The organism is Halostagnicola alkaliphila (genome assembly GCF_055379965.1).
In genome coordinates, this window is the sequence record NZ_AP043826.1 from 2,570,070 (window position 1) to 2,627,740 (window position 57,671).

38 protein-coding genes, 1 tRNA gene and 1 pseudogene (2 of these 40 cut by a window edge) are annotated in these 57,671 nt (G+C 58.5%); 21 read left to right on the forward strand and 19 right to left on the reverse strand.

All coding sequences use genetic code 11. The annotated features are described in order from the left end of the window. From glpR to ACZ5C7_RS18130, 4 genes are all read right to left on the reverse strand, one after another. On the reverse strand, window positions 1–550 hold the 5' portion of the coding sequence (gene glpR, locus ACZ5C7_RS18115) for an HTH-type transcriptional regulator GlpR (protein WP_464377673.1). The gene continues 218 nt to the left of window position 1, outside the view; the window shows 550 of its 768 coding nt (coding positions 1–550); it begins with the start codon at window positions 548–550; its stop codon lies off the left edge, out of view. 141 nt (window positions 551–691) lie between these two features. Beyond that, window positions 692–1,480, reverse strand: a complete 789-nt coding sequence (locus tag ACZ5C7_RS18120) for a class I fructose-bisphosphate aldolase (RefSeq protein WP_464377674.1) — start codon at window positions 1,478–1,480, stop codon at window positions 692–694. 427 nt (window positions 1,481–1,907) lie between these two features. Continuing rightward, window positions 1,908–3,812 carry a DHH family phosphoesterase gene (locus tag ACZ5C7_RS18125; protein WP_464377675.1) on the reverse strand — a complete coding sequence of 635 codons (1,905 nt, stop codon included), beginning with the start codon at window positions 3,810–3,812 and terminating at the stop codon, window positions 1,908–1,910. Between the two features lie 140 nt (window positions 3,813–3,952). Further along, complete coding sequence (locus tag ACZ5C7_RS18130; protein WP_464377676.1) at window positions 3,953–6,205, reverse strand: NADP-dependent malic enzyme; 2,253 nt, start codon at window positions 6,203–6,205, stop codon at window positions 3,953–3,955. Window positions 6,206–6,394: 189 nt separating this feature from the next. Here ACZ5C7_RS18130 and ACZ5C7_RS18135 point away from each other — a divergent pair, with 189 nt between their 5' ends. The 3 genes from ACZ5C7_RS18135 (at window position 6,395) to ACZ5C7_RS18145 (ending at window position 9,466) form a co-directional block, all read left to right on the forward strand. Further along, window positions 6,395–6,895: a Mov34/MPN/PAD-1 family protein gene (locus tag ACZ5C7_RS18135; protein WP_464377677.1), complete on the forward strand. Its 501-nt coding sequence runs from the start codon at window positions 6,395–6,397 to the stop codon at window positions 6,893–6,895. A 91-nt stretch (window positions 6,896–6,986) separates the two neighbouring features. Beyond that, on the forward strand, window positions 6,987–7,454 hold the full coding sequence (locus ACZ5C7_RS18140) for an FAD synthase family protein (RefSeq protein WP_464377678.1): 468 nt from the start codon (window positions 6,987–6,989) through the stop codon (window positions 7,452–7,454). A 668-nt stretch (window positions 7,455–8,122) separates the two neighbouring features. Further along, window positions 8,123–9,466, forward strand: a complete 1,344-nt coding sequence (locus tag ACZ5C7_RS18145) for a YncE family protein (RefSeq protein ID WP_464377679.1) — start codon at window positions 8,123–8,125, stop codon at window positions 9,464–9,466. A 297-nt stretch (window positions 9,467–9,763) separates the two neighbouring features. Here ACZ5C7_RS18145 and ilvD read toward each other — a convergent pair whose 3' ends face one another. The 3 genes from ilvD to ACZ5C7_RS18160 all read right to left on the reverse strand — a co-directional run bounded on the left by ilvD (window position 9,764) and on the right by ACZ5C7_RS18160 (window position 13,939). Continuing rightward, window positions 9,764–11,488, reverse strand: a complete 1,725-nt coding sequence (ilvD, locus tag ACZ5C7_RS18150) for a dihydroxy-acid dehydratase (protein ID WP_464377680.1) — start codon at window positions 11,486–11,488, stop codon at window positions 9,764–9,766. Between the two features lie 81 nt (window positions 11,489–11,569). Beyond that, a complete protein-coding gene (gene mobA, locus ACZ5C7_RS18155) occupies window positions 11,570–12,190 on the reverse strand; it encodes a molybdenum cofactor guanylyltransferase (protein ID WP_464377681.1) in 621 nt (206 codons plus the stop codon). A 165-nt stretch (window positions 12,191–12,355) separates the two neighbouring features. Continuing rightward, window positions 12,356–13,939, reverse strand: a complete 1,584-nt coding sequence (locus tag ACZ5C7_RS18160) for a lipopolysaccharide biosynthesis protein (RefSeq protein WP_464377682.1) — start codon at window positions 13,937–13,939, stop codon at window positions 12,356–12,358. A 527-nt stretch (window positions 13,940–14,466) separates the two neighbouring features. Here ACZ5C7_RS18160 and ACZ5C7_RS18165 point away from each other — a divergent pair. Beyond that, on the forward strand, window positions 14,467–15,432 hold the full coding sequence (locus ACZ5C7_RS18165) for a beta-ribofuranosylaminobenzene 5'-phosphate synthase family protein (RefSeq protein WP_464377683.1): 966 nt from the start codon (window positions 14,467–14,469) through the stop codon (window positions 15,430–15,432). 30 nt (window positions 15,433–15,462) lie between these two features. Here the strand turns inward: ACZ5C7_RS18165 and ACZ5C7_RS18170 are convergent, their stop codons facing one another. Together ACZ5C7_RS18170 and ACZ5C7_RS18175 are read right to left on the reverse strand one after the other, a co-directional pair. Further along, window positions 15,463–15,708, reverse strand: a complete 246-nt coding sequence (locus tag ACZ5C7_RS18170) for a hypothetical protein (RefSeq protein ID WP_464377684.1) — start codon at window positions 15,706–15,708, stop codon at window positions 15,463–15,465. 454 nt (window positions 15,709–16,162) lie between these two features. Then, window positions 16,163–16,247 (reverse strand) — tRNA-Ser (locus tag ACZ5C7_RS18175). Window positions 16,248–16,365: 118 nt separating this feature from the next. Here ACZ5C7_RS18175 and ACZ5C7_RS18180 point away from each other — a divergent pair. Together ACZ5C7_RS18180 and ACZ5C7_RS18185 are read left to right on the forward strand one after the other, a co-directional pair. Further along, window positions 16,366–17,316: an AAA family ATPase gene (locus ACZ5C7_RS18180; RefSeq protein ID WP_464377685.1), complete on the forward strand. Its 951-nt coding sequence runs from the start codon at window positions 16,366–16,368 to the stop codon at window positions 17,314–17,316. A 213-nt stretch (window positions 17,317–17,529) separates the two neighbouring features. Further along, entirely contained in the window at window positions 17,530–19,233 is a 1,704-nt protein-coding gene (locus tag ACZ5C7_RS18185) for an outer membrane protein assembly factor BamB family protein (RefSeq protein ID WP_464377686.1), read from the forward strand. Window positions 19,234–19,347: 114 nt separating this feature from the next. Here ACZ5C7_RS18185 and ppc read toward each other — a convergent pair whose 3' ends face one another. Next, window positions 19,348–22,044, reverse strand: coding sequence for a phosphoenolpyruvate carboxylase (gene ppc / locus ACZ5C7_RS18190; RefSeq protein ID WP_464377687.1), 2,697 nt, complete (start codon window positions 22,042–22,044; stop codon window positions 19,348–19,350). Window positions 22,045–22,462: 418 nt separating this feature from the next. Between ppc and glmU the strand changes: the two genes are divergently transcribed. The 5 genes from glmU (at window position 22,463) to ACZ5C7_RS18215 (ending at window position 29,831) form a co-directional block, all read left to right on the forward strand. Beyond that, window positions 22,463–23,644 carry a bifunctional sugar-1-phosphate nucleotidylyltransferase/acetyltransferase gene (glmU, locus tag ACZ5C7_RS18195; protein WP_464377688.1) on the forward strand — a complete coding sequence of 394 codons (1,182 nt, stop codon included), beginning with the start codon at window positions 22,463–22,465 and terminating at the stop codon, window positions 23,642–23,644. A 140-nt stretch (window positions 23,645–23,784) separates the two neighbouring features. Then, window positions 23,785–25,134, forward strand: a complete 1,350-nt coding sequence (gene glmM / locus ACZ5C7_RS18200; RefSeq protein WP_464377689.1) for a phosphoglucosamine mutase — start codon at window positions 23,785–23,787, stop codon at window positions 25,132–25,134. Between the two features lie 175 nt (window positions 25,135–25,309). Then, window positions 25,310–26,989: an alkaline phosphatase family protein gene (locus ACZ5C7_RS18205; protein WP_464377690.1), complete on the forward strand. Its 1,680-nt coding sequence runs from the start codon at window positions 25,310–25,312 to the stop codon at window positions 26,987–26,989. A 98-nt stretch (window positions 26,990–27,087) separates the two neighbouring features. After that, the gene (locus ACZ5C7_RS18210) at window positions 27,088–27,750 is read left to right on the forward strand and encodes a helix-turn-helix domain-containing protein (protein WP_464378472.1); all 663 of its coding nucleotides are present in this window, start codon (window positions 27,088–27,090) and stop codon (window positions 27,748–27,750) included. A 386-nt stretch (window positions 27,751–28,136) separates the two neighbouring features. Beyond that, window positions 28,137–29,831, forward strand: coding sequence for a right-handed parallel beta-helix repeat-containing protein (locus tag ACZ5C7_RS18215; protein ID WP_464377691.1), 1,695 nt, complete (start codon window positions 28,137–28,139; stop codon window positions 29,829–29,831). Between the two features lie 159 nt (window positions 29,832–29,990). Here ACZ5C7_RS18215 and ACZ5C7_RS18220 read toward each other — a convergent pair whose 3' ends face one another. Beyond that, on the reverse strand, window positions 29,991–31,070 hold the full coding sequence (locus tag ACZ5C7_RS18220) for a polysaccharide deacetylase family protein (protein ID WP_464377692.1): 1,080 nt from the start codon (window positions 31,068–31,070) through the stop codon (window positions 29,991–29,993). 327 nt (window positions 31,071–31,397) lie between these two features. Between ACZ5C7_RS18220 and ACZ5C7_RS18225 the strand changes: the two genes are divergently transcribed. After that, window positions 31,398–33,038, forward strand: coding sequence for an oligosaccharide flippase family protein (locus ACZ5C7_RS18225; protein ID WP_464377693.1), 1,641 nt, complete (start codon window positions 31,398–31,400; stop codon window positions 33,036–33,038). Between the two features lie 177 nt (window positions 33,039–33,215). Here ACZ5C7_RS18225 and ACZ5C7_RS18230 read toward each other — a convergent pair whose 3' ends face one another. Both ACZ5C7_RS18230 and ACZ5C7_RS18235 read right to left on the reverse strand, forming a co-directional pair. Continuing rightward, complete coding sequence (locus ACZ5C7_RS18230; protein WP_464377694.1) at window positions 33,216–34,292, reverse strand: glycosyltransferase family 2 protein; 1,077 nt, start codon at window positions 34,290–34,292, stop codon at window positions 33,216–33,218. A gap of 202 nt (window positions 34,293–34,494) precedes the next feature. Further along, a complete protein-coding gene (locus ACZ5C7_RS18235) occupies window positions 34,495–35,781 on the reverse strand; it encodes a polysaccharide deacetylase family protein (protein WP_464377695.1) in 1,287 nt (428 codons plus the stop codon). A gap of 260 nt (window positions 35,782–36,041) precedes the next feature. Between ACZ5C7_RS18235 and ACZ5C7_RS18240 the strand changes: the two genes are divergently transcribed. The 4 genes and pseudogenes from ACZ5C7_RS18240 (at window position 36,042) to ACZ5C7_RS18255 (ending at window position 41,732) form a co-directional block, all read left to right on the forward strand. Continuing rightward, complete coding sequence (locus ACZ5C7_RS18240; protein WP_464377696.1) at window positions 36,042–37,535, forward strand: hypothetical protein; 1,494 nt, start codon at window positions 36,042–36,044, stop codon at window positions 37,533–37,535. Window positions 37,536–37,616: 81 nt separating this feature from the next. After that, window positions 37,617–38,603: a glycosyltransferase family 2 protein gene (locus ACZ5C7_RS18245; RefSeq protein WP_464377697.1), complete on the forward strand. Its 987-nt coding sequence runs from the start codon at window positions 37,617–37,619 to the stop codon at window positions 38,601–38,603. Window positions 38,604–38,909: 306 nt separating this feature from the next. Beyond that, window positions 38,910–40,284, forward strand: a pseudogene (locus ACZ5C7_RS18250) (RNA-guided endonuclease InsQ/TnpB family protein). Between the two features lie 290 nt (window positions 40,285–40,574). Next, on the forward strand, window positions 40,575–41,732 hold the full coding sequence (locus tag ACZ5C7_RS18255; RefSeq protein ID WP_464377698.1) for a PKD domain-containing protein: 1,158 nt from the start codon (window positions 40,575–40,577) through the stop codon (window positions 41,730–41,732). Window positions 41,733–41,770: 38 nt separating this feature from the next. On the opposite strand, the gene ACZ5C7_RS18260 is transcribed toward ACZ5C7_RS18255, so the two are convergent. After that, window positions 41,771–43,108: a polysaccharide deacetylase family protein gene (locus tag ACZ5C7_RS18260; protein ID WP_464377699.1), complete on the reverse strand. Its 1,338-nt coding sequence runs from the start codon at window positions 43,106–43,108 to the stop codon at window positions 41,771–41,773. A gap of 296 nt (window positions 43,109–43,404) precedes the next feature. On the opposite strand from ACZ5C7_RS18260, the gene ACZ5C7_RS18265 reads away from it, so the two are divergent. Beyond that, entirely contained in the window at window positions 43,405–45,099 is a 1,695-nt protein-coding gene (locus ACZ5C7_RS18265) for a hypothetical protein (protein WP_464377700.1), read from the forward strand. A 214-nt stretch (window positions 45,100–45,313) separates the two neighbouring features. After that, window positions 45,314–45,700: a DUF7344 domain-containing protein gene (locus tag ACZ5C7_RS18270; protein ID WP_464377701.1), complete on the forward strand. Its 387-nt coding sequence runs from the start codon at window positions 45,314–45,316 to the stop codon at window positions 45,698–45,700. A gap of 29 nt (window positions 45,701–45,729) precedes the next feature. On the opposite strand, the gene ACZ5C7_RS18275 is transcribed toward ACZ5C7_RS18270, so the two are convergent. Then, window positions 45,730–46,320, reverse strand: a complete 591-nt coding sequence (locus tag ACZ5C7_RS18275; protein WP_464378473.1) for a DUF7344 domain-containing protein — start codon at window positions 46,318–46,320, stop codon at window positions 45,730–45,732. 388 nt (window positions 46,321–46,708) lie between these two features. Between ACZ5C7_RS18275 and ACZ5C7_RS18280 the strand changes: the two genes are divergently transcribed. Further along, window positions 46,709–47,701: a DUF1616 domain-containing protein gene (locus tag ACZ5C7_RS18280; protein ID WP_464377702.1), complete on the forward strand. Its 993-nt coding sequence runs from the start codon at window positions 46,709–46,711 to the stop codon at window positions 47,699–47,701. Between the two features lie 955 nt (window positions 47,702–48,656). On the opposite strand, the gene ACZ5C7_RS18285 is transcribed toward ACZ5C7_RS18280, so the two are convergent. The 4 genes from ACZ5C7_RS18285 to ACZ5C7_RS18300 all read right to left on the reverse strand — a co-directional run bounded on the left by ACZ5C7_RS18285 (window position 48,657) and on the right by ACZ5C7_RS18300 (window position 54,158). Next, window positions 48,657–50,636 (reverse strand): hypothetical protein, encoded by a 1,980-nt coding sequence (locus ACZ5C7_RS18285; RefSeq protein WP_464377703.1) that lies wholly within the window; start codon window positions 50,634–50,636, stop codon window positions 48,657–48,659. Next, on the reverse strand, window positions 50,626–51,588 hold the full coding sequence (locus tag ACZ5C7_RS18290) for a glycosyltransferase (protein ID WP_464377704.1): 963 nt from the start codon (window positions 51,586–51,588) through the stop codon (window positions 50,626–50,628). Before ACZ5C7_RS18290 ends, ACZ5C7_RS18285 begins: the two co-directional genes overlap by 11 nt. A 4-nt stretch (window positions 51,589–51,592) precedes the next feature. Continuing rightward, on the reverse strand, window positions 51,593–52,669 hold the full coding sequence (locus ACZ5C7_RS18295; RefSeq protein WP_464377705.1) for a DUF354 domain-containing protein: 1,077 nt from the start codon (window positions 52,667–52,669) through the stop codon (window positions 51,593–51,595). Between the two features lie 94 nt (window positions 52,670–52,763). Further along, window positions 52,764–54,158, reverse strand: a complete 1,395-nt coding sequence (locus ACZ5C7_RS18300) for a nucleotide sugar dehydrogenase (RefSeq protein WP_464377706.1) — start codon at window positions 54,156–54,158, stop codon at window positions 52,764–52,766. Between the two features lie 396 nt (window positions 54,159–54,554). Here ACZ5C7_RS18300 and ACZ5C7_RS18305 point away from each other — a divergent pair, with 396 nt between their 5' ends. After that, window positions 54,555–55,166 (forward strand): helix-turn-helix transcriptional regulator, encoded by a 612-nt coding sequence (locus ACZ5C7_RS18305; RefSeq protein ID WP_464377707.1) that lies wholly within the window; start codon window positions 54,555–54,557, stop codon window positions 55,164–55,166. A gap of 794 nt (window positions 55,167–55,960) precedes the next feature. After that, window positions 55,961–57,671, forward strand: partial view of a glutamine--fructose-6-phosphate transaminase (isomerizing) gene (glmS, locus tag ACZ5C7_RS18310; RefSeq protein WP_464377708.1) — the 5' portion only. 98 nt of this gene lie beyond the right edge of the window; only the first 1,711 of its 1,809 coding nucleotides appear in the window; its start codon is at window positions 55,961–55,963; its stop codon lies beyond the right edge, outside the window.

Here is a 57,671-nt window from a genome sequence, read left to right on the forward strand (position 1 = left end):
GAGTCATTAACCCGTCGGACGGTCCGATCGCGTTCGTCCCTAAGAACAACACGTCGAAGTTCGTTCGCTCCATGAATCGTTCCGCACTCGGCCCGGTGAGCGCACGAGTCTCGTGACGGAGTGATCCGCCGGTGAGCTTTACGTCGTTGGCCTGTTCTCCCAGTTCGATAGCTAAAACCGGCGAGTTAGTGACTGCAAGGAACGACCTGTTCTCGGGTGCGTTCTTGGCTACTTGCATCGTCGTCGAACCGGAGTCGAAGAACACGACCTGATTCTCGGTGATCTCCTCGGCCGCTCGTTCCCCGATTCGCATCTTTCCGTCGAGATTTTGCACTTCCTTCTGACCGTAGGTCTGTTCGTTCCCGACGGTTGTTACCGGCACTGCGCCACCGTGAGAGCGTTCGATTAGCTTTCTGTCCTCGAGATCGCTGAGATCGCGACGAATCGTCGCCTTCGAACAATCCATCTCTGCAGCGAGTTCGGCGACGGAGCATTCACCCTGTTCGGAAACTAACTCGACGATTTCTCGTTTTCTAACTGCTGGGAGCATAGCGGTTTGCTTACCCACCGATAGTGCAGCGGTGTTCATATTTCTATCTGATTGTGAGCGTTTCTGATCGGGTCCGCACAACGAGCAACGCAGTGCTCGTGGTAGTGATATTCGACTGGTCTCCGCGTTTCGAGTCGGAAATCACTCGGCGAGTGCCTCGTCGGTAGTCGCTCCTTCGAAGACGACCGCCTCGAGCGCGTCGAGGATCTGTTCGGGATTCTCCCGTTGCCAGACGTTACGACCGACCGCTAGACCGCTCGCACCCGCGTTCATCGCGGTTTCGACCAGCGAGAGGAACTCACGATCGTCGGTTTTGGATCCGCCGCTCAGAACGACGTTGACGTTACCCGCCGCGGCGACAGCGTCGGCCATCGCCTGCCCGCTGCGCGGATACTTCACCTTCGCGATGTCCGCGCCGAGCTCGAGGGCGATTCGAGTCGCGTACGAGATGACCTCCGGGTTACGATGTTCCTTTAGCGCTTGTCCACGCGGATACGACCACATGGCTACCGGAACGTCGTGCTCGCGAGCGCGCTCTTGGACGTCCCGGAATTCCTCGAACATCTCCGTTTCACGGTTGGTTCCTGGATAAACCGTGTATCCGATGGCATCTGCACCGAGCTCGAGCGCGTACTCTACCGAACACGTCTGTGGCGAGTACGGTTCGCCCATCCAGAGACCGCTGGTTCCGTTGAGCTTCGCCAGCAAATTCACGTCATCTTCGTAGGACGGGTAATACGTCTCCGCCAGTCCTTTTTGGACTGCAAACCCGGTCACGGCGTCGTGGGTTGCCATCTCGAAGACCGTCCTCGGATCCAATCTCTCGGGAACGTCGTCGAACGCGGCGGGCCCGTGCTCTAGCCCGTGATCGTGCGCGAGAATGATCGATTTTCCATCCCGTACGAGCGGTGTCTCAGTGAGTTGTCGCATACACTCAAAAACGAGTAGACAATATGGCTAAGTAGTATCGCTCGTGATTGTTTTAGATTGAATTTTATTATAAAAATAATATAACGAACACAGTCTATCGATGCTTCGATGATCCTCGAGAGATTCTTCTGTCGAACCAGCCTCCGTGAACAGTCTATTCGATTCTTCGCTCGTACTGATACAATGCAATCAGTGCGCGAGACGGATCCCGATCGAGACTATTTTCGACTGCTCGAGAGCGACTCGTGATGGTCATCCCATCTTCCCACAAGTGATGACAGCAGGTAGCCGCGAGCGCTAACAGTGACTCGAAAGCGGGTCTCGACAGGTCTAGCCCGTTCTTCAATTCTAACCAGTCCTTGTCACTAACGCGTGCGAAAACTGCCGTCGGAAAGCAGCACAAAAAGAACGATCGCGAGCGGCGTCGTTAGTCGTCGATCGGAGCCGCGGTCGAAAGTTCCTCGTCGATGTCGGCCTCAGCCATCTTCTCGACCAGCGCGTCGATCACTTCCTCTCGTTTGCCCTTGACGAACTTGATCGAGCCGACGACGAGGTGGCCGCCGCCGGAGACGCCGCCGCCCGGCACCTCCTCCTCGAGTTCCGAAACCATCACTGGAATATCGAGGCGGACGCCGTCGCTTCGGAGGACGGCGAAGTCCGGCCCGTAGCCGACCGTGATGACGGGGTCGCCAGTCTCCTCGATCTTGCGGTCGTGGATCTCGCCCGTCGTTTTACCCGGCGCGGGATAGGTGAATCGGTGCGCGTAGTTCTCGACGTCGATCCGGTAGAGGTGTGCGCCGTTATCGAGATCTTCGTGCTCCAAGTGAGCCATCGCGGCGTCGAGTTGGTCGTCGACCTCGTCGCGTGCTCGGTCGGCGAAGAATTCGACGAGCTCTCGGTGGCGCTCCTCGTCGTCGCTGCCGATCTGGAGCAGGTCCTGAATCAGCTGGTCGCCGGAGTTGTATCGGAGCCAGAACGCGGCGTAGTCGAGCGCCTCGCTCAGATCCTGCAGGCGATCCTCGTCGTATCCTTCCTCGTCCGCGAGCTCGAGGTAGTCGGTCATCGCGTCGGCTTTCGATCGATCCGAAAGACCGGCGACGGCGGGAATGTGCCGGAGCTCGTCGGTGAGTTCGGGATAGATCATCCGCGCCAGTTCCACGCAGAGCATCCCCGTCGTGATCCGGTAGTCCTCGTCGTGGAGATACGGATTGACGTGCGCGTCGAGCAATCCCTCGACTGATTCGGGGTCGGGGTGGTGGTGATCGATCGCGACGATCGGAATGTCGTAGTGAGCCAGCGTCTCGTAGGCGGGGACGTCCTCCGCCGTCGAGCCGTTGTCGAGCATCAACAGGAGCGGGAGCTGTTGGCCGTGTTTCTCGCGATCCTCGAGCGCGAAGTTGAGGTCCCGCGTGGCGTCTTCCATCTCGTAGAACGGCGCTTTCGCGGGCAGCCGTTTGATCAGGTGCTGTGGCGCGTTGTCGTCCTCGTGAACGTCGGCGATAAACCGTTCCAGCGCGAGCTGAACCGGAACCGCAGCACACATACCGTCGCCGTCCGCGTGGTGGCGGACGCGAATCGGTCGTCCCTCGAGAACCGTTCGGCGGAGCTTCGTCGCGACTTCCTCGAGATTCGGTCGGAGTTTCTCGAAGGCTGGCCAGTCGATGAGCGGCTCGACCTCGTGTGGTTGGGCGCGCTCTTCGAGGGCCTCCTCGAGCCGTTCTCGAGCGTCGGATTCGATTTCGCCGTCGAGTTTCGTGAGCCCGTCGACTTCGATCTGAACCGCGTCCTCGCGACGCTCGGGCGCCCCGGTGACGCGAACGATGTCACCCACCTCGACTTGCGGGTAGGCTCGAACGCCAGCTTCTTCGAACGCCGCGCAGGGAACGACGCCGAACTCGTCCGCGACGTGGAAAATCGTCGGGCCGCCAGTCTGTTTGACCTGGACGACCTCCCCTTCGAGGTGAATCTGGTCGCCGACGTTGGCCTCGAGTCGGTTGGTCCCAGTGAGCGTGTAGTCGTGGGAAACTTCCTCGAGCGTGTAGGAGTCGAAGTCGGCCGGTACGAAGGCGATATCGCCGTTCTCTCGAACGCTTTCGAGTTCGACGACGAGCTCGTCGCCGACGCGGTAGGTTCCCTCGAGGACGGATTCGTGGACGAGCCCGGAGACGGAATCGGAGACATCGACGAAGACGCCGTAGTCGACAATACCGTTGATTTCGGCCAGGTATGGGCTCCCCTCTTCGAGATCATCAGCGGTGCAATCAGCAGCAAGATCGTAAACGACGGAATCCCCGTCGTCGTCGCCGGGGACCCCGGCAGACTCGCGTGTCATCTTGACCCGGTATTTGAGATGGGAGCGTATAACCCTTGTCAAGACACGATGCCATCAGCGGCAATTTCGAGTTCGAACAGATCGTTTCGGGGACGATTCATCCGAGCAACCGGTTGATCCGTTTCCGAGCGGCCAGCTTGCTACTGCCGTTGTGCGTCGACGGTCGCGACTGCCGCGAGGTTGACGATATCTTTCACCTCGTCGTCCCGCTGCAGGACGTGGACCGGTTTGTCCATCCCGACGAGCATCGGCCCGATCGCTTCCGCGCCGCCCAGCCGCTGGAGCAGTTTGTAGCAGATGTTTCCGGCCTCGAGGTTCGGCAGGACGAGGACGTTCGCCGGCTTCTCGAGATCCGTGAACTCGTACGTATCCGTCAGCATGTCTTCGACGACCGCTGTGTCCGCCTGCATTTCACCGTCGACGGGGAACTCGACCGCCGGGTCGTCTCGCAACAGCTTGGCCGCCCGGCGCGGCTTCCGAGTGCCCTCGTTGTCCACGCTGCCGAAGTTCGAGTACGAGAGGAGCGCGGCGCGCGGCTCGACGTTGAACCGTTCGGCGAGCGACGCTGTATGCCGAGTCACTTCGGCTAGGACCTCCTCGTCGGGGTTCTGGTTGACGGTCGCGTCGGCCAGGAAGACGACCCGGTTTTTGAACGCGAGCAGGTAGACTCCCGCTGCGTAGTCCGCGTTCGACGCGGTGCCGATGACCTGCAGGGGCGGCCGAAGGGCCGAAGGATAGTGATGGGTCAGCCCCGTCAACATCGCGTCGGCGTCGCCGCTTTCGACCATCACGGAGGCGAAGTAGTTGCTCTCGCGGATCATCTCTTCGGCCTCGTTGCGGGTAACTCCCTTGCGCTTTCGTCGCTCGTAGAGCGTTTCGACGTAGTGGTCGTACGACCCGTCCGTCGGGTCTGCAACGTCCGGTTCGAAATCGAGGCCGAGGTTCGCCGCGGTCGACCGGATCTCGTCTTCGTCGCCGATCAAAACCGGCTCGGCGATTTCGCGCTCGGCGATCTGGAAGGCCGCCCGAATGATCTTTTCGTGGTCGCCTTCCGCGAGCGCGAGTCGTTTGGGTTCGCTCTGGGCCTTGTTGAGCACGATTCGCATCATCTCGCGGGACTTCCCGAGCCGCGCCTCGAGCCGTTCGACATACGCCTCGAGGTCAATCTCCGTTCGAGCGGCACCGGTTTCCATCGCCGCGCCCGCGACTGCGGGGGCGACCTCGAAGAGAACCCGGGGATCGAGCGGTTTCGGGATGATGTACTCGGGCCCGAACTGGAGCGGTTGGTCGCCGTACGCTTTGAGGACCGCGTCGGGAACGTCGCGTCTCGCCAGATCGGCGAGCGCCTCGGCGGCTGCGACTTTCATCGCTTCGTTCACCTGCCTCGCTCGCACGTCGAGTGCGCCGCGGAAGATGAACGGGAACCCGAGGACGTTGTTGACCTGGTTCGGGTAATCCGACCGGCCGGTCGCCATGATGACCGTGTCGTCGCGGGCGGATTTTGCTTCCTCGTAGCCGATTTCCGGATCGGGGTTCGCCATCGCGAAGAGGACCGGGTTCTCGGCCATCGACCGAACCATCTCTTGGGAGACGATACCGCCCGCAGAGAGTCCGACGAAAACGTCCGCGTCGACCATCGCGTCGGCCAGTTCAGTTCCCGGAACGTCGGATGCAAACTCTCTGTTGTAGGCGTTCAACTCGCCGGCCTCCGCACGCTCGGTCGTGAGAACGCCGTCGATATCGCACATCGTGATGTTCCCCCTGTCGATGCCGAGCGAAACGAAGAACCGAGCGGTCGCGACTGCAGCCGCGCCCGCACCCGCAAAGGTAACTCGGAGATTTTCGAGGTCCTTCTCGAGGAGTTCGACGGCGTTCAACAGCGCGGCGCCGCTGATGATCGCGGTGCCATGCTGGTCGTCGTGAAAGACCGGAATATCCATCCGCTCGCGCAGTCGCTCCTCGATGCGAAAGCAGTCGGGTGCGGCGATATCCTCGAGATTGACCCCGCCGAAGGTCGGCTCCATCGCGGCGACGGATTCGACGAACGCGTCGGGGTCCTCGAGGTCGAGTTCGACGTCAAAGACATCGATATCCGCGAAGCGCTTGAAGAGGACGCCTTTTCCCTCCATAACCGGCTTTGACGCCTGCGCGCCGATGTCGCCCAGTCCGAGAACCGCGGAGCCGTTCGACACCACGCCGACGAGGTTCTCTTTTGCGGTGTACTGGTAGGCGTCATCGGCGTCCGTCGCGATTTCTCGACACGGTCCCGCAACGCCTGGCGAGTACGCCAACGAGAGATCCCGCTGGGTGTTCGTCGATTTTGTTGTCCGAATTTCTATTTTCCCGGGCGGTTCCTCGCTGTGGTAGTCGAGGGCGTCCTCTTCGAGTCCCATACGAACCTGTTCGAACTCACGAATTAAAAGTATCTACCTACAATGTATGTAGAATGTGTATATCTGGCACAGGTTTCGATACAACACGATAAATAATTATGTATTGGCCGTCGTTCGTCAGATTTTGGCGGTACTCAGCCGGCGATTCCATTCGGAACGTTTAGCAACCGCAAACTCGGATGTGGGTACATGGGGCTGTTCGACGCGTTGTTCCGCTCGAGTGAGATACTCGGTATCGCCGAGGAAACGCTCGAGTTCGCACTCGAGTCCTCCGAGGAGACACACCCGAACGAGTACATGGGGTTTCTCCGCGGAACCGAGGCGAACACGCTCGGGCTCGAACGAGACGGTCTCGTTATCACCGACATTCTCGTCGTTCCGGGAACGGAGAGCAACAGCGTCAGTGCGACCGTTCAGACGAGCATGATTCCGAACGACGTAAAGGCGCTCGGGAGCATCCACTCTCACCCCAACGGCGTTGTTCGACCGAGCAGTGCGGACCTAGAAACGTTCGGCCGCGGCAGCGTCCACGTTATCATCGGTGCGCCGTATCGGCGCTCGGACTGGCAGGCGTTCGATTCGCAGGGACAACCGACGCAGTTGAACGTACTCGACGTTGAACTGCCCGAATCCGAGGAGTTCTTCGATTTCACGCAGGCGGACATCGACGAGGATATGCAATGGGAGTGATTCGAATTGACGAGTCGACGACGGCTGTATCGAGCGCGCAGTTTCCCGCCGAACGACCGCCCCGTTTCTCCATTTCGGAGGTGAATCAGCCGTGAATCGGGGCGATGATACCAACGGATCGTCGACGGAATCACGAACTGTCGTCGCCCAAGGGACGTTCGACATTCTGCACCCGGGTCACGTTCACTACCTGGAGCAAGCGGCGTCGATGGGCGACGAACTCGTCGTTATCGTCGCCAGAAAGGCCAACGTCGACCACAAGGAATCGCCGGTTTGTAGCGGTCGCCAGCGTCGGGATGTCATCGATTCGCTCGAGGTCGTCGACCAGGCAGTTCTCGGTCACGAGGAGGATATCTTCGTTCCGATCGAGGAAATCGACCCCGACGTGATCGCGCTCGGTCACGACCAACATCACGACGACGAGGCGATCGAAGCCGAACTCGAGCGGCGAGGAATCGACTGTACGGTCGAGCGAGCCGACCCGCGGGAACCGAAACACGATGATGAACTGTTATCGACGCGACTGATTATCGATCGGATTCTCGAGCGACGCGATTGACATCCTCCCCGTCCTCGAAAAGCGGAGCTTTTCGGTTGTGGTTCGAGACGCTTCGCGTCTCGTCATCAAGCGAGACCGGAGGTCTCGCGGACAGCGAGGGATCTCCGATCCCTCGAGCAGTCGGCGTAAAGCGCCGACGACCTCGCGGAGCGAAGCTCCGCTCAGTCACGAAAGACGTACGTCTCTCGAACGACAGCGAGAGCTTTGCTCTCGCCATGCCGCTGAAGCGCGAGGATTCCACCGCTGGGGGTTCGTTTATGCCGATTCCACGGTGGTAAGCAAGTCACAACCGACGAATCGTGATACTCAACGGAGAACCCCATTTGATACTGACCGGTTGCGGAGATCGGACGTCGGGATGCTACGAACGCGGCAGTGCTTTTTGTAGCACATCTACCGTCGAGATTGGCCTCTATTGCACGTTCTCTGAAACGTCGTTTCGGTCCCGATCACCACTTCGAACTTCGACACAGCTTACGGCAATATTTACCAACATTTTCCCTTTGTCTGAACGTAATTATCGTAACTTCGGTTCAGTGGGACCTTCAGATAGCGGGGTCGATGATCTTGTGGCAACTATTGCCCTTTCCTATCCCGAACGCCAGAATTTGCCACGGAGAGGCGCTGAAACAAGCAAACTTTTGGGTGTGGAGTTCGGACTTCTGGTGATGACGGTTGATCTACTGAAAAGTCGACGAGCATTCCTCGCAGGAAGCGCGACCGCAGGTGCAATCGCGCTGGCGGGATGTTCGGACGAAACGGATGAGGAAAATGGTGGGAACGGTGACGACAACGGAGACGGCTCGTACGAGATCTGGGGGCTCGATCAGGGTCGAGACGATATCTACGTCTACCAGCCGGACGAGAACGAAGACGACGAGTTCGAAGTCGTTGAGGAAATCGACGTCAACGAACTCGAGGGCGTGCCCGACGAAGGCGTCGTCCCCCACATGATCGACTTCAGTTCGGACTACGAGTACGCAGCAGTCGCCTGTACTGCTGGTGCACGCACGCTCGTCTTCCGAACCGAAGACCACGAACTCGTCGGCAATATCGAAACCGGTCCCGGCTCGCACATGGCCGTGTTCTCGCCCGACGACGACTACATCCACGTCGACGTGATCGACCGGGAAACGATTTCCCGCATCGACGCCAATCTCGAGGACGAGGAGTTCGAGATCGAAGACGAACTCGAACTGCTCGAAGACGAGACCGTCCAGGACGCCGGCATCGAGTCGGCGAGCCCGATCTGCCACCAGTTCGATAGCAACGGCCGATCGATCCACACGCTCGGCCCGAGCTACCACGATTCCGGGCTCGTGATCGTCGACCACGACGAGTTCGAAGTCGAAATCGCCTACTCGCAGGACGAACTGCCGACCAACTGTGGCACGATGCCACACCCGGAGGAGGACAAGTTCTACCTGACCGCTGGACTCCCGTCCGACCCCGACGAGGGCGAAGACGGCGTCGGCGCGTTCTACGTCTACGACACCGCCGAGGACGAGATCATCGAAGAGGACGTGAGCACCGGAGGCGTCGACGCGCACGGTTTCTGGTTTACGCCCGACGGCGAGGAACTGTGGGTCCTCAACCGCGAGACCAACGACGGTATCGTCCTCGATCCCGAGGATGACTCGGTCATCGAAGAAATCGACTCGTACGGTCCCGATCAGAGTGAGAATCCCGATGAACGGGACTCCCCCGACATCATGTGGTCCTCGCCGGACGGCGAGTACATGTTCGTCACCCTCCGAGGCCCCGCACCCCTGTCGGGAGACCCCCACGCCGCAACCGGCGTCACGCCCGGATTTGCCGTGCTCGACATCGAAACCAAGGATATTGTCGATGTCGTCGAACCGCATTCGATCGACGAGTTCGACGAGGACGAGATCGAAGCGGCCCAGAACGAAGAAGACGACGCCGAACCGCTTCCGGATTTCCACGGACTCGGCGTTCGACCGGTTGGAGAGTTCGACAGCGAAATCCCGAACTCGCCGCCGTTTAACTGAGGAGCGAAAGCGCCGCGGTGAAAATTTAATTTTTCAATACGACCGGTGGTGGGAACCGAAGCGAGTCGATCGCATGGCCTGTTTCGACGAAATGATCGATCGCGAGCCGTGACGCTTCGGACTCGGTATATTCGCTGGAATCGGTCACTCGCCAATCACACTGAAGACAGTATTTACACATGAGGGTCGAGTGAGTGTCTCACCTACGTGTTCGAAAGTGCAGTGCAGGAATTCGAAAGTATTGTCGCAAAACAGACGGGGCAGCGATCCGATCGATTTCGGACGATTCGTACCGACCTACTCTTCTTTGACGCTCGGATTCGTCACGGCACCGTTCGACGCCGAGCCGAAATCACGCGTGTACTTCGCGAGCACACCGTTGTTGTACGGCGGTTCCGGCTGATCCCACTCCTCGCGTCGCGTCTCGAGTTCCGCGTCGTCGACATCGACCTCCAGATCCCGCTCCGGAATGTCGACCGTCACCGTATCGCCGTCCTCGAGCAGCGCGATCGGACCGCCGACGTACGCTTCGGGTGCGACGTGGCCGATCATCGGACCGCGGGTGCCACCGGAGAACCGCCCATCCGTGATGAGTGCGACGTCGTCTTCGTGGCCGGCACCGACGACCGCGGCCGTCACGCCGAGCATCTCGCGCATCCCCGGCCCGCCTTTCGGTCCCTCGTTCCGGATGACGATCACGTCGCCGCTCTCGATGTGACCCTCCTGAACGTAGGCCATCGCATCCTCTTCGTTCTCGAAGATTCGGGCGGGGCCCTCGTGGTAGAACTCGTCGTCTCCGGTCACTTTCAGGACCGCACCCTCGGGCGCAAGGTTCCCCGAGAGGATCTTGATCGCTCCTTCGTCTTCTTTCGGTTCCTCGAGTGAGTAAAGAAAGTCTGCATCGATATCCTCGTCCGCCGGCAGGTCGAGCGTCTCGAGTTCCTCCTCGATCGTCCGACCGGTGACCGTCTTCGCGTCGCCATGGATGAGGCCAGCCTCGAGCAGTCGTCGGATGATGACCGGAACGCCGCCGATCTCGTGGAGGTCGCTCATCATGCGGTCGCCGCCGGGCTGCAAGTCGGCGATCTTCGGCGTCTTTCGCGAGATTTCGTCGAAGTCCTCGATCTCGAGGTCGACGCCGGCTTCGCGTGCGAGCGCGAGCAGGTGCAAAACGCCGTTGGTCGACCCCCCGATCGCCGTCTGGACGGCGATCGCGTTCTCGAAGGACTTTCGGGAGATGATGTCGGATGGACGGCGGTCTTCTTCGACGACTTCGACGCCGAGTTCGCCGGCCCGTTCGGCCACCTCGTAGCGCTCTTCGTCCTCGGCCGGTGCCGATGCGCTTCCCAGCGGCGCGAGGCCGATCGCCTCCGAAATCGACGCCATCGTGTTCGCGGTGTACATCCCGCCGCAGGACCCCGCACCGGGACAGGCCTGGCGCTCGAGTTCGTCGAGTTCCTCGGCGTCCATGTCGCCGGTCCCGTACGCGCCGACGCCTTCGAAAACCTGCACGATACTGACGTCTCGGCCGTCGTGCTCGCCGGGCAGAATCGAGCCGCCGTAGAGGAAGACCGAGGGAAGATCGGTCCGGATCGCGGCCATCATCATGCCGGGAAGGTTCTTGTCGCAGCCCGCGACGGTGACGAGCCCGTCGATTCGCTCGCCGAAGGCGACGAGTTCGACGCTGTCGGCGATAACCTCTCGAGAGATGAGCGACGCTTTCATCCCCTCGGTCCCCATCGAGATCGCGTCGGAGATGGTGATCGTGCCGAACTCGATCGGCATGCCGCCGCTCTCGTCGACGCTTTCGATCGCCGAGGCTGCGACGTCGTCGAGATGGACGTTACACGGCGTCACGTCCGCCGCAGGGTTCGGCACGCCGATCATCGGCGAGCCGAGATCCTCGTCGTCGAATCCCATCGCTCGGAACATCGCTCGGTGCGGGGCCTTCTCCGCACCCTCGGTGACCTCGCGGCTCTGCAGCCGTTCGTCTTTTCCGTGGTCGAACTGGTCGCTGCTCATACCCGAATCTGCACTCGAGGGGTCATAAGTTACCCTTTCTCGTCCGCGCGAGCGAAGACATTCGAGGCTCCCTCTACAAGATCAGCGACGCTCCTCTGCCTCATCGAGTGCCGCCTGCGTATCGATACTCTCGAACGTCTCGGGTGAAATCCCCTCGAGATCCGTCTCCGGCACCGCAACCCAATCTATCTTCTCGAGCGCCGCGACGACGCGGTTGTCTTCGGAATCGATCGTTTCCGCGCAGGATCGAGCCATCGAATCCGTTCGATACACGGCCTGCGTCGTCTGGAGCCAGCCAGCTTCGAGTTCGACGACCGCGCCATCTCGCCCTCGAGCACGTTCGAAGAGCTCCTCGAAAAGCGTCGGGTCGACCAAGGGCATGTCGCAGGCGACGACCGCGGTGTACTCGCGGTTGGACTCCTCGAGTCCGGTGTGGATTCCGCCGACCGGACCGCGATCCGGGACCGGATCGATCGCGAACTGAATCGACGCGCCGGCTCCCGAGAGCGCTTCGCGAATCGACGCTTCCTGTTCCGATCGACAGTTGATGACCACGTCGCCGGTTACCCGCGCGAGTCGGTCGACGACGCGTCGGATCATGGGCGTTCCGTCGAACTCGGCGACCGCTTTGTCCGTCTCGCCGAAACGGGTGGAGTAGCCCCCGGCGAGGACGAGCCCGCCGAGTGAACCATCGACTGACACGGTTCTGGTTTGGGAAACGAGATATATAACCTCTCGGTTCACCTATTTCGATCGTCGAAGCGATTCGAGCGAGCGGGGTCGAACGGTCCGACTGAACAGGATTTGAGCGATTTGAGCGACATCCGCTGATTCCACGCGGAGAGCCCCGTTTCCATCGGTGCGGAGCTACTCAAATTTAAAATACCGTGTCAAGCCTCCGTCTCCATCGCGGTTCTGGAGTCGGCGACAGACCGGCTTGGCCTTCGATCCGATTGGATCCGGGAACTGAGCGAGGACCTGAAACATCTCTTTTAGCTCGAGCGCGCCGAACACGACGGCGACGACGAGAAACAGGAACAACCCCACGGGCGGGACCACGAACGTCGAGATCGGAACGAGACCGATGAGTGGCACTGTAATCGGCGTCGAAAGCATGGACGCCAACACGAATATCGGGACCGCCGCGACGGTTCCGGTCGCGAGCACGCGAACGTACCGAGCGTCGGACACCGGGTCGAAGCCGATCTGCCACGCGCTCCAAACGTGGAAGATAGCCATCGATCCGTAGCCGATGGATGTCGCGACCGCAGCACCGTACATCCCGTACAGCGGAATGAGTGCGGTGTTCAGGACGACGTTGATACCGGCAGCCGTTCCGGTTGCGATGATGGGATACTCGAGTTCCCCTTTCCCCTGCCCGATTGCCAGAATCGGACGCGCTAACGCGAATCCGACCGCACCGGGAAGCAACAGAAGCAGCGGTTCGACAGCGGGTTCGGATTCGGGCCCCCAGTACACCGGAACGACGTCGTGTGCGAGCGCGGCCATTCCGATCGCCATGATCGCCGTGAGCAAGAACGTGTACCGGGTCGTTTTCGCCGCCAATTTTGACACTCGCTCGTTTTCCCCCTGTGACCACAGTTCAGACGTCGAGTGGACGAACACCGTCTGTAACGTGATCGGAGCGAACCAGAGGAATTCGGCGAAGACGAGCGCCGCCTTATAGTGACCGACCTCGTCCTCGGTCGCCAGCGCCTGGAGCATCATCACGTCGACGTGATAGAGCGACATCAGCAGAAAAACGAGAACGATGGACATCGTATTGAACGACATCATCTCCCGCTTGGGGAGCGTTCCGTTGTCCAACTCGAACGCGCTTCCAAGCGATTGATAGAAGTGTAATACGATGAGCCCGAGCACGGCGGCTACTCCGGCCGCGAGCGCTTGCCCGACGAGGGCGCCGACGACGCCGTAGCCGTAGTAGACCAGCGGCAACGCGACGAGTACGAACGCGACGTTGTACAGTACTTTCAGCGGCTCGGAGTATTTCTCGAGACCGAACCCCATCAGCGACTTGCGAGCGAACATCATGTACTGGGACGCGATCACCATCGCGATCATCGCGTAGGCGTAGAGCGTGAACTCGGGGCCCCAGACGAAGTCGAAGAGACCGGCGTAGGTGACCACGCCGAGTATGGCCGACCCGATAACGACGAGCAGCGTCGCCAATCGAAGGTAAAAGCCGACGACCGATCGTTCCCAGTTCGCGATCGAACGCTCCTCGGCGACGTACTTTCGAACGCCGTCGGCGACGGCGGTGCTCACGAAGATCATAATAATCGAGTGAGCGGATAGCACCGTCGCGTAGGCACCGTAGTCGGCCGGTCCCATCCACCGATAGAGCAGCGGCGACGAAATGATACCCAAAAAAAGCGTGATGAATTTCCCGCTGGCGACAGTGAGAATTCCGCTGGTGAGACTTCGCTTCACCGCACCACCACGTGATGTACTATATACATGTAAACTGTTTGTGGGTAACACACCGGGTGGTCGATTCGGCCGTCACGTACACAGGAGCTATTCGACCCTTCCACGTAGCTAGATCGCCCGTCCGACAGATCCCGCTCACCGTTCCCCGGTCTGTTATCCGTTCGTGTTCGAGTGAGATTGAAGCGATGAGCGGCGCGATACACAGCAACCTACCCCGAGCGCCCAGTTTATTATGTCTCGGTTAGTTCGGAACCGCCGCGTTAACTCACTGTTAAACGTCGTAGTGACGGGACGGATCGGGATGAATATCCACACAAACGATCGTCGGGCAAGATCGTTTCGGAGAAACAGTAGTTGGGAGCGAGCGACGAACCGCTCGAAACGCACTCTCGAGGGAGAAAGACGCCCCGTTCGTTCCCCGTCCAACCGATTTGACTCGTCGCTCCGAACCGACACCGACGATTTCGACCGGCGACCCCTTTGCCAACGCCGTAACCCCCTTGGCCGACGGGTTCGTAGCCGCTGCCATGGCGACCGTTAGCGCCGGCGCACGGCTCCACGTCGGGTTTCAAAACCTCTCACTCGCGCGCGAGCGCCTCTACGGGGGGATCGGGATCGGCCTCGAGAAGCCACGAGTCACTGTCACCGCCGAACGAGCGAATACTGTCGCAGCGAGCGAGTCGCTCCTCCGCGAGTACGCGACTCGAGCGGTCGAAATCCTGCACGTTCCCGGCGTTTCGATTTCGCTCGAGCGACGCCTGCCCCGACACGTTGGATTGGGGAGCGGAACCCAACTCGCGCTTTCGGTTCTCGCGGCGACGGCGACGGCGTACGGGTTCGAGCCGAAGATCCGAGAGCGAGCGCCGGCGATGGGGCGGGGCGGCAGAAGCGGGATCGGAGTCGCGACGTTCGAAGACGGCGGCTTCGTCGTGGATGCGGGCCACCCCATCGGACGGTTCACCACGGAACCGCCCTCGGAGGGCGACTGGACGGTGCCGCCGGTCGTGGCTAGACACGAACTACCGACCGACTGGCGATTTCTCGTCGTCGTTCCCGAAGCGTCGCCGGGTCGGAGCGGAAACGGCGAGGACGAAAGCATGCGAGCGGTCGTCGAACGCGCGGATCCCGCCGTCGCGGACGAACTCGCGAGCGTCGTGACCGGAAAGCTCCTCCCCGCGGCCGCAGAGGGAACACTCGAGGCGTTCGGCGGAGCAATCGCCGAAATTGGCCGGAAGAACGGTGCCTGGTACGCCGACGCTCAAGGCGGCGTGTTTCGGCCTCCGGCGGGTAAACTCGTCGAATCCCTCGATGGCTGTCCCGTCGTCACCGGGGTCGGTCAATCCTCTTGGGGCCCCGTCGTCTACGGCGTTACCGACGAGAGCCACGGACAGGAAGCAAAAACCGCGGCGCGCCGGGCGCTCGAGGAGCGAGGTCTCGAGGGAACGGTGTTGCTCGCGTCGCCGTCTCGAACGGGTGCATCACTCGAGGAGTAACGGGTGCTGAAGAACGCGACTTCGGTCGCGTTAGGCGAACGTATTCGGCGTTTCGCTGCCGACGATGTTCGTTCGCCTTGCGCATCCTCTCGAGCAGTACATGCTCTCGTTTTCGATCCCCGGCCCGTTGAGACGGACGATTTCGTCGTACAGAACGTTTTCCCCGCATTCCTCGTAACTACCTCGCACACCGTCTCCCCACCAGTTCGCTACGTATCCCAGTATCCCCAGCATGAGAACCCCAGCAATGCCGACCACCACGAGAACCAGTATCATATGAGCCTATCTAGCGATTAAATCGTGAATACTTCACCGTTCGTGTATGTACGTGCTTTTTGTCGTCCGTGCGCTTAGCTGGTTTCCGTTCGCCGATGTGGGGACATGAGCAGGAACATTGCTCGATTATCGACGTGTGAACGTCGAAGCCACAAAATGCCGAGCGGGAGATTTGAACTACGCGAAGACATGCTCACTTCGTTGCGCGTGCCTTCTCTCGTTCAAATTCCCGCGGTCGTTCACGGCGACCGGATGACTCGCGCCGCTTCGCGTCGCTCGTCGGAGGTGATCGCCGTAGAAGCGCCGAGAGGGAGATTTGAACCACGGTCGGACGATCTCGCTCACTTCGTTCGCGAGCTGCGACCTCCCTGATTCAAATCTCCTCATACGTTGGCTTCCGCTCACGGATGCGAGCACGCGCTATACGGTGCTCGCGAGTTTGTTCGCGGAAGAACGCCGAGAGGGAGATTTGAACTCCCGTGTCCGTGGGGACAGTAGATTTCGAATCTACCGCCTTGGCCGGGCTAGGCTATCTCGGCTCATCTCATCCTACCCGACTAACGTTTTTACAGGTTTCGATCTTTCGCTCGAGCTGTTACCAACCCAACGTGACAACTAAACAGAAAGGCTTTGAGCGATCCGTTATTGCATACCGGTATGGACCTCACACAGGCGAGCACTGAGTGCGAGTCGGTTCTCGAGGAGATCAGCGGCGCAGTGATCTGTGACCGGGATTTCCTCGAGACGATCCTCGTCGGCGTCGTCGGCCGCGGCCACGTCTTGCTCGAGGACGTTCCCGGGACGGGAAAGACGCTCACCGCCCGCAGCGTCGCCACCACACTCGGACTCTCGTTTTCTCGCGTCCAGTTCACGCCGGATCTTCTCCCCGCCGACGTCACCGGCACGCACGTGTTCAACGAGCGCGAGCGCGAATTCGAGTTCAACGAAGGACCGATCTTTGCAAACATCGTGCTGGCCGACGAGATCAACCGCGCGCCGCCGAAAACCCAGGCCGCGTTGCTCGAGGCCATGGAAGAGGGGCAGGTCACAACCGACGGCGAAACGCGTCAGTTGCCACAGCCGTTTTTCGTTATCGCGACGCAGAACCCCGTCGAACAGGAGGGAACCTTCCAGCTTCCGGAAGCGCAGGTCGATCGATTCCTCGTCAAAACGTCGATGGGATACCCCGACGAATCGGGCGAAACCGAACTCCTCCGGCGGCGAGCCGCTCGAGACGACATGAGCCCGAGCGTCGACACCGTTCTGGAGGCCGAAACCGTCTCAGAACTTCGCAACGTCCCCGAATCAGTTCGCGTCGACGAGGACCTCCTCGAGTACATCACCGAACTCGTCCGGGAAACCCGAGCGGATGGACGGGTCGAGGTCGGCGTCTCCCCGCGGGGAACTCAGCGACTGTTCGAAGCGGCGCGCGCATACGCCACCCTGACCGGACGCGAGTACGTAACGCCGGACGACATCAAACGCGTCGCCGAGCCGGTACTCGCCCACCGACTCGTGTTGACCCCCGACGCTACCGTCAACGGTATCGACAAAGCTGCCATCGTCGAGAACGTTCTCGAGTCCGTTCCCGTTCCCACGCTCGAGTAAGCTCCCGACGTATCGCCTCGACTACTCGGTGTCTCACCTTGCTATTGGCTCCAGTCACTGTTATAGTGGCGACGGTAAACGACGCGATCTCGTTTGCCAGCCGCCGCCGAAACGCTAGCGAACAGTTCGGAGCGAGATTCCATCGGATGGTTTCACCCACCGAAACCGAATTAGCCGGGGTATAGGAATGAGCTCCAGCGGCGTGTTGTGCGTATGGCTGGATGGAAAAGACGGTCGGTGCTGAGCACTGGGGGAGCGATCGCTACCGGTGGGTTGCTCGCTCCGATCGGACTGAGTCGTGCAGACGAACACGCCTCCGAACAATCGCTGGACGACTCGAACGGCTGGTCCTCGTATCACGGAAACCCCGGAAACACCGCCTCCGTTCCGGCAGATGAACCGATCCCCGCACCCGAGACGGTCGCCTGGCAGTACGACGAGGAAGGCGACATCGCGGTACTCGATGGTGCCGTGTACCTCCGAACTGGCTCCGAGGTTCACGCGCTTGACGATGAAACCGGTGACGTACAGTGGATTGCTGAGGGAATAGGCGCGGCCGGAACGCCGGCCGCACTGGAAGAAACCGTTCTCGTCGGTGGCGATCAATTAACGGCCCTCGAGGCCTCGAGCGGCGACGTTCGCTGGGAAGAATCGTTCGATGACGAGGAGGCGGTTCCGAGCCCGACGGTCGCGTTCGGCACGGTTTACGTCGTCGTCGGGGAGACGCTGTACGCGTTCGACGCGGAGACCGGATCGCTCAGTTGGGAACGTTCGTCGGTCGATGTCGAAACGACTGAGGGCGACGAAACCGTCTCATTTCAGTCGACGACAGTGGCCGTTGCGAACGAGTACGTCTACGCCGAGATCGGCGATTCGGGGTTCGTGGCGCTCGAGGCGGCGAACGGAACGACGGAGTGGACCTACTGGTGGGGGTACTCCGACGATCCGCACGGCTATCTCGTTGCGACCGCTGAGCGGCTCTACACCGGACAGATATCCGACGGAGAGGAGTATCCCGTCCTCGACGCACAGACCGGAGAACGGACCGCCTACACCTCTTATCGGTTCCCCCTCGCAGCGACCGACGACGTTCACGTACGGACGAATAGACACAACGTGCGACTCTCGGAGTACGAATCGGGCGACAGCTGGTCCGTCAGCGGTTCGACTGACGGGTGGGGCCGACCGGTGATCGTCGGCGAAACCGTCGTCGTTCCCTCCCATCCGATGGCCGATGAACCGGCGATGTTCGGCTTCGATATCGCGGACGGAAGCCAACGGTGGGCGCTTCGACTGACCGGCGTCGATATCAACACGCTCGACGGCAATACCTGGCCGAGCGATTCGTTCGTCGCGACCGAGGACACGATATACATTACCAGTCCCAGCCAGCTCGCCGCAATTCGGGCGTCACCAGAGGGGGACGAAGAAGCCGATGAAGACGGGGAGCAAGAGCCGGAAAGCGAGGAGTCCGAAGACGCGGAAGCCGACGGTGACGAAGTCGGTGAAGATGGTGAAGGAGACGACGCGGCGGACGAAGGTAACGACGCCGACTCCGAGGGTGATGGTAACGAAAGCACCGACGACGGCGATGGCGTCTCCGAAATCGACGAGTCTCCGAACGAATCTGAAAACTCTACGGATTCGCCGAACGAATCTACGGACGGCTCCGAGAACGTCTCCGTCGACGACGGGGAAAACGGAGCCAACAATGAATCAGGGAGCGGCTCCGACGACGAAAGTCAGAACGGATCACCAGACGAAACCGGAAACGAGAGCGGCGGGGATGCAACCCCCGGATTCACGACCGGGGCCGGAATCATCAGCGGAGCGCTCGGTCTCGAGTGGCTTCGCCGACGGAGTCACCAAGACGAGACGTCGACTACCGAAGCGGAATTCGACGGCTCGAAGAAGTAACGCCACCGAATTGCTGCCGATCGACGCGAGAGCGCTTGCCGTCGCAAGACTACCGGTCGACGGCGAAACCGTACCTGACAGCGACGAGATGTCGACGGCGAAACCGCGAGATCGTTATCCTGTGTTTTTCATTCCGGCTGCGATTCCCTTGACGGTTAGGCGGAGCGTTCGTTCCTCGACGTCGGTTCGATGCGATTGATCCAGCAGATACGTCTGGAGGACGTTCAGCGGATCGACGTAGGGGTTTCGTCGCTCTAGGTTCTCGCCCAGCCAGTCGCGGGTGTGCAACTGATCGCGTTGTCCGATCGTCGTCACGTACTCTGCGGCCTGTTCGTACTCCTCGGAGACCCGAGGGAAGAACTCGCTCCGGAGATCCTCGTCCGCCAGGTCGGCGTACTCCGCGGCGATCTCGAGTTCGGTTCTCGACAGCGAGAGGGCGGCGTTATCGAGCGTCGATTGGAAGAACGGCCACTCGTCGTACATCTCCTGGAGGGTCTCCATCGAACCGCCGTCCTCGCCCTCGAGGTACGCGTCGATCCCCGCCGCGAGCGCGTACCAGCCCGGAAGGATACAGCGCGACTGGGTCCACGAGAAGACCCACGGGATCGCGCGGAGGTCCTCGACGGTGCGTTCGCCGCTTCGAGAGGCTGGCCGCGAGCCCAGATCCAGATCTTCGATGACCGTGATCGGCGTCGCCTGTTCGAAGTACTGGACGAATCCGTCGCTTTCGAGGAGGTTTCGGTACTCCCGACGGGCGGCATCAGCCATCGTCTCCATGGCCTCGATCCACTCCTCGCGGATCTCTTCTTCGGGTTGGTTGATCGCATTCTGTCGCGCGCGGAGCTGCGCGTTGAGCATCTGCTCGATGTTTCGCTCGGCGATGCGCGGATTGCCGTACTTCTCGGCGATCGCTTCTCCCTGCTCGGTGAACTTGACCTGTCCGGTCACCGTGCTGTTGGGCAGTGCAAGCAGGGCTTCGTTCATCGGGCCGCCGCCCCGAGAGATCGAGCCGCCCCGGCCGTGGAACAGCCGCATCGTCACGTCGTAGTCCTCGCAGATCTCGCCCAGTCGCCGCTGGTTCTTGTACAGCGACCAATTCGCGGCGAGAAAGCCGTTCTCCTTGTTCGAGTCCGAATAGCCCAGCATGATCTCCTGGGTGCGTCCGCGGGCCTCGAGCGCCTGCGCGTAGGCCTCGTTCTCGAACAGCGTCCCCATAATCCGGCGGGCACCCGAGAGCGCGTACTCCGTCTCGAGCAGCGGGACGATATCCAGGCCGCAGTGTTCCGGCAGGGAGATGATTCCCGACTGGTCGGCGAGGAACAGCACCTCGAGGACGTGACTCGGTTCGTCAGTCATCGAGATGCAGTAGGTGTCGATGGCCTCGACGCCGTACTCGGTCTGCCAATCGGCCAATTCGTCGAAGAGGGTGAGGACGCGGGTCGAGGCGTCCGAGAGGTCGTCGACATCTTCGAGGTCAATCACCGTCTCGTCTTGGAGAATCGCGTCGGTGAGGAATTCGACGCGGTCGTCCTCCGAGAGCCCGTGGTAGTCGATCCCCTCGCGCTCGACGGCCTCCGCGATCGCGTCGGTGTGTTTGGCCTGGTGTTCGCGAAGATCCAAGCTTGCGAGCGAGAATCCGAACGTGGCGACCTGTCGGCGGATCGGATCGACGTGTGCGTCGACGACCGTCTCCGCGCCGTTCTCCCGGAGGCTGGACGCGATGATCTCGAGATCGGCTGATAGCTCGTCGACGTCGGAGTACCCGCCCGGACGAACGTCCCCAACTCGGTCGAGTCGTTCGCGCATGAGCTTGAGCTTCTGTCGGTACGGCTCACCGGGGTACCGGGTCTGGGCAGTCTGTGCGCTTCCGGGCAATCGCTCTCGGTCTTCCTCGAGGGTCGCCTGGAACCGTCCGTCAACGTCGATTCGGCTTCCGTCCTGACTCAACACGCCCGACAGTCGTTTGAGCTGTTCTCGGTAGCGCTCGAGGACCACCGATCGCTGGCGTTCGAGCGTGTTCGCCGTGACCTCCGGCGTGACGTACGGGTTTCCGTCGCGGTCGCTTCCCGCCCACGATCGGAACTCGAAGAGCTTCGGAACGTCGACGCTCCCCTCGAGTTCCTCCTCGAGTGCGACGCCGAACTCGTCGTACACTTCCCCGACGACATCGAAGAGGGTGTTCTCGAGGTACCACTGGACGTTTCGGGCCTCGTCTTCGGGTTCGGGCTGGCGCTTGCGAACCTGCGGGGTCTGCCAGAGGCTCGTCACCTCGGCGTCGACGTCCCGCCAGACCTGACCCCGTTCTTTGTCAGTCAACAGCCGTTCGTCGAGAGTCCCGAGGTGATTCGAGACCTCTCTGAGCTTCGATTTGACCGTTTTTCGTCGCGCTTCGGTCGGATGTGCGGTGAACGTTGGCTCGATGAGTACGTCCTCGAGAATCGCCTGTGCCGTCTCGAGATCCTCCTCGGCGAGGTCCTCGGCGACCGTCTCGAGGCTATCTTCGAGCGTCCCTTCCTGGGATCCTTCGCGGATCGATCGCACTCGTTCGCGTTCTTCGGCGAGGTTGATGAGTTCGAAGTAGGTCGTAAACGCACGAGCGACGATCCGCTGTTGGTGGGGCGAGAGCCCCTCGAGTTCGGTGACCAGCGGGTCGCGACTATCGAGGTCGCCGGAGCGATAGTCGATCGCGGTTCGACGACACGACTCGACCGTGTTGAACGCCCGTCGAGAGGTCTGTTCCTCGAGGACGTCACCGAGCAACGCACCCAGTTCGCGAACATCCTGACGCACATCCCTGTTGTGCAGGTCCATAACACGGTTGTGATCGTCCCACTTGAAAAACCCGATGGAATTAAAATCTTTACTACGATTATTGTTTGTACAAAGGTTCGACGATAGTCGAAGGTCCTGATGAAGATGATGTTATTCGATTAGAGGACGCTATAGGCTAAATAAGTCCTTCTAAAGAACCCTATGAGTGTTTCTCCTGGTGAATATATGTTGCTTGACTTATTAATTTCATTACGTAATAGGAGACAAATGGAGGAGGAGTTCATGCCGTCGTCCATTTCGATCTTCCTGCCGAAACGCTCGAGCAACACGGGCGATCACTGGTAAGATATCCAATGTGTGGGCGTAGACACCTCGAGCGGTCCGCTTTCGCCGATTGGTAGGCTCGTTCTCATTATCGTCCGTATAAGGAAACTGACGCTGTGTCCATCGGCCGACCATGCAAACGATCGTTCTCGCTGCGGGGCAGGGGACCCGAATGCGACCGCTTTCTGAATCACTGCCGAAACCGATGCTTCCAGTCGGTAGCGGCTCGCTGGTATCGCACAACATGTCCGCGGCGGTCGAGGCCGGAACCGACGAACTCGTTCTCGTCGTCGGCTACGAAGGAGACAAAGTTCGAGACGCGTTCGGCGACACGTTCGAGGGAGTTCCCGTCCGCTACGCAACACAGACCACACAGGAAGGAACGGCCGATGCGCTACGGGCGGCGAGTACGCATATCGACGGTCCGTTTGCGGTCCTGAACGGCGATATCGTCTACGAAACGGAGGCGCTCGCCGAACTGTTCGAGAAGGGGCCAAGCGTCGGCTCGACTCGAGTCGATACCCCGTCGAACTACGGGATCCTCGACGTGGTCGACGACACCGTGACGGGGATCGTCGAAAAACCCGAAGATCCTCCGGGAAACGTCGCGAACGCCGGTGCGTACGTCTTTCCCGAGCGGGCTCTCGAGTACCTAGATGTTCCGAAGAGCGAACGCGGCGAGTTCGAAATTACGGATATTCTCTCGCGGGTAATCGAAGACGGCAATGTCAGCCACGTCGAACTGGCCGACTGGCTTGACGTGGGACGACCGTGGGAGCTGCTCGAGGCCAACGAATGGAAGTTAGGTCAGCTCGAGAGGGACTTGAACGGAACGGTTAGCGCGGATGCCGAACTTTCGGGGCCGGTCGTCGTCGAAGCGGGGGCGACCGTTCGATCGGGCGTCGTCATCGACGGGCCGGCACTGATCCGATCGGGGGCAACGGTCGGACCCAACGCCTACGTCCGCGGCGCGACCCTCGTCGAAGAGGACGCGTCGGTCGGACACGGCGTCGAAATCAAAAACAGCGTGGTGATGGCCGGAGCGAGCGTCAGCCACCTCTCGTACGTTGGCGATAGCGTCATCGGTCAAAACGCAAATCTCGGCGCGGGAACGACCGTCGCGAACCTCCGCCACGACGACGAACCGGTTACGCTATCGGTCCGCGGCGAGCGCGTCTCTACCGACCGCCGAAAGTTCGGCGTCGTTCTCGGAGACGACATCAAAACGGGGATCAACACGAGCCTGAACGCCGGCGTGAAGCTTTCGGCGGGAGCGACGACGGAACCCGGCGAAATCGTGAGCCGGGATCGATAAGGACGGCTCGAAACGGTCCACCACTCGATTGCTCCTCGAGCCATTCCGCTCGATTACTCGCCACTCCGTTACGCAGGAACCCGTTCCCGTCTTCGCCTTAGCAACTCCATAGTAAACGTCCGGACGGCGAAGGCGAAGGTATGTTCGGAACGAGTGGCATTCGAGGAGCTGTTGGAGACGATATCACTGCGGATCTCGCACTAGCCGTCGGTCGCGCCGTGGCGACGGAAGGATACGAACGGGTTGTCGTCGGCCGCGACGTTCGAGAAAGCGGAAACGTGCTTGTTGACTCACTCACGGCAGGGCTCCGAGAGTGCGGCTCAGACGTTCTCGAGGTCGGCATCGCGCCGACGCCGACGGTCGCCAGAGCAGTCGACTGGCTCGACGCCGACGCGGGAGTTATCGTTACGGCCTCGCACAATTCGAAAACGGACAACGGAATTAAACTCTGGTCCGCGGACGGAACGGCGTTCGATCCCGACCAGTGTGACGAGATTTCGACGAGGATCGAGACAGAGACGTACGACCTGCGAGCCTGGGACGGTCACGGCTCGCTCGAGCGCACGAACGGCGTCTTGGAGCGCCACGCCTCGGAGCTGGTCGATAGCGTCTCGATCGACGAGCCGCCGAGTGTCGTCGTCGACGTCGGAAACGGGACCGGTTCGATCACCGCACGAGTGCTTTCGGAATTGGGCTGTTCCGTCGAGACGCTCAACGGTCAGCAGGACGGGCGATTTCCCGGTCGGCCGAGCGAACCTAACCGCGAGACGCTCTCGACCCTTTCGACCGTCGTCGCGGAAACCGATGCACGGCTGGGAATCGCCCACGACGGCGACGCGGACCGAACGGTTACGATCGACGAAACGGGAACGTTCGTTCCGAAGGACGTCCTGTTGGCCCTGTTCGCTCGCGAGGCCGCCGGGAATGCGGATGGCGATCTCGTCGCCGCACCCGTCGATACGAGTTTAGCCGTCGACGACGCACTCACAACGGTCGATGCGTCGGTAACCAGAACGAAAGTCGGCGACGTTTTCGTCGCCGATCGGGCGACGAGGTCGGACGTTATCTTCGGCGGCGAACCGAGCGGTGCGTGGATCTGGCCGAACGAGGCGTTGTGCCCGGACGGCCCGCTGGCGGCCTGCAAGCTCGTCGAGCTCGTCGCTGACCGGTCCAGTGAGTCGCTCTCCGCTCTCGTCGACGAAATCGACACGTATCCGATCCGTCGAACGTCGATCGATGTCGAGCAAAAGAACGCCGTCATGGAGCGCGTTCACGATCGAGTCGTCGACCGGTACGACGACGTGGATACGCTCGACGGCGTTTACATTGACAACGACGACGGGTGGATTCTTATTCGTGCGAGCGGGACGGAGCCGGTGATCCGAGTGACGGCCGAAGCCCGAACCGCCTCCCGAACCGATGCGTTGTTCGACGACGCAGTCAGCCTCGTCGATAGCTCCGTCTCTTTACCCGATCCGATCGAGCAATAATCGTATTTCTCCGTCCGGTTCGGCAGCCAACGCAGAAGCCGAATTTCGGGTTTAACAGAGAGATAATGAAGTCATCTGCTTTCTTCCCTCGAGGTGAGACGAGACCTCGAATCGAGTCCCTACGTCCCGGATCGATAACGGGAATAATTGACAGCGAAAAACACATTATAAATATATGACTAATGAGTTACACAAAAACGATGACCCGTCGGGCGGAAAGCCCGAGTCGAGCGGTATGGACACGCTCCTCATCGGTATCGACGCCGGTTGTATACCGGTCTTCGAGCGGCTGTCAGAGAAGGATCTCATACCGACTATCGACCGACTCTGTACGGACGGGGTCCGTGCGCCACTCGAATCTCAGATCCCGCCGTGGACGCCGAGCGCTTGGCCATCGATCTACACCGGCGTCAATCCGGGCCAACACGGCGTCGTCGGGTTCGTCGGATACGACGGGTACGACTATCACGTATCGAGCAACGAGGACGTTCACGAACATCCGATCTGGGATCTCCTCGACCGGCACGGTCGCTCGAGCGTCGTCGTCAACGCGCCGGTAACTCATCCGCCGGACGAGTTCGAGGGCGCGGTTATTCCTGGGTTTTTGGGTCCGGAAGATCCGCCGTGTCATCCCGAGGGACTCCTCGATGCGGTTCGCGACGAGATCGGCGAGTACCGAGTCTATCCGAGTTACACTCGCGACGACGAAACGATTTCGGAGGACCAAAAGATCGGCGAGTACCTGAACCTCGTCGAAATGCGCGGGAAGGCGTTTCGATACCTCGCCGACGAGTTTGATCCTGACTTCGGTTTCCTGCAGTTTCAGAAGACGGACACGGTCTTTCACGAATTCGAGGGGGACGAGCCGAAAGTCGACGCCGTTTACGAGGCAACCGACGACCAGATCGCGAAAACGCTCGAGGCGTGCGATCCGGATCGCGTCTTCCTCGTGAGCGATCACGGTATGGGACCCTACGACGGCTACGAGTTCAAGATCAACGAGTTCCTCCGCGACGAAGGGTACATCGAGACGACGACGGGTGGAAAAGGAATGCCATCGTGGACGCCGATGCGACGGCGTCTCCGCGAGGGAGAGGAGGTCGAGACCTGGGAACCGGGAGCGACCGCACGCGCGGCGTCAGTCGCCGCCCAGTTCGGCGTCACCGCAAACCGTGTCAGGGAAGCGCTCGAACGCGTCGGCCTCGCAGAAATTGCGATCAAGTACGCGCCGGGCGGCGTCTCTCGAACGGCCAACGAACAGGTCGATTTCGCCGAGTCGAAAGCGTACGTCCGAGCCCGCACCGAACTCGGCGTGCGGATCAATCTCGAGGGGAGAGAACCCGAGGGAGTCGTTTCACCCGAAGCGTACGAAGACGTCCGCGAAGAGTTGATCCAGACCCTTGAGGGGATCGAAACGCCGGATGGCGAGGCGCTTTTCGAAACGGTCGAACCTCGGGAGGAATATTTCCACGGTGATTTCGTCGATCACACGGTCGATATCGTGACGATACCGGCAGATTTCGAGCACGCCATTTCAGAGCAATTGGGAGGCGACAGCTATTTTGGTCCGGCAGAGCCCTGGAACCACAAGATCGACGGCATTTTCGCCGCGGCGGGGGATGGAATCGACGAGGAAGCGTCGATCGACCGAGCACACCTGTATGACGTTGCACCGACGGTGCTGGCTGCCATGGGTGTTCCACACAGTGACCGAATGGACGGTGACATCGTGCCGGTTGTCGATTCGATCGATCCTGTCACGTACCCGGCGTACGCGAAAACGGGTAGCGAGAGCCAACCCGGGGCGGACGACGATGTGACCGAGCGACTCGCTGATCTCGGGTATATGAACTAGCTCGGCCTCCGTTCCTCCGATTTTGATCAGTGAAACAGTGTTAATCGCTCTATAGATATGCCCAACCGATGGAGAGGCCGAACCAGACAGGGATCTCAATGGGATTCATTTCAGAAGTTCACGTCGTTCACGACAACCTTCTGTTAGTGCCAACGATAAAACGACATCCCGAGATCACGATTAAGTACAAGTATAATACCGTGATCGATGGTGCGGAGATGTACTTCGTCTCCATCTTTGCCGAGGACTATTCGGCAGTCGAGGAAACGATGGAAACGGACGAAACGATTTCGGACCCCACCTGTGTTGCAACGTTCGAAAACCGAGCGATCTATCGTGTCACCGCCACCTCGGGACGGAAAATCGTTCCCGATCAGTGCATCAAACGTGGTATCTACGTCTTTTCGATCGTGTGCGGAGAACCGGGTTGGATCGTTCGAATGCACCTCCCGGATCGCGACGCGTTAGCGGATTTCCAACAATATTGTCGGGACAATAACGTCTCGTTCCGGATAACGCAGTTGTACGAGTCGACGGCGTCAGCCGATGAATCGTATCTACTCACCGAACAACAACGTGAGATCCTTTCGATGGCGTACTACGCGGGATACTACAACATTCCGCGCTCGGTGTCCCAGGATTACCTCGCAGACAGACTGGGTATTTCAAACTCGGCCGTGTCACAGCGACTTCGTCGAGCCGTTGCCGAACTGCTCAGCGCGATCCTCGAGGACGACCAAACGCCGCTCCGATACGATTGAAAGTCCGTCCGTCGTCGTCAGACGCCCCTGTCCATTCCCACTCGAGGACAGTATCCTGATCCCTGACCCTCGAATCCACTGCCTTGCTCTCCTCGCACTCGAACCTGCTGATCGAGCAGTATGGGATTCGTCGTCGGAACGAACCCGATCACGAGAGTTGACAGCCAAAACATTGGTCAGCATTATCAGATGAGTAACGCTAGATCGAAGGCAGTGCCGGGTGAGAAACGCGGGATTAATTATCGGATTTTAACTCGATAAACTGTTTCGCCCAGCAGGACTATCGGATAGATTTGTTTAACTATCAAGGTGTTCTTACTTAAAGACTGGATATCCGAATCCATAGATACTGGAGCCCAACATCACTCTTGTAAAAGTGAACATCAATGTCGAAACGAAGCGGTACGCAAAATACGACTCACGAAATATCCACTAATCCCACCTCATCACACACTGATACACAGGAGTTTGCTGGGCGGGGAATCGAATCGGAGCAACAGACTACCCAAAGCTCGAGCAAGTCTAGACGGTCGTTCCTTCGCGGGAGTGCCGTCGCTGGCATCTCGAGTCTCGGACTGCTCACGGCGACGAGCGGATCCGCGACCGCGTTCCACGAGGGCTATAACAACGTCATAAACGTCGTCGACGCCGGGGCGGATCCAACTGGGGAGGAGTCGATTACGCCCGTCCTCGAAAGTATTCAAACGGACAACACCGCGTTCGAGTTTCCGGAAGGCGAGTACTACATGGACGAGCAGTTACGGCACACGAGGTACGAAAACATCGGCTTTTTCGGACATAACGCGACCCTCGTTCCGGCGAATTATCACGATTTCAACGGACCGCAGTTTCGCATGTTTCGGCTCGGGACCTGGCTCAACCCCGGTAAGCGACTTCGATTCGAAGGATTTGATATCGATCAGACCGCCCCTGAAACCGGCATTCGAGTCATCGGAGCAAACGTTACCGATCACCTCGAGGTTCGCGACATCACCGTCAACGGCACGCACGACAGCGGAACGTGGGGGCCGGCGCTGTTCGGAATCACCGATTCGGACGGCGAGGGTATCGTCGAACGCTTCCGCGCACCGGACGGGGGAATCCACTCCGACCGGACGGCCCACGCAGCACACTCGTGGCGCGGTCCGATCGGAATCGAAGCGAACCGAAACGAGGGCCGCCTCGAGTTCAACGATTGCGAACTCGGCGGCTTCCCGAGCAACGGACTGTACGTCTCCGGCGGCAACGGCAAGACCGTCGTCAACGGCGGGACCTTCCGAAACAGCTGTACCGCCAACATTCGACTCGGCGGAGACAACAGCGAAATTAACGATGCGACGATCGTCATCGACGAGACGCCGTCCTACAGCGCCAGTCAACGTGCGATTCGTCTCGAGAACGGTGACGGCATAACCATCGACGGCGTGGACATCTCTATCACGTCACCGAGTCCAACCAGTCACGCCCTCTCTGTGATGAATTCGTGTGACAACCTGCGGTTCGAGAACTCGTCGATCGAGATGCGAGGGGATCGAGTCAATCATGGCATCGTCGTCTCCGGGCAGGCTGGATACACCCACATCTTTGACGTCGATATCGTCCACGAAACGTCCGGCGGCTATCCGATCTGGATCCGAGAGACCAATAACGACGATCGAGTGCTCACCGAACTGATCCACATCTCGGGTCGGGCCGGTGCGGAAGGCGGATTCCGCGACGGCATCCGATGTGAACGTGACAACTGCCGGTTCAGCACCTTCACCGTCGAACAACCCGGTCGCGACGGCGTCGACCGAAACGCGTTCGTCGTGACGGGAGACGATACGGAAGTCTACCGCGGAGAGTTCTACGCGAGTCAGTATCCGTACATCGACCAGGCGGACAACAACAACGTTCGAAACTCCATTATGGACTCGGACGACGGATCGCTCGAGGGAGTGCGCCTCTACTCGAGCGCCTCGAACCCGGTGATTCAGTACAACGAGATCAGAAACGGAATTGACGATCTCGGTGCGTACAACGTTCGGCAGTGGCACAACAGGGATATCGGTGCGTCGCCGTACCTCGCTGGAGCACGGTAACTCCCTCGCTGGAGCACGGTAACTCATACTCCGCAGTCCGTGCGAAAACCACGCTTTGGAACCGGGACCAGGAACCACGCTCGAGTTGGTGTGCCGAGCGGTGTTCGTCGACCATCTCGCCGGACACCATCCCGAGCCGTTCACCGCCGACTCAGTTCGTTACTCGTCGTCGTTCGCGGCGGCTCGAATCGCGTCACGGAACGTGACGACCGTGAGGTCGCGCTCCTCGACCCACTCGAGGGTTTCTCGGATCCGTTCTTGGGTTACTTCCTCCTTGAACGAGTGGGCGCCGATAATTCCGATTCCTTCTTGCCCGGCGACTTGATCGAGTTGCTCCTGAACCGTATCGGGCGTGGTAAACTCGATAAAGTAATCTCGATTCGTATCGAACGGATCGAAGTTGTCCGGGTCGTTGATCATCGATCCGGGGTTCACGTTCGCGATTCCGTCGTAGTACTCTTCGGCGAACTCGATAGCCCAGTCATCGACGACATCGTACGGGGCGAGCAGCGTGTCGACTTCGAATCCCATCGACTCGAGCTCTTGCTGACAATCTCCCAAGAACTCGTGCATGAGATCCTCGGGATAGCGTTCGACCGTCTCACCGGCCGCGAACGATTCGCCGATCGGTTCATCGAACTCGATATACTCTCCGATCTCGTCTTCGGACGATCCGGTAATGGTCCGTCGAACCTGATTTTCGCCGTCGGTAATCTCGAGGTCGAAAACCTGGTGGAAGCCGTGATTCCGAGCTTCGGGATAGATTCGCGTGTCGTCGGGCTCGACAGCTTCGACGAGTTCGAACTCTGCAAGCGCGGTATGGGCAGTCGTGTGGGCCATAATTTCCCACCCGGCATCGGCGAGCTCCTCGAGTTGTTCCTCGGTCATCCAATCGGTCCCGTTGTAGTCCTCTCGACCGACCCACTCGGTGACGATTCCGGCGCTGGCAGGTGCGTCGAACTCCTGGTGGACTGGGAACGCCTGTTCGTAGTCCTCTATCGGTCCGTCGTCGTAGACGAAAACGACAGCTCCCCCGTCGATATCCGGCACGTCTTCGTGCTCATCTTCGGACTCGTTTCCGTCGGTATCGTCCGCAGAGCCGTCGTCACTCGTCTCTCCATCTGAGTCATCTCCGTCCGAATCATCTCCATCCAACAGTCCGGTACAGCCCGCCGTCATCGTGACCGTACCCAACCCGACTGCGCCGAGAAAGCGGCGTCGGTTCGATTCTGAATCCATTTGCTCGCTCGAAACGTCGGTCCACCCACACCTACTTATATACTTATTAACGGACAGATCTTCGCTCGAGAAGCCGTGGTGTTTGCTGGCGATCCTGATCGTCGTTCGCTGGTTCACGTGCCGACATCGACTGTTTCGAGACAACCATTCGACCAATCACTGCGAGACGCGTTCACATCCGTACGTGGTATTTTGCGCCATTTCAGGCCTTTATGACGGGTATAATAAGGGACGGCCGATTCTTCCGTCGACGTATATCGTGTCAGTATCGGATCAAGGGTGGGTAGTGGAGACGTCCGATCGGAACAGTCTCCAGCGGGTGGACCTGTGAACAGAACGCTAGCGAGCGGCGTGTTCTCCGTCATCAGCGCAAAGGTGATCGTCCTCGGTATTACGGCGATTTCGACGCCGCTTCTGTACAGGCTCCTCGGCGTCTCGGGGTTCGGTGAGTACTCGTTTCTCATGTCGGTCTTTGCGATCTATATGATCTTCGTGAGCGCGGGGGTTACGGACGGGGTCCGTAAATTCCTGGCCGAGGACCGAACCGAGCGCAATTGGAGCGAACACGTCGTCGGCTTCTACTTCCGGTTAGCCGTTTTTCTTGCCGCTCTGGGAGCGATACTGCTCTTTTTGGCGGTTCAACTGGGCCTCGTCGGCGTCGCGTTCGGCGACGAGCTCTCGATTTACTTCTACGCGCTCGCACTGCTCGTGATCACCGCACAGTTTCGCGACTTCGCCAGAAAAACGCTCATGGGCTTCGGACTCGAACGTTACTCCGAACCGCTGAAAATACTCGATACGGTCGGGTTCGTCGTCATCGCGATCCCGTTCGTCTATTTCGGTTTCGGTGTCTTCGGAGCGTTGGCAGGCCACCTATTCGCAAGTTCACTCATCGCCGTCACCGGGTTGGTACTCGTTCACCGGCGCGTCCCGCTCTCCTGTGTTTTCACCCGACCGAACTCTGGGTTTCCGACGAAGAAGATGCTGACGTTCAACTCGATGACGATCGCGCTCATCTTCCTCTTGATGTCGCTGTATCACATCGATATCGTGATGCTCCAACGGTACACCGATAGCGCTGCGGTCGGAAACTATCGGGCGGCGCTCACGCTGGCGGAGTTCCTCTGGTTCGTTCCGCTGGCGCTCCAAACGGTCTTCGTTCACTCGACCTCCGAACTCTGGTCTCAAAATAGGCGGCAACAAATATCGAGTCTCGCCTCCAAAACGACGCGATTTACGTTCCTGCTGACCGCCGTTATGGCGGTCGGCCTCGGAGCGCTGGCGGACGTCGCCGTCCCTATTTACTTCGGGTCCGAGGCGATACCGGCGATCACGCCGCTCCTGTTGTTACTCCCCGGCGCACTCGGATTCGCACTGGCGCGTCCGGTACTCGCGGTCTCGCAGGGGAACGGGCAACTCCGATACCCCGTCGGAGCAACGGCCGCGGCGGCGCTGATCAACGTCGTCTTGAACTTCCTCCTGATTCCACGCTACGGGATGCACGGTGCGGCCGTCGCGACGAGCGTCGGATACGGATCGATGTTCGTCTTCCACTGTGCCAGCGCTCGAGCCATCGGTTTCGATCCGCTCGCCGATGCGCGACTCGGTCGGTCGGCGTTGACGACCGTCCTCGCCGCGTTCCCCATTTTCGGACTCTCTTCCGTGATCGCGAACCCCTGGTTCGCACTCCTGATCGTGCCGCCGGTTGGGCTCGCAATATTCGTCAGTTTCGCGCTTCTCGTGGGTGCGATGGACCCCGAAGAGCCCTTCGAGGTGTTGCGTGCATTCCCTGATCCTATTGGCTCGGCGGCCGAAACAGCCCACCGGCGATTCGAGCGGCTGGGAATCACCGGCTTGCCGACGAACTGGTTACAGAGCCTGCTCTTTCTGTTCGGGTTATCCCTGCTCGTTACCGGCCTGCTCCTCGGGTTATTCGGATCCGGTGTGGGAAGCCTGAATTTGTGGTGAGACGACCGTTCGACACCGTGGGCTACTCTTCCGAACGGTCCCACCTACCCGGAAACCACACTTCGAACCGGGCGTTCCGCAGCGGAACCTCGAGAAGTGTATGAGAAGTGTGTGAGAAGTGAACGGAGAAAATAGCTGACTCGATAACCGATCCGGTCCGCAGTCCGTACAGAGGCGTTACCGATACTGTTTCTCGAGGTGTTCGCTCTCGGCCATGTCGAACACCATCGCGAACAACAACAACGTGACGCCGAGTCCGAAGACCAGGAAACTCGCAGATCCGTTCACGAGGAGCGATCCGCCCCGAAGTACGGCGTCGAGAACCGCCCAGAGTATCCCAGCGACCCCCGCGGCGGCCGTTCCCGCGCCGAACAGGTAGAACAACGCGAGCGGGTGAAAGTCCGTGACGAGGTGTTTCGTTTTCAACCGCCACAGGAAGTTCCCCAACAACATCAGCGACACCTTCGGAATGTACGTCGAATACTCGATGCTCGACTCCTCGTCACCGTAGACCGCCGGCATCGAGACGTCGGCGACGCGCATCTCGCTCGCGTTGAGTTTTACCAGCAGATCGTTACAGTAGCCGTAATACTCGTATAAGTTCTCGAGGTCGATCGCCTCGAGCGCATCGTTGGAGATCGCGGTGTAGCCGTTCTGGGGGTCCATGGTCTTCCAGTACCCCGAGGCGACCTTCGTCAGAAACGTCAACATCGCGTTGCCGATGAACCGAAACCGCGGCATCGCCGACCGGTACTCGCGGTTGAGCAATCGATTCCCTTTCGTGTAATCGGCGGTTCCCTCTACGATCGGATCGAGGAGCCGTTGCATCTGCGAGAGGTCCATCTGGCCGTCCGCATCGACGGTGACCGTCGCGGTTACACCGTCCTCGAGCGCGGCGAGGTACCCGGTCTTGATCGCTCCGCCAGCACCCATGTTCTCCCGGTGTTGGATCGGAACGACGCGGCCGATCGACTCGTGAACGGTCGCTCGTTCCGCCAACGCGCCGGAACCGCCGTCGGCACGGAGGTGGTCGCTTCCGGGCGATTGATGCACGCCGCCGGTATCGCGGTTCGCTCGAGCCGCTCGATCCGCACGAGCGGCCTCGAGAATCTCGTCCCAGGTTCCGTCGGTCGAGCGATCGTCGATAACGTAGATTCGATCGACGTACGCGGGCATCTCGCGGATGACATCGCCGACAAACCCTTCCTCGTTGTACGCGGGCATCACGATTCCGACTGACGCCTCTCGGTACATCAGCGCCCTCCGAAAAGGTCGGTGGCGAGGTTTGCCCCCAGGTCACTCGACACAGCGCGGCTGTCGGAACTAGCACCGCCCCCGAGTCCAGCGCCGCTGTGGTCCCCGTGCGAATCGACACAGCCACTCTCGAGGTCGTCGGTGTAACGGCTGTCGCGTCGTTTGCGGAAACGGCCAGCCGGCGGCACGGGGGAAGCTCGATTCATTGATCCTCTCGAAGTTCGGTCGCGGTGACGACATCGATGTCCTGGTCGTCGATATGCTCGAGGAGGTCTTCGAACGTGTCGATTTCCATTCCGTCGTCGCCCAGTTCTTCGAACCGAAGCACCGCGAGCTGGCTGTGTTCGGCGGCGTAATCGACGTACTGTTTCGTCACGTCACCCTCGGAGCCGGGGATGACGCCGATGTTGTGCGGGTCCGTAAGCGGCAGTGCGTTCGGGCTCCCTCCGTAGCGAAACGCCTGTTCGTGGTGCTCACGAACGGCATCGATCGTATTTGGTCCGAGTATGTTACCCGGGACAACGAAGTGCTCTGCGCCGTCGTCGAACCCACGGCTCTCGAGGTATGACTTCGTCTGTTCGATCGCTCGCTCCTGTTCGTCCGCTTCGAAGTCGGGCAGTCGCTGTGAACCCGTTTGCGGTCGAGCGATCATCTCCCATCCGGCGTCGTGTAACTCCTGTAACAACCCGTACGTGAGTCGATTCGTTTCCCCAACAGCGTCGGGTATAACAGCTTCGACGCCCGCAAAGTCGTGTTCTTGCATCGGCTCGAGCGCCTCCGAATGGTGGCTCTCGAGCGTGCCGTCGAACAGCAACATGACCTTCCCCCGATCCGGCCGCGACACGGATCGTATATCGTCTATTTCGCACTCGATGGCTCCGTCTTCTCCGCCGCGACGGCGAACCGCGATCCGGATCTCCTGAACCGAACTAAGGTCTGTGTGCGAATCGAGTCCGGTGGTTCCGAGGTCGACTCGGACCCACCGGTCGGCAGGTCCGATCAGCGTCCGCGTGAACGAGTGAACGCTGTTCGAATCCGGCGCGAACAACTCGACCGTCAAGTGGAGTTGCTCGCGATTAGCGTACTTCACCGCGAGCGAGAGGTTTTGCTCGCTCAGGTCGAGTCCGCCGGAGAAGGTGGAGTATATCCCAGCGAACTCAGTTCCCTCGTCCGCGGTGAGACGAGCCGATTGTGACCCCGCGTACGGATCATCCGTCGTCGCCTCGAGCTCCCCACCGTCGAGTAACGATACCCAGCCGTCGAGGTCGTCGAAGTCTTCGACGGTCTCACCGGGCAAGTGATCGAGTTCGTCCGCTTCGGTCTCGCCGTCTTCATTATTGCCATCGTCATCATCGTCGTTCCCACCGTTATCAGAGTCGTCCGACTGGAACGGGAGCGACTCACGCACCTCTGAAACACACCCTGCGAGTCCCGCCGTCGCCACAACGGCGGTCGTCGTTATGAAGGATCGTCGGTTTCTGTTCGTCATCAACGGAAGGAACGGCTCAGTCACCCTTTCTTATCCGGATACTAAGCGTACCTGACCGGAAACTAGTGTATCGGACGGAACGGGGCCCAGACGCCGTTATAAAGGATATAATTGGAAAAATACGCTGGATATGATATCGGAAAGAACTATTGTTTGGTTTCGGTGAAACAGTTGTACTCTGTCCATTCACGACTCCAATACTTTCATTTTCAGTTACCGTTTATATATGTAAATCCCCCCTCTGGTAACGAGTCATTGCGATGCAAGGAGATTCACAATCACGTTCGCTTGGCAGAAGATCGTATATTAAAGGCTGTCTCGTCGGTGTTGGTTCGACACTGGCAATCGCAGGTGTCGGGTCGGCCCAACAAACCGAAGAACAGTATGAAACTGTCGTCGATGTCGTCGACGCCGGTGCGGATCCAACCGGAGAAACGTCGATCACTCCCGTCCTCCGCGAGCACGTAGGCAATGACACTCTCCTTCGATTCCCCGAAGGGAGATACGCGATGGATTCCCAGCTTCGTTTCACCGGATTCGACAACGTCGGGTTCGTAGGTGACGATGCGACCATCGTCCCGGCGAACTATCACGAGTTCGACGGACCGCAGTATCGACTGTTCCGCATGGGAACGAGTTCGGATCCCGGGCGAAACCTTCGCTTCGAAGGGTTCGACATCGACCAGACTGCAGACGAAACGGGCATTCGCGTTCTGAACGCCGAAGTCGAGGACGGACTGTACGTTCGAAACGTCGTTGTCCACGGCTCTCACGATTCCGGAACGTGGGGTCCTGGTTTGTTTAATATTACCGATCCTGACGGAGAAGGATACGTCGATTGTTTCAAAGCGCCCGATGGTGGCGTCCACGTTGACGACACGCCGAACACGGGGAACATGTGGAAAGGGCCGACCGGTATTCACACCAACACCAACCATCACGGGACGCTGATTTTCGAAAACTGTGTTCTCGGCGGTTTCCCGGGTAACGGTTTGTACGCCTCCAGCGAGAACGGACAAGTGGGGGTCGATGGTGGTTGGTTCGCAAACAGTAGCACCGCTTCGATCCGTCTCAGTGGTTCACACGGAGCAGTCAGGAACGCGACGATCGTCGTTGACGAGAATCCAAACCACGCGCCCGGCCAGCACGGAATCAGACTCGATCGAGGGGACACGTTCGACATCGACAATGTCACCATTTATGCAGTCGAGCCGAACGGCGAGGCGATTCGAGTGATGGACGACGTTGACAATGTGGATATCGAAAACACCGACGTGTACGTCGGATCGGGAGACAGTTCTGGCATCCGTCTCGACCGAGGAATGGGAACAGCCAGCTTCACCGATGTCAACGTCGAAATCGACGGGAGCGCCTACGCGTTTCGTTTGCTCGGCGAAGACGCAGGTGAGGTCTCACTTCAAAACGTCGCCGTCACCGGTGACGCGAGCGGAAACCCGATTCAACACGCCATCTACTGCGAGCGAAACAACTGCGAATTCGAGGAGCTTTCCGTCGAACAAACTGGAGGAAGCGGCCGAGGCGGACTGTTCCTCAGCGGCTCGGGATACCTCGTCGCCGACAGCGAGTTCGAGACGTCGAACACGTCGATCGCTCTCAACGGTGCGGACGATGTCACCATAGAAGACACGGGGGCGCAGTCCACCAACGGTAACTCCGTCCTCATCAACAGCAACTCCGGCTCCGTGCAACTCGATGATAACGCGTTCCCCGATGGCGTTCGGGACGATCGGTGATCTAACGAGGAAAGCGGTCCGCATCCGAACGGGGGTTAGCAGTGACATAATAATCCGTTGGGGGACGGAATAATCGACGAAATGACCCGCGTTAGCGTAATTATCCCCACGTACAACAGAGCGAAGACTCTCCCTCGTGCGATCGACAGCGCGCTCGACCAGACCGTCGAAGACCTCGAGGTAGTCGTCGTCGACGACGGGTCGACCGACGAAACGAATTCGGTACTTGCGGAATACGACGATCCCCGGGTTCGGCCGGTCGTACACGCGACGAACCAGGGAGCGAACGCCGCACGTAACACCGGTATCGAACACGCGCGAGGCACCTACGTCGCTTTTCTTGACTCCGACGATACGTGGCTTCCCGAGAAACTCGAACGACAGCTAGCGACACTCGATGGCCGTTCGAGCGACTGGGTCGGCGCTTACTGTGATTCGGCGTTCGAGTTATCCGGCGCGGACGGCCGACTTCGGAGTACAGCCGCGACCGCACTCGCCGCTGGCGGCGAAACGCCAACGACCGAAGGAGACGACGAGTTGATCGGCGAGATTTTCGCGGACAACGTCCAACCGGGTGCTGGATCGACGCTGCTCGTTCGGACGAAAGTCGCGGACGATATCGGCGGGTTCACCGAAGATCTCGATCGATTTCAAGATCCGGAGTTCTGTATCCGGGTTCTCAAGGAGGGCAAACTCGCCTACGTCGACGAGCCGCTGGTCGTCCGTGAAGAGACCGGTCATCCACCGGCGAGCGTCGTCAAAGAGGCAAGCCGCCAGTACCTCTCGATGCACGAAGAGAGCGTCGAACACTTCGAGGAGCGAGGGTATGAGATCCGCTCGAGTCACGAACTCGTCATCGCCAAACGGTACTTTGCCGATGGAAAGCCCCTCCGCGGACTTTGGCACCTTCGAACAGCCAATGCCTCACCGCGGAAATACCCTGGACTTTGTTGGGCCGCCGGATCCGGTATTCGACATCGACCCGTTCCGATTGCGACGGCAGTCGGTTTCGTCTTGCTCGCGGCCGTATTCGTTCGGACGATGATCGGCCGCCGACTGTTCCAGTAGTCGACAGCACTGTCGCGAACCGCTATCGCGTTTCGTCGTTCTCCATCGGCCGGGTTACCATCGTGGTTGACGACGATGGCAATACACCGTGATCGAGGCGAACAGCCACCGAACCCCGAGGCGATTCAGGGGCGCGGACCCCTTTATATGCGGAGCAGGCGCAATACCACGTCGTTTACGGCGTGGATACGCGCCGTCACTTGATAACTCCAACCACCGAGACCAGAACGGCTGGATATTCCACCCCTTTCAATCCAAACGTTTACAATAAAAGCGAGTATAAGTGATTATACGAGTGTTTCAACGATGCTGGAAGTCCACCGCACTCACCGAGCGAAAATTCTCAACCACGTACAGGTAGAGGAACCGCTCGACAGACACGGGTGGTCAGCCAGCAAACTATGGAACGTTGCGAACTACCACTCCCGAGAAGTTTGGGAGGACACGGGCGAGATTCCTGACCACGTCGACCTCAAAGACGAGTTAAAAGGCCACACCAAATACAAGGGGCTGCACTCGCAGTCCAGTTCGTTCGAGACGGCGAAGCCGTCTCGTGATGCCAAAAATCTACGATTTTTGAGCACAGCGCGTTCTGGAGGAACTCGCTGAATCCTTCAACTCGTGGTACGGTAAGAGGAAGTCAGACAGTCGAGCGAATCCGCCCGGCTACCGCAAGAAAAACTACTACGATTCGGAAGGTCGTCGCGTCCACGAAGAACACCCACGTAGCACGGTGACATGGAAGCAAAACGGCATCCGGCACGACACCAAAAATAACCGTGTTCGCCTCTCGAAAGGCGCGAACCACAAGGAACATCCGAAAGCGTGGGAATACATCCTTGTCGAGTACGAAGCGTGCCCTGGCGTAACGGTCGAGAACCTGCAACAGGTTCGTGCTGTCTACGACAGTGCGAAGGGGCGATGGGAACTGCACCTCGTCTGCAAAGACGAAATCGAGACACCCACCGAACCCGGCACTGAGACAGCAGGTATCGACCTCGGCATCTGTAACTTCGCCGCCGTTGCGTACAGCACCGAAGAGGCCGACTTGTATCCCGGCAATCGGCTGAAACAGGACGGGTATTTCTTCCCGAAAGAAATCGCTAACTGCGACGATTCAGACGGCTCTGAGGCCACTCGGCTGCATCACAAGTGGTCGGAGCGCCGCACTCACTTCTTCCACTCCCTCGCCAAGCATATCGTGGAGAAGTGTATTGAACGTGGCGTAGGGCGAATCAACATCGGGAAACTCTCTGGTGTCCGAGAGGATGAGAACGGCAAGTCGAAAAACTGGGGTCGGCATGGAAACCTCGACTTGCACGGGTGGGCGTTTGACCGATTCACGTCGATTCTCACCTACAAGGCGAAGGTCGAGAGTATCGAAGTCGTAGAGGTGTCCGAGCGCGACACGAGTAAGACGTGTTGCGTGTGTGGTAGGGAAGATGATAGTCAGCGTGTTGAACGCGGCTTGTACGTGTGCGAGGAGTGTGATGCGGCGTTCAACGCTGATGTGAATGGGGCGGAGAATATCCGTCTCGGTTTAAATCAAAGTAACTCCGAGTCTGCACCCAGTTTGGGTGGGGATAGGAGTACCGGCTGGTTGGCACAGCCAGCGGTCTACCTTCATGACTTGTCCTGCGGATTCCAACCGCAGGCACAAGTGGTAGACTGCAAACCCTAATATCCCAACTGCGGTCGGGATTCCTCCGCGTTCACGCGGAGGAGGATGTCAATCAATGGCGAGTTCGACAGCTCAACGAGCGGACGATGGGTGTTAGTTCTTTGTCACTCGAACTTATTTTAACAATTCCAAAATCAAAAATATCAGTTACCGGGTGTTAGATGGTTCTTTCCAGCAATTTTATCGTTCCGAGAATTACATTCTGCGATCAGACTATACTCACGATAACAAACACGCCCCCGGCAAAAGCATCGGGTGGAATGTTTCGAGACAATCTTTCGCGAAGATCCATGCTCGCGCTTGCGGCCGGCAGCGCGGTGACAGGTGCTGGCATGACGACGATATCTGCGGACGACGAAGTGGACGAAGAGACGTCCGTTTCGCGGGATTCATACGCTATCCTCGAGGGAACCGACCACGAAACCACAGTGTACACGACGGAAGCTCAGGCGGATGGACCGACCGTTCTCGTCATCGGCGGGATTCACGGAAACGAGGTCGCCGGATACGTAACCGCGAACGAAATCGCCGAGTGGACCATCGACGCCGGAACGCTCGTCACGATTCCCGAAGCGAACGCGACAGCAGTCGATGAACAGGCTCGAGCTGGTGACGACGGCGTTGATCTGAATCGCCAATTCCCCGAGAGTACCGATCCCCAGACAGAACTTGCACGAGGGGTCTGGGATGTTGTGCTCGAGTACGAACCGGATACTGTTATCGATCTTCACGAATCGGCGGGTATCTACGCAGGGGATCCCGTCGATGGCGTTGGGCAGGCGATTTTCCGGTCAGATTCGGCTGACGCCACGACGACCGCACAGAACGCGGTCGACTACATCAACGACGACCACGTCGACGACTCGGATCCACCGTTCGAGATCGGCGACTTCACCGGCCCAGCGGCCGAACCGAGCGGACTCCTCGTTCACAAAGCAACTCGCGATCTCGATGCTGACGCGTTCTTGGTCGAGACGCTCTCGACCGACCACGACCTCGAAACGCGCGTCGAGTGGCACTCCGTGATCGTCGAGCACATGATCGAAGACGACCTCTTCCTGGAGGAGGAACCAGACAATGGTCACGGACCCGGAGACGATGTCGACGAAGAGCCCGCCGATGGAGAAAACGGGCTAGACGAAGACGACCAGACCGGCGACGAGCCCTCGGACTCCCTGAGTGCAGAAATCGAAACCGATCCGTCGGGAGCTCAAGACCGCTCTCTCGAGCCCGGCCAAACTATCACGCTCGATGGGACCTGCACCGAGACGCCGAACGACGCCATCGAATCCTACGAATGGAACGTCTACAGCGACGATCAGTACGAGAAAACTGGTGAAACGATCGACGTAACGCTCGCAAAGGACGGCGAATACTCGGTCGGTCTACGCGTTGTCGACGACACTGGCGCGACCGGAAAAACGAAGATCTCCCTCTCGACGGAGTGAACGACGGCTCCGTTGTGCCCTTTTTTCGAGTCAGCAGATTAGTTGTCGAAGTGGACCGATGTCCGCATTTCCCACAGCTCGTCGAACGTGATGACCTCGACATCGGCATCGTCGATGTACTCGAGGAGCTCTTCGTAGTCGTCTTCGTCCATCGTGTTGTCCTCCGAAAACGTGTGGAAGTTCAGAATAGAGCACTGGTTGTGTTCCTCGACGAGGTCGATACAGCGCGTCGCGATATCGAGATCGTGACCGATCGTTCGGGGTAACACGAGCGGATCGAAGCCGTACACCCCCGTCGTATTGACGTTACCTGCCTGATTGAAGCCGCCGCAATAGTGATAGTCCGTTATGTACTCGAGACTCGTCTGATCGAAGCTGTTGTGGGGGTAGACGATGTAATTCGCACCCTCGAAGCCGTGCTCGATGTACCAGTTTTTGTCTCCGGCGAGTCGAGTATCGAGGTCGTCCTCTTCTTCGATCGCGGCAAGCGGGTTGTGAGTCCCGTGGACGACGATCTGATCGCCTTCCTCTTGGCGCTCTTGGAGTTGTGAGACCGACATGATGCCGTCTCGCCCCTCTTCGGTCCACCGTGGGACCGGTGCCTGAACCGTTTGGAACCCGTACTCGTCGTGGAGTGGTGCTGCGGTCTCGTAATAGTCACTGAACCCGTCGTCCCAGCACAGGATGACGTACCCCTGATCGGGTGTTTCGTGCTTACGGAAGTCGTCGATCCACAGTTCGGCCTCGTCCATTGAGTGGAGCACGTGAAGTTCAATTCGTTCGAGCTGGCCGAGATCAGGTTCGATCTCGGTTTCCTCGAACACCCCAGGACTCGACCGGAACCAGCCGATATCCGGCGTCCGATACGTGATCTCTCGGAGCGAGTAGATTTTTTCGTCGCCGAAGCGGTCAACGAGGTGCACGTTGACGGTTATGTTGTCGGGCGTAGTCGTCCGAATAGCGAACGAGATATCGTTGTCGGTAAAGTCCTCATCGTCGACGTCACGTTCGACGAGGATGTTATCCTCTCCGTCCGAGGTTAGCTTCAGACTCTGATCGCCGGTAAACGCGTGGTCTTCGTCGGCTTCACCTTCCCCCTCGACGATTTCCCACGGCTCGACATCTTCGAAGTCGTCGTAGGACTCTCCGGGGTCTGCGTACTCTTCTCGACTGTTGTATTCCGTCTCGAGTGGTGGAACGCCCTCCGATAGTGCGGAAGCGGTCTGTTCGTCGGGGGAATCCCCGTTCGAGCCGTTGGATCCGTTGGACCCGTTCGTAACATCGTCGATCCGCTCGCTACATCCTGCAAGGCCTGCGGCAGCGGCAGTTCCCGAGAGGGCAAGGATTCGTCGTCGCGTTGGTCGTCTACGTGACATTGCTGAGTCGAAAGTACCGTCACAGGGCACATTATTATAGGTCCAATAGTGGAACGGACGAAAGAGCGTGTCGTCAGTTCGGGGGGATGACGGGTGGAAATATACGGGGTATGGGTTCAAAATTTGATGATAGGTCGATTTCCGGCCGTTTACGGCCTTAACTGAGTCATAATTAATGCTCGGATCACCGAAGTTTGGACAACGAGGTGCACGCTCTCGGGTGCTCGCTGGACGGGGGTACTAGCCACAGTGGCTAACGAACGCCACTCGCTCGTCCACTGAGGTGGTTATTGACGATGAACAAGGAACTCTTCGGCGTATTTGGCGGTATCGAGATGTTCAAGCGTTTTAGATCGGGCGACGAATTCGACGAAATACTCGAGGGGGAAACGATAACCGCAGGTATCAGGGACTCGGGCCTCGGAGCACCCGGCTGGAGCGCGACCCATACAGACGAAAACGGTATCTGTCTTATCTGGGGAGAAGCGTACGTGCCGGGCGAGGAGTCAAACGCCGCTCGCTGGCTACTCGAGCAGTATTCGATCGAGGGGGACGATGCGCTTTCCGATCTCAACGGATCGTATATCGCGGTTCTCGATACCGAATCCACCGACCATGCGTTCGTCGCCACCGATATCGTTCGATCGCGGTCGTGTTTCTATACCGACGGCTCCGGAGTGCGAGTCTTCGGAACCGACTCCGGCGAAGTCGGTCGCACGCTCGCGTCTCCCGAACTTCACAGGGACGGCGTGCTCGATTTTCTTCATCTCGGCGTGACACTCGGGGAGAAAACCTGGGTTGAAGAGCTGTTTCGGCTACCGCTGGACAGCAAACTCACCTCGAGTTCGATCGACCAGTTAGACCGGTTTGTCTACCAACCGCGGGAGTTCGATTACGTACAGGAACTCGCAGATCGGCTCGAGCGGGCGCTCGAGCGCCGGTCGAAACTTCCAGGAACGAGCGGGCTCCTCCTTTCAGCTGGCTATGATTCGAGAATCCTGCTCTCACAACTTCCGGATATCGAACACTGTTATACAGTGGGCCACCCTGACGGTCAGGAAGTCAACGGTGCAAAACGCCTCGCGAATCAGTACGATGTCACTCACACGTCGTTTCCACCCGACGAACGATACTTGCAGGCCCACGAATCGAAGGTTCGGTACTCACAGGGGGTCAAAGAATCGCTGCATATCCACCACGCCGGATACACCAACCAGATAGGCGTCGACACGATACATCACGGACTCCTCTGTGATACGTTTTTTCGCGGTCACTTTACCGAACAGGCCGGAATCGACGTACTCGGAAAGCGGATCTGTTTCGATCGTCTGAATCCCGATCCCGATCCTGTCGAAGTTCTCCTCGATCGCTTCGGGTATGTCCCTGAAGCAAGCCTCGACCTCGCGGATCGGCTGTCCGTCGATCACGACGTCGAGACGTACGTTCGAAAAACGGTTGGTGAAGCGGTCGACTCGGTTGCTGATCGAGCCGACCAACCGCAGAACGAAATTACTGGTTGTGGCATCGCCAACCAGCCGTCGATTCCGTTTCACAACCATCTGTCGGACCACTTCTTTACGGCGTTTCTTGCCACCGACGCCGAGCTAGTCGAGTGGCATCTACAAACACCGCCGGAGTATCGGACGACGGAGACGTTTCTTCGTGCGTGCGAACGAATCGACGGAGACGTACTTCGACATCGTCCACCGGACAGACCGTACGATACGGCGCTGTTCAACGAAGTCGAGAGCTTTGTCAGGCGAAAAACCCCGTTTCTCTCCTCGTTTGACCCTCCCTGGCCGAACCGCGACGTACTGTTCGACCAGTACGAATTTGATCAGCGGTTCCTCCCCGAGCTCGAGTGTACTCATCCGCTTCCGGCGAGACATAAACTTCGAATCAACGACATCCGGCGCTGGCTCGGTATCTGGTCGGACAGTAACGAAATGCTGTCAGTCTGGTTAACTCACTCGAATACACCCCCTATTTAACAAATCAAAAAGGGAGTTTTCTGTTCAACGGAACGAACGAACAGGCCACTGTTGTCGTTATATCTTCCCAAATTGGCAGTATTAGTAAATAGTGTCATACATGACTTATTAATTATGCTGGGAAGGACTGCAACAGTCTATCTTGTCACCCTTTAGCAAGAAACACGGGTGAAGCGTGGGAATACTTATACACTACGAAGATTTAACGTGAACCATGCGTCTGACGAATGAAAAGGAACTGAAATATTCCGAACAAGGGGACCAGAGCTCCGTAACGACAACGTCTGAATTTATCCCCGCGTCAGATCTTGTTTTGCTTTCGGTACTCGAAGAATTGACGACGCCAGTTACCGTCGATGAAGTCGTCGATCACCTCATACACCCATCGCAAGCCTCGGTCGAAACGTGGGCTGACGTTCACGAACAACTCCACCAGGAGCGACTCCCCGCGCTCGACGACGCTGGGGACATCGACTTCGACCCCGAGCGGGGAACCGTAACAATACTCGAGCCCGATCCCACGGACGATCAACTCGTCTCTCGAGCGTTTGTCGGCGCTATTTCCATTACACTATTGATCGTTTTGTTCGTCATTATCTAATCGACTCCTCAGTAGTGATCTCTGAGCGGTTAGTTGAGGAAACGGCGAGCGGTCAATACGGTAAACAGGAGCAATATAAGTGCGCTAAGCCCAATTCCTGAGAACACCGAGATAATCGGCATTTCGAACACCGCTCCGAGGAGTATTACATAACAGAGGACGGTGGCTCCGATGTAGCCGTCGTCCCAGTTTCGCTGCTCGGCTTCAGTATCAGCTGTCGATTCGGTAACCGGATCAACCTGAAGGTATCGGTCGACTTCATCCGCGAGTGGTTTCCGTTCGACTATTCCGCGGTTCTGTTGGTAATCGATTATTCCCGCCTTATCGAGTTTCGAAAGGTGGGATTGATACAGCGGAATGTATACGCGCTGGCGCTGAGTGGAAGTCAGCTCTTCGACGGTGGTTTCGTGCTCCCAGGCAGCAACCTGTTCTGCGACGTCTCGCATGCGAACTGGGCCTTCAGTTTGGCGCAGGTACTCCAAAACCAACCGCCTGCGTTCATTTTGTAGTAAGTGGAATATTTCGTCTTTAGGGAAGGTATCCTCTGCTGAACTGCGTTCACCTTCATTATCTGCATCCGATTCCCCCTGTTCTTCCGAACTGATATATGTCGATTTCATCGTGGTGATTCTCACTAACCAGAAGGAGATAATAAAGGATTGGAACCGTACATCTTTTGAGAAGGTATTTTCATTCAGTTCATCAATCCGAATTTGTTTTTCATTCATTTTATAGCCTCGTTTAGAGGGCTGTAATGCTATAATTACTGTCCTTCACGATATCGTGGGTAGGAATTATTCCGTGATATCTCAATATGATCTGCACCTACCTTACTGCTGAATTTATGGACATTATTAATTTTGAAACAGTATGGAACCGGCGAAACGCTTATAAGCCAGATTACTGCCAGAATTTGTATAGTTGGCCGGGAAATAGCCTCCCAACTCCCCCTGATTTACCAGCCTTACAGGGGTGATAATAAACCGTGAGACGACCGTCGGTAGGTGTATGAGCGATACCAATTGGTGGTTTCTCGACCTCGCACTCCTCGTTGCAGTTACTGGGGCTATTGCCCTCGGCTTATTCAGCGGTATTTCGGGCGCTATTCGGGTTTTGTTAGCGATGCCGCTCGTTCTCTTATTTCCCGGATATGCCCTCGTCGCCGCTCTCTTTCCCGGTAACGCGAGTGAAGAACAGCGATCGTTCGATCAAGAACAAACCGGGTTTGATAGATCAGTACTGCTAAGCGGCGGTATTGGACCAACAGAACGCTTTATACTGTCGGTCGCATTTAGTGTTGCACTCGTTCCCGGAGTTGCCCTACTTACGACCGTAACCCCATGGGGTGTGACTGCCGAACCAGTACTTTTCGGGGTTTCAGTATTGACGATCTCCCTCGCCCTCGTCGGAATCCTTTCCCGATATCGTCTCTCGCCATCCGATCGATTCGAACCAACTCGCGTAATCGTCCCACCGTTCATCAGGGAGGATCAATCGACTCCGTACAAACGAACAAACACGCGGCCGTATAATATCGCGATCGCGGTCGGTCTTGTCCTGTTGGTTGCCAGTGCTGGGTTCGCTGTTGCTAACCCGGTACAACCGGACGGATTCACCGAATTCTCCGTCGAAACATCGGAACTCGACGGAGAGACGGAAACGATGTACGAGTCGACGTTCTCCGCAGGCGAGTCACAAACGGTGCCAATTTCGATTACGAATCAGGAAAACAGCGACCGGACGTACACTGCCGTTGCACTTATCCAACAGGTCGAATATGGTGAAGACGGCGAGGTAACGGTCGAATCGGAGGAAGAACTCGCCAGCGAAACAGTGAGCGTTTCCGACGGTGAAACACAGGATCATGCCCTGGAAATAACGCCGACGGCAGATGGTGAACAACATCAATTGGTATTATTACTGTACGAAGGTGACCCGCCGTCCGATCTAACAGCCGATACCGCCGATGAAGCGCTCCACCTTCCGATCGAACTCGAGTAATCGCAGGCCGTTCCGTTCTCTCGTATCGCCCCTATCTAATACTATCAGACAGAACTAGTGAAGATCGGTCGCTCCGTTGGGGCCGTCGCCGGTGGAGACGGCCGCGAATTCGCGACCGACTTCGTATTGACTTCTGTCCGACAGTATAAATCCCGATCCAAGTCCTCGAACGAGACTCAACGAGTCGACTTCTTATCAACGTGTTAGATGAACTGGATAACCATAACACATGGATAATCTGGCTCAGAGCAGTCTTTGGCCATTGTCTCACTCATACGTGGGAACGATAGCGGCCGAGTTTTCCGCTGGAAGCAGTCCGCGTCCGACTCGAGAGGGTGTGAGCTATCCACCTGTTAAACCCGAGTACTACCGCCTGATTCGATTCATTGTACTGACGTACCGAGCTCTCACCAGACAACCCGTGGGCACGTCGGAAACGACTCCCAACAATCCGGACGACACTCCCTGTCCCAAAACGGTAGAACGGAGTACTACCACAGGATATTCCCAGCCGAATGTGAAACTGATTGAAACCGCTATATCCTCGGAGATGGCTGTGAGCGAGGAGATTCCCAGCCGTATGGAATTCCCGGTTTATACTCACTACGCAGCGTTCGTGTGATGGATCCCCGAGACGAGGCGGACCATTCCCTTCTTGAGTCATCAAATCCGTTCAAGCGCGGGCTAAACGGCTCACTGCGGTAGTGAATAACCTGCACACGATGTCGGTGAGAACCACTTTCGTTTCGGGGATCCGTACCGGAGTTCGCACATCACCATCGAACGCTGTCAGAGCGGCCGCTGAAACTCGTTTCCGGATCGATACGAGGTGGGCGGATGCGCCTCTCGTGAAAACAGATGAAAACGTTACAACGGCAAACGTCCGCCAGCCGTCGGGCTGGTTCGTTACGCTGAATCAGTTTGTACCGTCGTGTTCGAAAACGTCACGCCGCGCTCAGTTAGTTACCGGCGAGGCCGTACAGAACGTCACTTCGCCGTTCGTGTACACGGCACCCTGATCCGGTCGACAGAGTTGCTCCTGTGAGATAGATTTAGTCCGCTGTTCGCCATCAGAGTTTTCGAAGTAAGTGGCGTCGGTCGACTGCGCCGATCGATAGACGGTATAGTTATGATCTGCTGCCCCATCGTCGGGAATCGTCGCATCCGTCGATGACGGATACGCGCCGGTTCGACTTATCACCGTGTGATACGGATGATCCGTGTGGAGCTGTTGTTCCGGGAGAATCTCGTTGCCAGTTGGGGAACCGGTGTGATCACCGATCGCCTCGACCGCAGCGAGTTCCGCCTCGTCGTACGCGAGGCGTTCGTGTTGGTCCGAGAAGACCGGATTTTCCGCGTTGCTTTGGACGGCGACTATCATCGCTCCTGGATAGACGAGCGTGAACACTAACAGAACGCAGATCACGATTTCGGGCGAGAGGTTCCGTTTGAACGAGCGGAGGCCGATGGCACCGAGAACCGCCATCGGGGCGAACAGGAACGCGAACCATCTGGTCGGAATGAAGTTTCGGATGCCGAACATCGGGAGAACGAGGACGAATACGAGCATGATCGCCGCAGCGAACAACAGCGTAAAGACGGATTGTTCGGCGCGACGCCTGTGGACGACGTACAGACAGCCTGCAAACGTTACTCCGAGCAGGAGGAGGAATCCAAGCGCATCCAAATAAGGCACAGCCTGCTCGAGCAGCGTCGGAGCCGCTTGTTCGGCGCCGGCTTCAGCGTCGTCGGACGATCCGCTCGCGATGTTGAGAAGGCCGGCGCTCTCCTCTAACGTGTCGGTGAAGAACAGTAACACCGTCGCCAGGAACGAATTCTCACCGTACGGTGTGAGCGACCAGATGAAGATAGTCAGGCCGAAATTGAAGACGACGAGACCGAACAGGTTGACCGGTTTCTTCGATCGAAAGACGCTCGTGTCGAGTCTGCTCAGTCCCAGCGGTCCGATCACGAAGATAATCTGTGCGACGAACGCCGCCAGCAACAGGACGAGCATGATGAACGTCGAAACCTGGTGGGTGAGGATTATCGCGATACCGAAGAGGATCAGGAGTGAGAAATCGCGAATCGTGTACTCGACTCGCATCACCCTGATCAGCGCGTACAACATCCCGAGGAAGAATACCAGTCCGAGACTCGTCGGAATGAGGTGCAGTCCCCACATGGTTACGTGACTGGCGAACGCGAACAGCGCGGTCGCCAACGTCGCCCATCGGTCCGAAACGAGGAGATTCGCCGTCGCGTAGATGAGGAGTATCGAGAGCGGCATGACGATCCCCATCGAGAGATACAACGCCGTTCGAAGAGAGACGTCGTAAATGAGCGAACTCGCCACAACTAACAGGTGATAGAACGGGGACCCGTAGTGCTTATCGTGGGATATCGCTCCCAGCATCTCGGCGTCGTAGATCGCTTCCACGAACTCCATGTGGGTCCAGATATCGACGCCGATGTACCCCTGTGTCGCGTACAACGCGGTAAACCGGAAGACCAGTGCAAACAGAACGATCTGGGTTAACACGACGCCGCGGTGAAAATCGCGATCATCGGTAAAGAGGATCTGACAGAGAATCACCGTCCCGAGCAGACTCGAGAGGCCGAAGAACAGGACCGTTCGTTCCTCTTGGAAAACGGTCAGAAAGACCAGCGCTGAGAGGCCGACCAGAACGACGGACGGAAGCGCCATCGCAACGCTCGACGGGAGCGCAGGCATCTCGTTTAGATCGTCCTGTTGGTATAACGAGACGAGGTACAGAACGCAGGCGAGACCGAGGATAATCGGCACCGTTTCGAGGTAGATCTGGGAAACGAACAATTGGAGCGGCAACAACGCCAGCGCGATCAACAGTCCGGCGATTGCGGCGACCGTATCGAGTCGAAGGGGTCTGAGCTCGGAGAGCGATTTATACTCCACGCACGACACCCCTCCGAGACGGTGTAGATTCGTCCGTTTGGACTAGGCGTCCGTAAAGGGAGACGAGCATCTCTCCCATCGACTCGAGGCTGAGCCCGTCGATCACTTCGCGTCCGTCGGAGCGACCTCGCTTTCGGGCGATAGTCCTGAGAGCGCCGACCAGCTCGTCGTCGTTGTCGCTGACGAAACAGTTCGAAACGCCGTCGACGGTCTCACGAACGAATCCGACATCGGTCGACACGACCGGAAGGTTACATGCGGATGCCTCTTTGACAACCATCGGGCCACTTTCGCGCTTTGACGTGACCAACAGCGCATCGCTTGCGTTCATATAGTACGGCATCTCGTCGTGGCTGACGCCGCTTATCGCCCGCAACTGGAGATCGGTTTCCGTTCGCTCGGCGAGCTTTTTAGCTCGGGAGAAGTCTTTGACCGATCGCTCCGTATCGTAAGGAAACAGTACGATCGGTTTCTCGGTCTCCCACCCGATGCGGTTTCTCGCTTTTATCTGTGAAATCGGTCTGAACAAGTCCGTATCCACGCCGAACGGGATCAGTTCGTGCGGCGTCTCGAGGCGCTTTCCCATCGCTCGACTCGGGGCGATAACGGCGTTCGATCGCCTGGCACCGTGTCGACTGATCGATCGGAGCCATCCCTGGTCGCTCATCAGATCGGTTCCCCACAGCGTCAACACGACGGGCCGCGTCGGCTGTGCGAGCGCGAACGGAACGGTAAGCCCGTAGTTCGCGTGAACCAGATCGAAGTCCGTCGATCGAACGGCTGAAAGGATTTTCGGGTAGTATCGAACGTAGTCGAGCGGCGTTCGACCCGAACTCCCGTCGTATTCGCCCGGAACGCCGAGGACCGTACACTCGATACCGCGGTCCTCGAGGACCGATACCTGCTGCTCGAAAAACGGTCGCGGAGACGTGACCAACTGTAGTACCTTCATTGTGCTATTCAGGGTGTGTTGCAACTGCGGACCGATCCGGCTCGATCGTGCCCGCTTTCGATTCGATGATATCCACGATGAGTTCCGTTACGTCGATGCGTTCGGAGAGGAGCCGCTCCCGACGCCGCTCCCACGTTTCGACGCTGTCGTCCGCCGACTCGACGATCGAAACGGCCTTTTCGAGGGCTTTCTCGTGGCGATCCGCCTCGTTGAAGCCGAACAATAACTCGTACTCCTCCTCGAGTTCGGTCGTGTATCCGAGCGGTTGGGAATTGACGTAAACTGACGGCGTCCCGAGTACCGCAGCTTCCGCTGCCGTCGTTGCCCCCTCGCCGACAACGATATCCGCGAACGCGAGGAGATCGTGCATCCGTTCGGGAGCCGCCGTGAACTCGTAGGATTTCAGATCGGCCGGTGGGTCGCCTTCCGCGGTGAGCAACACCTCCGCACCAGCGTTCTCGAGCCGGTCGACGACCTCGTGTGGGTCGTCGAATCCCCCCTGTCCAACGTCGTGGGAGGCTTCCCAACTACTCAGTCTGACGACGGCGAAGGTGTCGTCCCGTTCGACTCCGACGCTTTCGAGGACGGTCGGATCGGGGTCGAACCGGTTGGGGTGGAGATACGCCAGTTCGTGATAGCCGGGATAGGTTACCTGTTTGGGACCGATCTCTCCGTTGTAACACGCCGGAGTACAGATCACGTCGGCGAAGGGATAGCCGAGCTTTTGAATGAGGGCCGCGTGCTCGGTGTCGTAGAAAACGATGCTTTGGCACCGAAGGGCCGTCCCGACGTGCGCCGCAGCGACCCCGCCGATCGCGGTGATGACGTCGGGACCGATCCGTTGTGCTCGGCGTAACAATCGAGCCTCGTACGTCGCTTGGACGGTCGCAAGCGATAGCATCGAATCGGAGTCCGCTGCCAGAAGCTCGTACTCGATTCCGTAGGCATCGAGTAGCGCAACTGCGACCCCGCTCTCTCGAGCGAAGACGTGAACGTCGTGTCCCCGGGAATCCAGTTCCGCGATGGCGTTGCGAAAGAAGTGAACGTGGCCCGGATGCTGTATTGTAACGATGATATCCATTAGTGTTCCCCCTCGTCGTCGAATCGTCTCGCTTGTTTCGTATTCCCCATCCCGCATCCGTCAGTCGAGTCGATCAACGGCGTTGCGTTGGTCATCATAACTTCCGATAGACGAATCCTGCATCCGCCGCGTCAGCCTCCTCGAGCGCTCCCATCACATCCACCAAGGCAGGGTCCTCCGCGACATCGGTTGCAACCGCGGAGAGATCAATGTGTTCGAACTCCGCGTGTGGCGTCGCGAGCAAGATTGCATCGAACCCGTCAAACGACAGGGTATCCTGTACGTCGATACCGAACGACTCTCGGACGGCGTCGTTGTCGGCAAACGGATCGTATCCCTCGATATCGATGTCGTACTCCTGGAGGGCCTCGATAACATCGGCGACTTTCGAACTTCGGATGTCACCGACGCCCGGCTTGTACGCCAACCCGAGCACCAGGACCCGACTCGTACTGAGCGCCTTTTCGCAATCGTTGAGCGCTTTGATCGTCAGGTCGGCAACGTGGTTCGGAACAGATTCGTTGACTTTTCGGCTCGTTTCCATTAGTTCCGGAACGAACCCTTCCTGAGTCGATCGATACGTGAAGAAGTACGGATCGACCGGGATACAGTGACCCCCCACCAGCCCCGGTCGGTATCCGTGGAAGTTCCACTTCGTACTCGCGGCATCGAGGACCTCCTGCGTATCGACGTTCATGTGATCGAACGCGATCGAGAGTTCGTTGACGAAGGCGATATTGAGATCTCGCTGCGTGTTTTCGACGACCTTTGACGCCTCGGCGACTTCGATCGAGGGGGCGCGGTGAACGCCCGCGTCCACGATGGACTCGTACAGAGTTGCGACGTCTTCGAGGACCGCATCAGTCTGACCGCTGACAACCTTGATGACGTCTGCAAGACCGTGTTCCGCGTCACCGGGGGTTGCACGTTCGGGTGAGTAGCCGACGAAAAAGTCTTCACCGGCGGTCAGCCCGGATGCGCTTTCCAGGGCCGGAATGAGCACCTCGCGGGTCGAGCCGGGATAAACGGTCGACTCCAAAATAACCGTCGTGCCGGCGTCCATCTTCGAACCGACCGTCGTCGCCGCGCTCTCGACGTAACTCAGGTCCGGCCGATCGTCGTCTCGAACCGGCGTCGGTACTGCGATGATGACGTATTCTGCCTGTGTTAGAGCCGTCGCATCGGTCGTGTAGGAGAGTTCGTCCTGTTGAACTGCCTCGTCCGTCAGATCTCCGGTCGTATCCGTCCCCGCTTGCAACGTTTCGACGGTCGAATCGTCGACGTCGTACCCGATTACGGGATACGAAGATTCTGCAAAACCGACCGCGAGCGGAAGCCCCACGTAGCCGAGGCCAACCACACAGACAGTCGGTTTGTCGACGGACTGTCCGTGCTCGAGCGAAACGGCGTCCTGTCCTGAATTGACTGGCCGATGGCTGCTTTCTTGCTCGTCAGTTCGGTCCTCGGTATCGCTAATTGTTGGGGTCATAGGTAGTATATCGTTCTGGCCCATCACACGCTGGCGTGTGACGGAACCGCGCAGATGGCGATTCCGTGTTCGTGGAACCGGCTTCATACTCGACAAGCAGGTTTGATCGGTTTACTATACCGCAGATAAACAGTTGTGACACCGTCACGTGTGTTCGAACCCATCGGAACAGGCATCAATACCGGAAATACGGCGTAAACAGCGATTTTTATCGGCTCGAGAGTTAGCGGCCTGTTAAACGCAACTGTATAAACCCATAATGAAGGTACTATAGAGCGGCTACATAGTACGATCAGCGCGGCGTCGGAGTAACGCACTCGCCCGCGCTCCGATCACCCAAATGGCGAAACTATGGTGCCCAGTTCACAGTCCGATAACGACGTTTTCCAAGCCGCAGTGACTAGTATTGACTCCGCCGAAACGGTTCCGGATTCGATTTCACAATTCGGCGGATTTCCGGACGTACCGACAGTTCACGTCCCGGAGATAATCGAAATTTCGGCGGGCCCTCCCGTGTTGATCCAGATGATTCGTACGGTTTCAGATCTGGAGGCCGCCCTGATCGTGATTCTCTTTCTCATGATTACGACGCTCGTTGGGATACGGGTCACGGAAGCGATGTCAGACCGTGAACTATCGGTCCCGACACAGGCGTTGGCCGACGACGAAGAGTCTGAATCCGTCCCGCAAAACGACACGACTTCGAGGGAGCAACCGCCCGCCTACGATAGCGTCGTCTCAGCTGAGACCCCACCCGAACTGTTGAGCGATGAAGGACAGGTCGTTCGATTACTCGTCGAAAACCACGGTCGAATTCGCCAACACCAGATCGCAGAAGAAACCGGTTGGTCGAAATCGAAAGTCAGCCGAACGCTCTCGAAGATGCACGATAGTGGAACAATCGAGAAGACGTCGCTCGGACGCGAGAACGTCATCACGCTCGCGAGAGACGAGATCAACGAAAACAATCAGTCGGACTCGGACAACGTCGGTAACCCGGTCGCCTAAATTCGTCGAAACAGTCTCCATGGGTGGTCGGTAGTCTCACCACGTGCCGATTCCGTCTCCTCGCCGCGATACGATCGGCGGTATCGACGCTGCCGATACTGGGCCGTCGGACTATTTGCTTGCACGTTACCGTCCGTCGGTTTACCGGGAACCGATCGCCGTTCGTTGAACGACGTTCGGGGACGATTCGTCTCCGACATGCCGTTCGAAACCTGTTCGTACGAGGTCCAGACAACGTGTTTGACGACCGTTTCTCCACTATCGGTTGAGCCGGCCGAGACTATCTGCTCAACAACAGCCATCGAGGGTCGCTTGTGGATCGCGATTAGCGCTTTGATAACGCCAACGAGAAGCCCTGTATCCTACATATCGACGTGGCGCAACTATTTTCCGAACGATGACCGATTGTCTGACGTTCTCCCTGACTAAAATTGAACAAATCAACCGACACCGTCGGACAATCTCTCTGTTAATTATTATTTTCGTGGAATTTGGACAGAAAGATCTTCTTATACACTCAATAGGTAGTAGCTTATCCCTGCTATAGTAATGCCCCCTAAAAGACTAGACGCTAGTAGATACCTGAGCCGTCCCTCGACGGACGCCATATACGGGTATGAGATAACGATGATACGAAATACCAGAATATCTGAAGCTACTCTTTCGAATCGAGCTTTCAGTACCGCCGTAGCCAACGGGCCCGTTTTCAAAGACCGGACAGTTACGGACGGAACACTGGAATCGACTTGGCGGTCGACGATACGACATGTATCGACCACTGAGGTGTGTCGCTAATGTGTGGGATTATTGCACGGATCGGTCACGGAGATGCAGCAGAAACGCTACTTTCGGGCCTCGAAAACCTCGAGTATCGTGGCTACGACTCTGCGGGTATCGCGGTCCAGAACGGCTCAGGTGTCAAAGTACACAAGTGCTCCGGGGAAGTGTCCGAACTCAAGTCACAGCTCGAAGCCCGTCCGAACGGAAACATGGGAATCGGCCACACACGCTGGAGTACTCACGGACCGCCGACCGACGAGAACGCACACCCCCACACCGATACCGTCGGGGACGTGGCCGTCGTCCACAACGGCGTTATCGACAACTACGACGAACTCAAGTCCGATCTCCGATCGAAGGGCCACGAATTCGAGAGCGACACGGACACGGAAGTGATCCCTCACCTGATCGACGAGTACCGGGACGAAACGGGCGACACCGAAGCGGCCGTTCGAAAGGCCGTCTCGACCCTGAAGGGAAGCTACGCGATCGCCGCGATCGTCGACGGGGAAGAAGCAGTGTACGCCGCTCGAAAGGGCTCGCCGCTCGTCCTCGGTCTCGACGATGACGAATGGTTCCTCGCGAGCGACGTTCCAGCCTTCCTGGATTTCACCGACGAGGTCATCTACCTCGAGGAAGGCGACCTTGTCGTGCTCGAACCGGACTCGTACCAGATCACGGATCTCGAAGGGGAGCCGGTCAGTCGCTCGACCGATACCGTCGAATGGGACCCCGAGGACGCGGGGAAAGGCGAGTTTGATCACTACATGCTCAAAGAGATATTTAATCAGCCGACCTCGCTCTCGAACACGATCGAAGGCCGTGCCGAGGACGGCGAAGTCGCTTTCGAAGACCTGCCTGCGGATTCGTTCGACGAGATCGACGCCGTCCAGTTCGTCGCCTGTGGGACATCCTATCACGCCGCAATGTACGGCGGCCAATTGCTTCGTTCGGCCGGAGTTCGTACCGAAGTTCTTCGCGCGAGTGAGTACGAATCGACGACCGGACCCGTCGACGAGAACACGCTGGTCGTCGCAGTCACGCAGAGCGGTGAAACCGCCGACACCTTAGAAGCCGTCCGCGAAGCAACCAGTCGCGGTGCTCGCTCCCTCGCGGTCACCAATGTCGTCGGCTCGACCGCCGCTCGGACCGCCGACGACGCCGTGTACATTCGGGCCGGCCCGGAAGTCGGCGTCGCGGCGACCAAAACGTTCTCGTCTCAGGCAGTCACGCTCGCGTTGCTCACCCAGCGTCTCGCCGCCGATATTTCCGGCGCCGAGCCGGCAGCAGATAAAGAACGAATGCTCGAGTCGCTTCATGACTTGCCCGAACACGTCGAGCAGCTGCTCGAATCGAGCCGAGCGCAGACTGTCGCAAGAGAGTGGCTGGACAGCAAGTCGTACTTTTTCATCGGCCACGGACTGAGTCACTCGGTCGCACTCGAGGGCGCGTTGAAGTTCAAAGAGATCACCTACGAGCACGCCGAAGGGTTTGCCTCCGGGCAACTCAAGCACGGTCCCCTCGCCTTGGTAACCGACGAAACGCCGATCTTTGCCGTTTACTCGGGCGGCGGAGACGAGAAGACGAAAACGAACGCGATCGAAGCCCGATCTCGAGGCGCACCGATCGTCGCAGTCGGCCCCGACGATCATTCGCTCGTCGACGTGGCCGACACGCACCTGTCAGTTCCGGATACCCATCCCGTCTGGGCAGGTCTGCTCGCGA

Bases quoted from the DNA above. Each gene is read 5' to 3' on its own strand.
- ACZ5C7_RS18280 (WP_464377702.1), top strand. From the start codon at position 46,709: ATGAGCGATACCAATTGGTGGTTTCTCGACCTCGCACTCCTCGTTGCA.
- ACZ5C7_RS18170 (WP_464377684.1), bottom strand. From the start codon at position 15,708: ATGATACTGGTTCTCGTGGTGGTCGGCATTGCTGGGGTTCTCATGCTG.
- ACZ5C7_RS18230 (WP_464377694.1), bottom strand. From the start codon at position 34,292: ATGTACCGAGAGGCGTCAGTCGGAATCGTGATGCCCGCGTACAACGAG.
- glmU (WP_464377688.1), top strand. From the start codon at position 22,463: ATGCAAACGATCGTTCTCGCTGCGGGGCAGGGGACCCGAATGCGACCG.
- ACZ5C7_RS18130 (WP_464377676.1), bottom strand. From the start codon at position 6,205: ATGGGACTCGAAGAGGACGCCCTCGACTACCACAGCGAGGAACCGCCC.
- ACZ5C7_RS18300 (WP_464377706.1), bottom strand. From the start codon at position 54,158: ATGACCCCAACAATTAGCGATACCGAGGACCGAACTGACGAGCAAGAA.
- ACZ5C7_RS18205 (WP_464377690.1), top strand. From the start codon at position 25,310: ATGACTAATGAGTTACACAAAAACGATGACCCGTCGGGCGGAAAGCCC.
- ACZ5C7_RS18275 (WP_464378473.1), bottom strand. From the start codon at position 46,320: ATGAAATCGACATATATCAGTTCGGAAGAACAGGGGGAATCGGATGCA.
- glmM (WP_464377689.1), top strand. From the start codon at position 23,785: ATGTTCGGAACGAGTGGCATTCGAGGAGCTGTTGGAGACGATATCACT.
- ACZ5C7_RS18240 (WP_464377696.1), top strand. From the start codon at position 36,042: ATGCAAGGAGATTCACAATCACGTTCGCTTGGCAGAAGATCGTATATT.
- ACZ5C7_RS18125 (WP_464377675.1), bottom strand. From the start codon at position 3,812: ATGACACGCGAGTCTGCCGGGGTCCCCGGCGACGACGACGGGGATTCC.
- ACZ5C7_RS18235 (WP_464377695.1), bottom strand. From the start codon at position 35,781: ATGACGAACAGAAACCGACGATCCTTCATAACGACGACCGCCGTTGTG.
- ilvD (WP_464377680.1), bottom strand. From the start codon at position 11,488: ATGAGCAGCGACCAGTTCGACCACGGAAAAGACGAACGGCTGCAGAGC.
- ACZ5C7_RS18215 (WP_464377691.1), top strand. From the start codon at position 28,137: ATGTCGAAACGAAGCGGTACGCAAAATACGACTCACGAAATATCCACT.
- ACZ5C7_RS18290 (WP_464377704.1), bottom strand. From the start codon at position 51,588: ATGAAGGTACTACAGTTGGTCACGTCTCCGCGACCGTTTTTCGAGCAG.
- ACZ5C7_RS18255 (WP_464377698.1), top strand. From the start codon at position 40,575: ATGCTCGCGCTTGCGGCCGGCAGCGCGGTGACAGGTGCTGGCATGACG.
- ACZ5C7_RS18270 (WP_464377701.1), top strand. From the start codon at position 45,314: ATGCGTCTGACGAATGAAAAGGAACTGAAATATTCCGAACAAGGGGAC.
- ACZ5C7_RS18185 (WP_464377686.1), top strand. From the start codon at position 17,530: ATGGCTGGATGGAAAAGACGGTCGGTGCTGAGCACTGGGGGAGCGATC.
- ACZ5C7_RS18295 (WP_464377705.1), bottom strand. From the start codon at position 52,669: ATGGATATCATCGTTACAATACAGCATCCGGGCCACGTTCACTTCTTT.
- ACZ5C7_RS18245 (WP_464377697.1), top strand. From the start codon at position 37,617: ATGACCCGCGTTAGCGTAATTATCCCCACGTACAACAGAGCGAAGACT.
- ACZ5C7_RS18135 (WP_464377677.1), top strand. From the start codon at position 6,395: ATGGGGCTGTTCGACGCGTTGTTCCGCTCGAGTGAGATACTCGGTATC.
- ACZ5C7_RS18165 (WP_464377683.1), top strand. From the start codon at position 14,467: ATGGCGACCGTTAGCGCCGGCGCACGGCTCCACGTCGGGTTTCAAAAC.
- ACZ5C7_RS18120 (WP_464377674.1), bottom strand. From the start codon at position 1,480: ATGCGACAACTCACTGAGACACCGCTCGTACGGGATGGAAAATCGATC.
- ppc (WP_464377687.1), bottom strand. From the start codon at position 22,044: ATGGACCTGCACAACAGGGATGTGCGTCAGGATGTTCGCGAACTGGGT.
- ACZ5C7_RS18145 (WP_464377679.1), top strand. From the start codon at position 8,123: ATGACGGTTGATCTACTGAAAAGTCGACGAGCATTCCTCGCAGGAAGC.
- ACZ5C7_RS18220 (WP_464377692.1), bottom strand. From the start codon at position 31,070: ATGGATTCAGAATCGAACCGACGCCGCTTTCTCGGCGCAGTCGGGTTG.
- ACZ5C7_RS18260 (WP_464377699.1), bottom strand. From the start codon at position 43,108: ATGTCACGTAGACGACCAACGCGACGACGAATCCTTGCCCTCTCGGGA.
- ACZ5C7_RS18210 (WP_464378472.1), top strand. From the start codon at position 27,088: ATGGGATTCATTTCAGAAGTTCACGTCGTTCACGACAACCTTCTGTTA.
- ACZ5C7_RS18180 (WP_464377685.1), top strand. From the start codon at position 16,366: ATGGACCTCACACAGGCGAGCACTGAGTGCGAGTCGGTTCTCGAGGAG.
- ACZ5C7_RS18265 (WP_464377700.1), top strand. From the start codon at position 43,405: ATGAACAAGGAACTCTTCGGCGTATTTGGCGGTATCGAGATGTTCAAG.